Origin of the sequence: Sorangium sp. So ce124 (genome assembly GCF_051525235.1) — a bacterium.
Classification (GTDB): Bacteria; Myxococcota_A; Polyangia; order Polyangiales; family Polyangiaceae; genus Sorangium; species Sorangium atrum.
Genome location: NZ_CP150312.1, coordinates 11,931,642 through 11,989,312, shown reverse-complemented (window position 1 = coordinate 11,989,312; position 57,671 = coordinate 11,931,642). Strand labels below are relative to the sequence as shown.

Annotated in this window: 47 protein-coding genes (1 of these 47 only partly in view); 18 read left to right on the top strand and 29 right to left on the bottom strand. The window is 72.0% G+C overall.

What is annotated here, in order from left to right; translation table 11 throughout:
- Together WMF19_RS45010 and WMF19_RS45005 are read left to right on the top strand one after the other, a co-directional pair.
- Positions 1-1,316, top strand: partial view of a 1-acyl-sn-glycerol-3-phosphate acyltransferase gene (locus WMF19_RS45010; RefSeq protein WP_437895983.1) — the 3' portion only. 466 nt of this gene lie to the left of the window's left edge; only the last 1,316 of its 1,782 coding nucleotides appear in the window; the start codon falls outside the window, past its left edge; its stop codon occupies positions 1,314-1,316.
- Positions 1,313-2,257, top strand: coding sequence for an NAD(P)-binding domain-containing protein (locus tag WMF19_RS45005; RefSeq protein WP_437895982.1), 945 nt, complete (start codon positions 1,313-1,315; stop codon positions 2,255-2,257). Before WMF19_RS45010 ends, WMF19_RS45005 begins: the two co-directional genes overlap by 4 nt.
- A gap of 42 nt (positions 2,258-2,299) precedes the next feature.
- Here WMF19_RS45005 and WMF19_RS45000 read toward each other — a convergent pair whose 3' ends face one another.
- The 3 genes from WMF19_RS45000 to WMF19_RS44990 form a co-directional block, all read right to left on the bottom strand.
- A complete protein-coding gene (locus WMF19_RS45000; RefSeq protein ID WP_437895981.1) occupies positions 2,300-3,319 on the bottom strand; it encodes a ParA family protein in 1,020 nt (339 codons plus the stop codon).
- Positions 3,316-4,500: an ATP-binding protein gene (locus WMF19_RS44995; RefSeq protein WP_437895980.1), complete on the bottom strand. Its 1,185-nt coding sequence runs from the start codon at positions 4,498-4,500 to the stop codon at positions 3,316-3,318. The genes WMF19_RS45000 and WMF19_RS44995 overlap by 4 nt, the downstream gene beginning before the upstream one ends.
- Positions 4,501-5,065: 565 nt before the next feature.
- Entirely contained in the window at positions 5,066-5,932 is an 867-nt protein-coding gene (locus WMF19_RS44990; protein ID WP_437895979.1) for a hypothetical protein, read from the bottom strand.
- Between the two features lie 345 nt (positions 5,933-6,277).
- Here WMF19_RS44990 and WMF19_RS44985 point away from each other — a divergent pair, with 345 nt between their 5' ends.
- Positions 6,278-7,471, top strand: coding sequence for an RNA polymerase sigma factor (locus WMF19_RS44985; RefSeq protein ID WP_437895978.1), 1,194 nt, complete (start codon positions 6,278-6,280; stop codon positions 7,469-7,471).
- 10 nt (positions 7,472-7,481) lie between these two features.
- On the opposite strand, the gene WMF19_RS44980 is transcribed toward WMF19_RS44985, so the two are convergent.
- From WMF19_RS44980 to WMF19_RS44955, 6 genes are all read right to left on the bottom strand, one after another.
- Entirely contained in the window at positions 7,482-9,059 is a 1,578-nt protein-coding gene (locus WMF19_RS44980; protein WP_437895977.1) for a hypothetical protein, read from the bottom strand.
- A gap of 42 nt (positions 9,060-9,101) precedes the next feature.
- Complete coding sequence (locus WMF19_RS44975; RefSeq protein ID WP_437895976.1) at positions 9,102-10,193, bottom strand: PEGA domain-containing protein; 1,092 nt, start codon at positions 10,191-10,193, stop codon at positions 9,102-9,104.
- A gap of 134 nt (positions 10,194-10,327) precedes the next feature.
- The gene (locus WMF19_RS44970) at positions 10,328-11,365 is read right to left on the bottom strand and encodes a M28 family peptidase (protein WP_437895975.1); all 1,038 of its coding nucleotides are present in this window, start codon (positions 11,363-11,365) and stop codon (positions 10,328-10,330) included.
- 244 nt (positions 11,366-11,609) lie between these two features.
- Positions 11,610-12,359 (bottom strand): SUMF1/EgtB/PvdO family nonheme iron enzyme, encoded by a 750-nt coding sequence (locus WMF19_RS44965; protein ID WP_437895974.1) that lies wholly within the window; start codon positions 12,357-12,359, stop codon positions 11,610-11,612.
- A gap of 968 nt (positions 12,360-13,327) precedes the next feature.
- Positions 13,328-13,657 (bottom strand): hypothetical protein, encoded by a 330-nt coding sequence (locus WMF19_RS44960; protein WP_437895973.1) that lies wholly within the window; start codon positions 13,655-13,657, stop codon positions 13,328-13,330.
- Between the two features lie 310 nt (positions 13,658-13,967).
- Positions 13,968-15,785 (bottom strand): right-handed parallel beta-helix repeat-containing protein, encoded by a 1,818-nt coding sequence (locus WMF19_RS44955; RefSeq protein ID WP_437895972.1) that lies wholly within the window; start codon positions 15,783-15,785, stop codon positions 13,968-13,970.
- Between the two features lie 256 nt (positions 15,786-16,041).
- Between WMF19_RS44955 and WMF19_RS44950 the strand changes: the two genes are divergently transcribed.
- The 4 genes from WMF19_RS44950 to WMF19_RS44935 all read left to right on the top strand — a co-directional run bounded on the left by WMF19_RS44950 (position 16,042) and on the right by WMF19_RS44935 (position 19,738).
- Complete coding sequence (locus WMF19_RS44950) at positions 16,042-16,608, top strand: hypothetical protein (protein ID WP_272102088.1); 567 nt, start codon at positions 16,042-16,044, stop codon at positions 16,606-16,608.
- 195 nt (positions 16,609-16,803) lie between these two features.
- The gene (locus tag WMF19_RS44945) at positions 16,804-17,910 is read left to right on the top strand and encodes a M50 family metallopeptidase (RefSeq protein ID WP_272102089.1); all 1,107 of its coding nucleotides are present in this window, start codon (positions 16,804-16,806) and stop codon (positions 17,908-17,910) included.
- 19 nt (positions 17,911-17,929) lie between these two features.
- Complete coding sequence (locus WMF19_RS44940; protein ID WP_437895971.1) at positions 17,930-18,910, top strand: hypothetical protein; 981 nt, start codon at positions 17,930-17,932, stop codon at positions 18,908-18,910.
- A 108-nt stretch (positions 18,911-19,018) separates the two neighbouring features.
- Positions 19,019-19,738 (top strand): hypothetical protein, encoded by a 720-nt coding sequence (locus tag WMF19_RS44935; protein ID WP_272102091.1) that lies wholly within the window; start codon positions 19,019-19,021, stop codon positions 19,736-19,738.
- A 79-nt stretch (positions 19,739-19,817) separates the two neighbouring features.
- On the opposite strand, the gene WMF19_RS44930 is transcribed toward WMF19_RS44935, so the two are convergent.
- Positions 19,818-21,641, bottom strand: coding sequence for a hypothetical protein (locus tag WMF19_RS44930; RefSeq protein ID WP_437895970.1), 1,824 nt, complete (start codon positions 21,639-21,641; stop codon positions 19,818-19,820).
- A 13-nt stretch (positions 21,642-21,654) separates the two neighbouring features.
- On the opposite strand from WMF19_RS44930, the gene WMF19_RS44925 reads away from it, so the two are divergent.
- Both WMF19_RS44925 and WMF19_RS44920 read left to right on the top strand, forming a co-directional pair.
- Positions 21,655-22,314, top strand: a complete 660-nt coding sequence (locus tag WMF19_RS44925; RefSeq protein ID WP_437895969.1) for a hypothetical protein — start codon at positions 21,655-21,657, stop codon at positions 22,312-22,314.
- 762 nt (positions 22,315-23,076) lie between these two features.
- Positions 23,077-23,412, top strand: a complete 336-nt coding sequence (locus tag WMF19_RS44920) for a hypothetical protein (protein ID WP_437895968.1) — start codon at positions 23,077-23,079, stop codon at positions 23,410-23,412.
- 960 nt (positions 23,413-24,372) lie between these two features.
- Here WMF19_RS44920 and WMF19_RS44915 read toward each other — a convergent pair.
- Positions 24,373-24,600: a hypothetical protein gene (locus tag WMF19_RS44915; RefSeq protein WP_162144043.1), complete on the bottom strand. Its 228-nt coding sequence runs from the start codon at positions 24,598-24,600 to the stop codon at positions 24,373-24,375.
- 180 nt (positions 24,601-24,780) lie between these two features.
- Positions 24,781-28,245: a DNA translocase FtsK 4TM domain-containing protein gene (locus WMF19_RS44910; RefSeq protein ID WP_437895967.1), complete on the bottom strand. Its 3,465-nt coding sequence runs from the start codon at positions 28,243-28,245 to the stop codon at positions 24,781-24,783.
- Positions 28,246-28,545: 300 nt separating this feature from the next.
- Here WMF19_RS44910 and WMF19_RS44905 point away from each other — a divergent pair, with 300 nt between their 5' ends.
- From WMF19_RS44905 to WMF19_RS44895, 3 genes are all read left to right on the top strand, one after another.
- Complete coding sequence (locus tag WMF19_RS44905; RefSeq protein WP_437895966.1) at positions 28,546-30,159, top strand: hypothetical protein; 1,614 nt, start codon at positions 28,546-28,548, stop codon at positions 30,157-30,159.
- A gap of 118 nt (positions 30,160-30,277) precedes the next feature.
- Positions 30,278-31,432, top strand: coding sequence for an FHA domain-containing protein (locus WMF19_RS44900; RefSeq protein ID WP_437895965.1), 1,155 nt, complete (start codon positions 30,278-30,280; stop codon positions 31,430-31,432).
- 72 nt (positions 31,433-31,504) lie between these two features.
- Positions 31,505-32,863 (top strand): L,D-transpeptidase, encoded by a 1,359-nt coding sequence (locus WMF19_RS44895; RefSeq protein WP_437895964.1) that lies wholly within the window; start codon positions 31,505-31,507, stop codon positions 32,861-32,863.
- An 86-nt stretch (positions 32,864-32,949) separates the two neighbouring features.
- Here the strand turns inward: WMF19_RS44895 and WMF19_RS44890 are convergent, their stop codons facing one another.
- The 9 genes from WMF19_RS44890 to WMF19_RS44850 all read right to left on the bottom strand — a co-directional run bounded on the left by WMF19_RS44890 (position 32,950) and on the right by WMF19_RS44850 (position 39,724).
- Positions 32,950-33,288, bottom strand: a complete 339-nt coding sequence (locus WMF19_RS44890; RefSeq protein ID WP_012240589.1) for an ATP synthase F0 subunit C — start codon at positions 33,286-33,288, stop codon at positions 32,950-32,952.
- Between the two features lie 288 nt (positions 33,289-33,576).
- Positions 33,577-34,344 (bottom strand): F0F1 ATP synthase subunit A, encoded by a 768-nt coding sequence (gene atpB, locus WMF19_RS44885; RefSeq protein WP_437895963.1) that lies wholly within the window; start codon positions 34,342-34,344, stop codon positions 33,577-33,579.
- A gap of 202 nt (positions 34,345-34,546) precedes the next feature.
- A complete protein-coding gene (locus WMF19_RS44880) occupies positions 34,547-35,011 on the bottom strand; it encodes an ATP synthase subunit I (RefSeq protein WP_437895962.1) in 465 nt (154 codons plus the stop codon).
- Entirely contained in the window at positions 35,001-35,369 is a 369-nt protein-coding gene (locus tag WMF19_RS44875; RefSeq protein WP_437325736.1) for an AtpZ/AtpI family protein, read from the bottom strand. The genes WMF19_RS44880 and WMF19_RS44875 overlap by 11 nt, the downstream gene beginning before the upstream one ends.
- A 112-nt stretch (positions 35,370-35,481) precedes the next feature.
- Entirely contained in the window at positions 35,482-36,105 is a 624-nt protein-coding gene (gene rdgB / locus WMF19_RS44870) for an RdgB/HAM1 family non-canonical purine NTP pyrophosphatase (RefSeq protein WP_437325735.1), read from the bottom strand.
- Positions 36,102-36,875 carry a ribonuclease PH gene (gene rph, locus WMF19_RS44865; RefSeq protein ID WP_437895961.1) on the bottom strand — a complete coding sequence of 258 codons (774 nt, stop codon included), beginning with the start codon at positions 36,873-36,875 and terminating at the stop codon, positions 36,102-36,104. Before rph ends, rdgB begins: the two co-directional genes overlap by 4 nt.
- 79 nt (positions 36,876-36,954) lie before the next feature.
- Entirely contained in the window at positions 36,955-37,971 is a 1,017-nt protein-coding gene (locus WMF19_RS44860; RefSeq protein ID WP_437895960.1) for a murein hydrolase activator EnvC family protein, read from the bottom strand.
- Entirely contained in the window at positions 37,968-38,861 is an 894-nt protein-coding gene (locus WMF19_RS44855; protein ID WP_272102105.1) for a cell division protein FtsX, read from the bottom strand. Before WMF19_RS44855 ends, WMF19_RS44860 begins: the two co-directional genes overlap by 4 nt.
- 41 nt (positions 38,862-38,902) lie before the next feature.
- Positions 38,903-39,724: a cell division ATP-binding protein FtsE gene (locus WMF19_RS44850; protein WP_272102106.1), complete on the bottom strand. Its 822-nt coding sequence runs from the start codon at positions 39,722-39,724 to the stop codon at positions 38,903-38,905.
- 104 nt (positions 39,725-39,828) lie between these two features.
- On the opposite strand from WMF19_RS44850, the gene WMF19_RS44845 reads away from it, so the two are divergent.
- The 4 genes from WMF19_RS44845 to WMF19_RS44830 all read left to right on the top strand — a co-directional run bounded on the left by WMF19_RS44845 (position 39,829) and on the right by WMF19_RS44830 (position 45,583).
- The gene (locus WMF19_RS44845) at positions 39,829-40,677 is read left to right on the top strand and encodes a methionyl-tRNA formyltransferase (RefSeq protein ID WP_437895959.1); all 849 of its coding nucleotides are present in this window, start codon (positions 39,829-39,831) and stop codon (positions 40,675-40,677) included.
- A 110-nt stretch (positions 40,678-40,787) separates the two neighbouring features.
- On the top strand, positions 40,788-41,927 hold the full coding sequence (locus tag WMF19_RS44840) for a hypothetical protein (RefSeq protein WP_437895958.1): 1,140 nt from the start codon (positions 40,788-40,790) through the stop codon (positions 41,925-41,927).
- A gap of 24 nt (positions 41,928-41,951) precedes the next feature.
- Positions 41,952-45,002 (top strand): BamA/TamA family outer membrane protein, encoded by a 3,051-nt coding sequence (locus WMF19_RS44835; RefSeq protein ID WP_437895957.1) that lies wholly within the window; start codon positions 41,952-41,954, stop codon positions 45,000-45,002.
- Between the two features lie 59 nt (positions 45,003-45,061).
- Positions 45,062-45,583 carry a hypothetical protein gene (locus WMF19_RS44830; protein ID WP_437895956.1) on the top strand — a complete coding sequence of 174 codons (522 nt, stop codon included), beginning with the start codon at positions 45,062-45,064 and terminating at the stop codon, positions 45,581-45,583.
- A gap of 160 nt (positions 45,584-45,743) precedes the next feature.
- Here WMF19_RS44830 and WMF19_RS44825 read toward each other — a convergent pair whose 3' ends face one another.
- The 4 genes from WMF19_RS44825 to WMF19_RS44810 form a co-directional block, all read right to left on the bottom strand.
- Positions 45,744-45,923, bottom strand: coding sequence for a hypothetical protein (locus WMF19_RS44825; RefSeq protein ID WP_272102111.1), 180 nt, complete (start codon positions 45,921-45,923; stop codon positions 45,744-45,746).
- Positions 45,924-46,293: 370 nt separating this feature from the next.
- Entirely contained in the window at positions 46,294-46,590 is a 297-nt protein-coding gene (locus WMF19_RS44820) for a hypothetical protein (RefSeq protein ID WP_148314458.1), read from the bottom strand.
- A gap of 437 nt (positions 46,591-47,027) precedes the next feature.
- Positions 47,028-48,311: a penicillin-binding transpeptidase domain-containing protein gene (locus WMF19_RS44815; RefSeq protein ID WP_437895955.1), complete on the bottom strand. Its 1,284-nt coding sequence runs from the start codon at positions 48,309-48,311 to the stop codon at positions 47,028-47,030.
- A gap of 173 nt (positions 48,312-48,484) precedes the next feature.
- Complete coding sequence (locus WMF19_RS44810) at positions 48,485-50,236, bottom strand: porin (RefSeq protein WP_437895954.1); 1,752 nt, start codon at positions 50,234-50,236, stop codon at positions 48,485-48,487.
- A 212-nt stretch (positions 50,237-50,448) separates the two neighbouring features.
- Here WMF19_RS44810 and WMF19_RS44805 point away from each other — a divergent pair, with 212 nt between their 5' ends.
- The gene (locus tag WMF19_RS44805) at positions 50,449-51,558 is read left to right on the top strand and encodes a PhoH family protein (RefSeq protein ID WP_437895953.1); all 1,110 of its coding nucleotides are present in this window, start codon (positions 50,449-50,451) and stop codon (positions 51,556-51,558) included.
- A 55-nt stretch (positions 51,559-51,613) separates the two neighbouring features.
- Here WMF19_RS44805 and WMF19_RS44800 read toward each other — a convergent pair whose 3' ends face one another.
- Both WMF19_RS44800 and WMF19_RS44795 read right to left on the bottom strand, forming a co-directional pair.
- Positions 51,614-52,237: a hypothetical protein gene (locus tag WMF19_RS44800; RefSeq protein WP_437895952.1), complete on the bottom strand. Its 624-nt coding sequence runs from the start codon at positions 52,235-52,237 to the stop codon at positions 51,614-51,616.
- Between the two features lie 84 nt (positions 52,238-52,321).
- Positions 52,322-52,987 carry a class I SAM-dependent methyltransferase gene (locus WMF19_RS44795; RefSeq protein ID WP_437895951.1) on the bottom strand — a complete coding sequence of 222 codons (666 nt, stop codon included), beginning with the start codon at positions 52,985-52,987 and terminating at the stop codon, positions 52,322-52,324.
- Positions 52,988-54,254: 1,267 nt separating this feature from the next.
- On the opposite strand from WMF19_RS44795, the gene WMF19_RS44790 reads away from it, so the two are divergent.
- A complete protein-coding gene (locus WMF19_RS44790) occupies positions 54,255-54,827 on the top strand; it encodes a hypothetical protein (RefSeq protein ID WP_437895950.1) in 573 nt (190 codons plus the stop codon).
- A gap of 92 nt (positions 54,828-54,919) precedes the next feature.
- Here WMF19_RS44790 and WMF19_RS44785 read toward each other — a convergent pair whose 3' ends face one another.
- Entirely contained in the window at positions 54,920-56,347 is a 1,428-nt protein-coding gene (locus tag WMF19_RS44785) for a hypothetical protein (RefSeq protein ID WP_437895949.1), read from the bottom strand.
- 205 nt (positions 56,348-56,552) lie between these two features.
- A complete protein-coding gene (locus WMF19_RS44780) occupies positions 56,553-57,449 on the bottom strand; it encodes an SUMF1/EgtB/PvdO family nonheme iron enzyme (RefSeq protein ID WP_437895948.1) in 897 nt (298 codons plus the stop codon).
- Positions 57,450-57,671: the final 222 nt, after the last annotated feature.

Below are 57,671 nucleotides of genomic sequence, written 5' to 3'. Positions count from 1 at the left end.
GCGGCACGGCCGTCTACGTCCCGACCCACATGTCGAACATGGACTCGATCGTGTTCGGCTATGCCCTCGAGCGCGCCGGCCTGCCGCCCGCCACGTACGGCGCCGGCAAGAACCTGTTCACGAACCCGGTCCTCTCGTTCTTCATGCACAACCTCGGCGCCTACCGCGTCGACCGGCGCATCCGGCACAACCTCTACAAGGACGTGCTGAAGACGTACTCGGGCGTGCTCCTGGAGCGCGGCTACCACTCGCTGTTCTTCCCGGGGGGCACGCGGTCCCGCTCGGGCGGCGTGGAGCGGAAGCTCAAGCTGGGCCTGGTCGGCAGCGCGTTCGAGGCCTACACGCGGACGCTCCAGAGCGGCCACGAGCGCCGCGTCTTCTTCGTCCCGGCCACGATCAACTACCTCATCACGCTCGAGGCCGAGACGCTGATCGCCGATTTCCTCTCCGAGGCCGGCAAGGGCCGCTTCATCATCGAGGACGACGAGTCGAGCCGCATCGGCCGGATCGCCTCGTTCCTGCGCAAGCTCCTCGCGATGAACGCCGCGGTGGTCATCCGCTTCTCCGAGCCGCTCGATCCGTTCGGCAACCGGGTGGACGAGCTCGGCCGCTCGTTCGACGCGCGCGGTCGCGAGGTCGATCCGGCGAGCTACGTGAAGGATCAGGCCGGCAAGGCGGTCATCGACGCGGCGCGCGACGCCCAGTACGCGCGCGAGCTCGGTGAGGAGATCTGCCGGGCGTACGCGCGCGACACGGTCGTGATGGCGACGCACGTCGTCGCGGCGGCGAGCTTCGCCCGGCTCCGCAGCCAGGCGCCCGCCGCGGATCTCTTCACGGTGCTCCGGCAGCGCGACGTGATCACGGTGCCGCGCGACGACCTCGCGGCCGACGTGGTGGCCCTCTGCGATCGGCTGCGCGCGCTCGAGCAGCGGGGGTGCATCGTGCTGGGGGAGGACGTCCGGCTCGGCTCGGGCGGGGACATCGTCGAGCGCGCGATGCGCGCCTTCGCGGGCTACCACTCGTCGCCGGTGCTCGACTCGCGGCCCGACGGCATCGCGCTCTGCGACACCAACCTGCTCTTCTACTACCAGAACCGCCTCGCCGCCCACGGCGTGGCGTGGGACGTCATCGCCCCGCCCGGCGTCCCTTCCGGCCTGCAGGTCCAGCCGCCGCTCCCGCCGCTCGATCCCGCCTCGTCGCCGCCGCCCCTGGAGGAGCCGCGGGGCTCGGCCTCGTCGACCTCGTCTGCTTCGTCTCGCGCGGGCGAGGCGGACGCGCACGTGGGCTCGATGAACGGCGCCGGGGGTGGCCAGTGAGCGCCCCGGGGAGCGCGCTTCCGGCGCCTTCGGTGGGGGTCATCGGCGGCGGTTTCTGGGGCGTGGCGCTGGCGCTCGCGGCGAGCCGCACCGGCGCGGAGGTCCTCCTGTACTCCCGCCGCGAGCAGCCGCAGCTCCAAGGCGGCCCGCGGATCGTGCGCGACCACGCGGAGGTCGCCCGGGCGCGGCTGCTCGTGATCGCGGTGCCGTCGAACGCGGCCCGGACGGCGCTGCGCGCGCTCGGCGATCACATGGACGGCTCGCACCTCGTGATCCACGGCGTTCGTGGCCTCGAGGGCGAGGCGCTGAAGACCGTCTCGGACCTGGTGCGCGAGGAGACCCCGGCGCGCCGGGTGGGCGCGCTGGGCGGCCCGGTGCAGGAAGACGAGCTCCGGGAGGGCCGCCCTTCGGCGATGGTGTGCGGCTCGCGCTTCCCGGAGGTCCACGCCGCGGTGACGGCGGCGTTCCAGTCGGACGCGCTCCGCGTCTACACGACGCCCGATCTCCAGGGCCTGGAGTGGGCGTCGGCGCTGGTCGGCTGCCTCGCCGTCGGCGTCGGCTTCGCCGAGCAGGCGGGCGCGGGGCCGGGGTTGCTCGCCGCGCTCATCTCGAGGGCGGTCGACAGCGCGGCCCGCATCGCCGCCGCGGCGGGCGCGGAGGAGCGGACGATGCTGGGGCTCGGCGGCTACGGCGACCTGCTCGCCTCGATCCGGCTCGAGGGCCGCCCCGAGGTGCTGCTCGGCAAGGCGCTCGCACGCGGCAGGACGCTCGACGAGGCGGTCGCTGAGGCCAGGCTGCGGGTGGAGGCGATCCCGCTGATCCCGCGCGTCGTGGCGTTCGCGAAGGCGCGGAAGGTGGATGCGGGGGTGTTCGAGGCGCTCGAGACGATCCTGAAGGGCGGCGCGCCGAGGGCGGTGCTCGATCGGATGTTCGCGGCGTGAGCGACTCGCCTCAGGGATGACGGCGTCTCCGGGCGGGGGAGCTCACGCTGCGCGCGAGGTCAGCGGGATGCCAGCGCCGGCGGCGATGCGACGAGCTAGCGCCTCGAAATCGCGCCTGCAGTCCTGGACAGCCGCGGCGTGGCTGCCGATGGCGCCGTCGGCGGGCTTGAGCAGGAACATCGGCTTCCGCGCCTCCTGCGCCATGGGCATGAGGCTGCGGTAGTGCCGAATCGTCGCGAGCAGGTGCGGATCCGGGCTGGGCGCGTCTCCTTCCTCATTGAGGAGCGCCTGGCGATAGACCTTCGGAATCTTGTCGATCCATCGCTGGTACGCCTTCACGGGATGACCCTCACGTGCTGCATGCTGGAGGATGACGTACCCAATGGGGTGCATCTCGCCTCTGGGAACGGAGAGCTCCGCGGGGCGCGCCTCGTTGTCGAGGCGCTTCTTCCAGCCGCGCCGCCACTGCGCGAGCGTCGGTCCCAGGTTGCGCAGCCCCTGGAGGGAGAAGACGTCGGCGCCGAGCGGCACGACGACGAGATCCGAGGCGACGAGCGCAGCGCGATTGAGGGCGCCGAGGTTCGGACCTACGTCGACCAAGACGAGCTCTGCCTCCGCCTGCGCCGCTGCGCGCTCCATGATCCGGTGGAAGGCGCTCATCACCCGGAACGCGTCTGGCGCCTCGCCCCGGCTATCGCTCAGGCACTTGTTCCACGCCTCGGCGAGTCGGTCCTCGAAGAGGCTGAGGCCGAGGTCGCCTGGGACGAGCGAGAGCGCGCTCCACAGATTGCTGTCCACGAGCTCCACGTGCGGTTGCGCGAGATCGCCGATGTGATCCATGAGCGGCTGGATCGCGCCAAGGATCGTGTGCGGGTGCTCATGGTTCGGCCAGAGCTGCTCGAGCCGATCGACGGGCAGAAATGCCGTCGTCAGGTTGGATTGAGGGTCGAGGTCGACGGCGACGACGCGCTCGCCGAGCTCGTGGTACATCCACGCGAGGTGATAGACGAGGGACGTCTTCCCGACTCCCCCCTTGTTGTTGAAGAACGCGATGGTCTTCACGGGCGCCTCTGCACCACGGCGAGAAAGCGGTTGTATGTGGGCTCGAAGGTCGCCGGTGGAGAGCCGTTCGCGGCCAGCTGAGCCTGCGCGAGCGCGATGCCGCGCCCGAACCGGTTCACGAAGCCCAGCACCTTCGCGGCCTCGGCGAGGACGGGGTTGCGGTAGGCGGTGCCGTGCGGGAACTGCTCAGGCGTGAGATCGGGGTAGAGCCCGCCCGGGCTCAGGATCTCGAGGCGGTCCGCGAAGTGATTGACCATCACCTGCGTGGTCGATCCATCGTAATTGCGGTGGATGACCGCGTTCATGAGCAGCTCATGGAGCGCCCGTCGCGGGTAATCGTACACGGTCCGGTCTCCCCCCTCGTCGAGCGCGACCGGACGGGCACCCTCGATCTCGGCCGCCAGCTCGTCGAGGCCTCGCATCACGCTCAGCAGGTCGCCCGAGAAGCGTCGCTCTTTGAGGACATCCGTGGCCTGCGTCGTGCCGTCGTACCGGACGTACTGCACGTAGCCGCCTGGCAGGAAATAGAGCGGATCCTTGGCGAAGAGCAGGACCCCGGCGTTCGTGGGGCAGCCTGCCCGCGGGTCGAAGAAGCGCAGGGCAGCGAGCTGCTGCTCCGGGGTGCGGTGGTTCTCCTCGATCACCTCGGGCGCGACGGCGTACAGGCGATAGCTCAGCGTGAAGAGGTCGAGCGACAAGTCGGACAGCGAGGCCTCGCGGCAAGGGCGCGCGTCCCAGGTCCGGGCCAGCGTCGTCCTGCGCTCGGCGAGGACACGCTCGTCCTGCTCGCTGGCGATGGCCTTGCGCGGGCCGCCGCGGATCCAGATGCGGCCTCGATAGCGGACAGGAGGCAGATCGGAGGGGAGCACCTCCACGACTGCCATGTCACCTCCGCCGAGGGACCACTTCTGCACGGTCATGACCGGAAGCGGCTGGATATTGCCGTCCGATCGGAAGGCCGCCAGGGTCTGGAGCAGGCGGTCGTCGATGACGAGGTTGGAGGGCGTCCCGTCGTCGTTCGCGCCGATGAACAGGTAGCCCGGCTTGCGGTGGCCAGGTAGATCGTTGGCGAACGCGCAGATCGCCTGACCGATCTTGTCCGCGTCTTTCGCCGACTGGGTGCGTTCGACCCGATCGGACTCGATGTCCTGGAGCATCGCTTCCAGATCTTCCCGTCTCATGGGGTGCATCAGCTCCGAGGACCGAAGCGCCTGCAGGGAGGTGAGGGAGCGCTCCGCGGGCAGTATGTCCCGGGACGGGGCGCGGAACAACGCTGCCGGCTGCCGAGGAGCACGGTCGGCAGGGCGTGCTGGTGGCACTTGGACGATCCCCGCAGGAAAGCTTACGGCGGCGTGCGTTCAGCAGATGTTCACGGCGCGGAGCGGTCGCGCATGAGCGACCGCCGCGGCGCTTCTCTCCGATGAGGTGCTCATCGCACTGTCATCTCAGCGGCGGCGGGGCGGTCGGACCGCCGTTCCGGCAACGATATCGATGCCCGGGAGGCGGTCGGACCGCCGTTCCGGCAACGATATCGATGCCCGGGAGGCGGTCGGACCGCCGTTCCGGCATCGATGCTCGATCCCGTGAGGCGGTCGGAGCGCCTTCTGAACAGCGATCCTGACAGCAGCGGGGCGATCGGAGCGCCCTGGCGGCGTTGCGATCTCCTCTGCAGCGGCGGTCCGACCGCTCAAAGAGCGTGCTTTCGGTGGGATTGGACCGGTCGGACCGGTCGGCGCGTACGCCGCGCTACTCCTCCGGCGCGCCGCCCCCTTCCGCGCCCGGCCCGCTCTCGTCCGCGGGCTCTCCCTCCCCCCTCTCGTCCGCTGCCTCCTCCTTCGCCGGCCCCGCGCGCCGCGCGCCGCCACGGCTCGCGAAGAGCGACGGCGCGATCGCATCGTGGTCCCCCTCGGCCCAGCGCAGGTACGTGACCCCGCGGCGGCACTGGTCGTACGCCCGCACGAGCAGCGTGAACGCCCGCGCTCGCCGATCCGCCGGGTCGGCGGCCCTGGGCGTCGGGAGCCCCGGCTGGTTGCGGGCGCCGAGGGCCACGAGCAGCTCCGGGCCGAGCTTCGAGGCGCGCTCGACGTCCGCCCACTCCACCGTCGTCCTGTTCTTCACGGCGTCCCACGCCTCGCCGAACAGCGCGCCCAGCGCGACCAGATCGTTGGCCGTGTCGAGGTGGCCGTTGCCGCTCCGGATCTCCGCGACGCGGTCGGCGTCGACGTAGCCCTTGTGCGCGAGCGCCTCCGCCGCCACGAGCAGGTCGGCGCGCAGCGCGGACGCCTCGTCGAGGAGCGGCTTCAGCCCGTCCTGGCCCGGACCGGCGGGCAGCGCGAGGAGGTGCGCGTACCAGGCGCCGAGCGCGTAGCTCATCAGCTTGTCTAGCGCCTCGATCGGGAACCTGGGCAGCTCGTCCACGAAGCGCGCGCGCAGCGCCTTGAGGTGCGGGACGGCGCCCACGGCGACGGCGACCGCGCGCGGGATGTCGACGTTGATGGGGACGACCTTCTCGACGCGCTCGAGCTCGGGCTCGATCTGCGCAAACGCCTCGGCAGCTTCGTTCGGCGCGCTCGGCTTGGCCGGCGCTGACTTCTTTTGTCTCGGTCTCGCCACGATTCCTCCCTTGCGGCCGGGATGGCTGCCCGCTGAATGCGGACATGGGCTATCCGTGCGAACAGCCCAGCGTCATCTCGGCCATCGGGCATCCTATCCGGAGGCGCTGACAACCTGTCAACGACTCGCCGCCAGCGCTGCGCGACGGATTCTTGCCTCGGCCGCTTGATCCGCGCTGCGGGCCGCGCTCCGAGCGAAGCGCTCGCTCCCACGCGTCGCTGTGAGAGGTGGAGGGCAGCCGATTCCGTGATGAACCGGAGCGCCGGAACGCAATCCATGAGGCGAGGGCTGCGAGATGCGATGACGCGGAGGTCGTGAAGGCCTCCCGTCGCACATGGAGGTGAGGTGGCATTGGAACCAGAGAGAGCGCTCTTCGAAGCCATTTGGCGGGACCACCGCGAGGTCCTCGCCACGTACCTGCTGCGCCTGGGCGTGCAGCGGCAGGACCTGGACGACGTGATGCAGGAGGTGCTCCAGGGCGCCTACCTCGGGCTGCGCCGGTTCAACCCCGAGCTGGGCACGCTGCGCGGCTGGCTCATCGGCATCGCCACGAACCATTTCTCGCACTACCGGCGCCGCGCCCATCGCCGCCGCGAGGTGCTCTGGTCCCCTAGATGGTTCGAGCCCCTCCGGGCGAGAGCGCCGAGCTCGGAGTCCCGGGCCATCGACAACGACCGCCACGAGGCGCTCGATGCGCTGCTCGCCGAGCTGCGCCTGGACCGGCGCTGCATCCTCGTCGCGCACGACGTCCTCGACCTGGACATGCGTGAGATCGCCCAGGCCCTCGGCATCCCCGTCAACACGGCGTGGAGCCGCCTGCGCCTTGCGCGCCGGGATCTGGAGGCCGCCGATGCGCGGCGGCGGGCTCGCTGCCGCCGGCGCGGTTGGGACGAGGCGCCCATGATCCTCCCAGCCCTCGCCGCCGGCGGGCAGCCGGCGTCGCCGCTGCGCGATGTACTGCGCGACCGCATCGGGGACTGGCTGCTGCGCCGCCTCGGAGACCTGGGCCTCGGCACGCGCACGAGCGCAGGCGCCTGGGGCGCCTCCGCGCTCGGGACCGCGAAGCCCCTCTGCGCTGTTGCCGCAGGGGCCGTGCTGGCGGCCGGCGCCCTGCTGCCGCCCGCGGAATCGGCGCCGGCGCACCCTCACGCCAGCGCCGGCGTCCACGCGGCGCTCGCCCGGCGTGCTCCTGCCAGCGCGACGGCCGCGTCAGGGCCGTACGACGGCACAGCGGATCGCGCAGAGCCGCGCACGGAGGCAGAGCCGCACACAGAGACGGAAGTGCGCGCCGGACATGCGGCAGCAGCGACCGCGAGCACGACCACGCGCCGCGGTCGCGATCGTCCCGGCGACGATGGTGCGCGCGTCGCCGAGGAGCACCGGCTCGTCGAAGAGGCCGCGGTCGCGCTGCGAGCCGGCCACCTCGCCGAGGCCGCCGAGCTGCTCACGCGTCACGCGCGGCGGTTCCCGCGGGGACAGCTCGCCGGACGGCGCGAGGCGCTTCTCCGCGAGCTCGGCGCCGGCAGCTCCACCCCATGATGAAGCCCGTCTACTGAACGAAGCCGAGCACCTCGGCGCCCGCGCCGTCCTGCCCCGCCAGCTCGATCATGTCCGGACGCCCGCCCGCTCCCCCCTTGCCCGGCTCGCCGATGCGCAGCGCCAGCGTTCCCAGCGCCTCCGGAGGATCCAGCAGGTACGCGATCCCGATGGACGGGCCGCCGAGGCCCCCGCCGCCGTGGCCTCCGTTGCCGCCCTGGCCGCCGCGCCCTCCGTCGCAGCCCCGCAACGAGCCGCTCCGCGCAGCGCCTCCGCTGCCACGGCTGCCGCCCTCTCCCCCGATCTGGCCAGCGCCGCCGTCGCCTCCACGCCCGCCGCTCGCGGACGACAGCTCCATATCGCGCAGCGTGACGCCGGCGCTCAGGCTGATCAGCGCGATGCTCGCGCCCCCGTAGCCGCCGCCCTTGCCGCCCTTGCCCCCGCAGCCGCCGCCGCCGCCGGAGCCGCCGCTGGCGCCGCCCTTCGGCGTCACCGCCGATGTGCCGCAGTACATGATCCCGCCCAGCGTCCCGCCGCCGCCTCCACCGCCCTGGCCGGAGATCCCCGCCGCGCCGCTCGTGCCGTGGATCCCTTCCCAGCCCGCCCGCGTGATCATGCCGCCGCGACTGGCCGCCCTGCGGCCGTGCGCGCCATGGCGGCCCGAGATGCCCTGCACCCCGTCGGAGCAATCCGCTCCTCCCGTCTGGCCCTGCCCCGCGCGCCCCCAGTCGATCGAGCTCGATGACTGCTCCGGCAGACCGTCGCGCCCGCCGTCTCCGCTGCTGACGGCGCCGTCGCCGCCGGAGCCCCCGAGCGAATCGATGTCGTCGCACGTCGTGGTGACCGACGGCGCTCCCGGGACCACGTCGGCAGAGCACGCATCGCCGCCGCGGAGGCCGTCCACTCCGCCCGCGGCGGGGCCGTCTCCGCCGTCTTCGCCGTGCGCGCCGGGGGCTCCGTTTCCCGCGACGAGCGCGCCGCGGAGGAACGTCACCGTCGCCCCGGGCAGGACCAGCGCCCCGATCGAAGAGCCGCTCGGCTGCGCGGCGTCCGCGGCCCGCGCGAGCACATCCGCGACGATCGACGTGCCGCTGCCTCCCTCGATGCGCAGCGGGAGCAGGCCCGGCGCCGGCGCGAGCACGGCCTTCGCGCGGTCGCCGACGAACGCCCAGCCGCGCGCGCAGTCGAGGCCTCCCCAGATCTGCGTGCCGGCCGGGACCTCGACGGATTCGGGGAAGATCTCCGCGCAGGCGTAGACGCGCCGCGTGCCCTGGTGCGAGCGCTCGATCGCCCGGCGCACCGTGCGCACCGGCAACGCGCGCGTGCCCGGGTTCGCGTCGTCCCCGAGGCTGCTGCTCACGAACACACCGCAGCCGTCCCTGGGCACGGCTTCCCTGGGATCGCCGCCGCAGGGGAGATCGCCGGGGCCTGTGGGCGGGTCCGGCGCGTCAGGCTCGATCTCGGTCTCCGGCGCGGAGGGATCGCCGCACGTGACGTGGTCGGCGCAATCATAGGGGAAGCACCCGCACACGCTGACAGCGCTGCCGCACCCGATCGCCGCGCTCGCGACAACGCCGAGCGTGCAGCGCACGGCGGCGTTCCACCCTCGTGTGCCCCCGGTCACTGGAGCACCCTACCACACCGTCTGGAAGGTCACGCTGGGCGACAGCGCACCGGCGGCGACCGGCTCGAAGCGGATCGTGGCGCGCGGCGGGGTGTCCGGTGCCCACCAGTACGACGACACCGAGAGCGCTCCGAGCGCGCCGCTCGCGATGAGGACCGCGGCGGCCGCCGCGCCCACGCTGTCGCGCCGCGCGATGAGGAACTCCTGGTGCTTGCAGGCCGAGGGGAACTCGGTGTCGTTGCACGCGCCGCTCCCGCCGCGAGCGCGGAGGCTCGCGGCGCGCTCCTCGACGACACCGTCGAGCACGCCCGCGGCGACCCAGAAGCCCACGCCGACGATGACGCCCGAGATGGCGGTCCCGAGGGTGATGGTCCGGAGCGTGCGGGTCGTCGCGCCGGTCCCCTCGGCTGGCGTGGGCGCGGTGCTCGCGCCGGTCGCCTCGGGCGATGGCGCCGGGGTAGCCGTCCTCGCCGGGAGGGTCAGCGTGACGCTCGTCGAGCTTCCCCGCGCCGCCTGGATCGCGGCCACGGCGTCGGCGTGGCCGGCGAGCCTCGCGCGGATCGTGTGCGGCCCAGGCTCCACGAAGACGACGTGGGTCGGGCGCGGCGCGCCGAGCACCTCGCCGTCGAGGAGGACCTCGGCGTCGCGGGGGCTCACCGCGAGGAAGAGCGTGCCGACCTCGCGCTCGGCCTGCTTCTGTGCGGCCTCGAAGCGCGTCTGCTGCTCGATGGAGAGCGTGCTCCGGTGCTCCAGGCTGAGGTCGAGGTGCTCTGCGGCGTCGCGATGGGCGCCGAGCGCGAGCTCGCATAGACCGAGCTCCCCGAGCACCTCGGCGCGCTTCGCAGGAGGGGAGAGCTTCGCGCCGCGATGGTCCGCCAGCACGGCCCGGTAGGCCTCGACGGCCTCGGCGAATCGGCCGGCGCGCTGTGCCTCCTCGGCACGATGGAGGGCATCGCGCGCGCCGGCTTCTGCGGCCAAGGGCGTCGGGCCGGCGGATGACGGAGCGCGCCCGGAGGCGTCCGGCTCCGCCGACACGGGCACGACCCCCAGCGTCAGCGCAGCGCTCAGGGCGAGCGACGGAGAACAGCGGCCGAGGGACATGGCCGCATCCTATCGCGCGTCGGGCGGCTTACGGTGTCCTCGCTCGCCGAGGATCGACCGAGGTTACGGTCGCACCGGCGCGGCGCGCGTGCCCCGTCCGGGGAGGAGCGAACGGCACGGCGACGGGAGAGCGCTCACTCGTTCGCGAGCGCGAGGACGGCCTGGGCCACGCCGGTGACGACCTTTGCCGCGCGTGCGTAATCGAGCGTATCCGGCGTGTCCTTGTCGGTGTGGTAACGCCGGTTGCGCAGAAACGCCGTGTCCGTGATCATGACCGCTGGGTAGCCTGCTTCCCAGTAGCTCCGGTGGTCGGACCAGTCCACGCCCTGAACGAGCCCCGGAGCGCTCAGGGAATAGGCGGGCAGATCGGTCGCGCCGCGCATCGCCCCCTTGACGGTGCGAACGAGCGAGAGCCCGTCCAGGTTGCCGACCACGGCCACGAAGTTCCCCTTCGTCGGATAGAGCAGGGCGAGCGGCGCCAGCGGAAACGCCTGGCTGTCGGCCTCGTCGGTGAAATACCCGATCATCTCCAAGCTGATCATCGCCCGGACCTTCACGCCCGCTGCTTGCAGCGCATTCGCATGATGGGCGCTGCCCATGTGCTCGGACCGGAAATAGGGCGGCTCCTCCAGCGTGAACGCCACGAGCTCGACGTCGCCGCGGAGAGGCGCCCGGCCGAGCAGCCGCCCGAGCTCGAGCAGCCCTGCCACGCCGCTCGCGTTGTCGTCGGCGCCGGGCAAGTCGTTCGCCGCGTCGTAGTGGGCGCCGACCACGACGCGCGTCGACGAGTCCGGGCCAAACCGGGCGAGCACGTTGCGGTACGTTCGCCCCTCGACATCGTAGAGCTGCTCGGTCACGCGTCCGCCGGCGGCGCTGAGCTCGTCGCGCAGGTACGCCGCGGCGCGGTCCAGCTGCGCGATCTGCCTGTAGCCCCGTGGGCGAAACTCCTCCACGAGCATCCGGACGTCGCGCTCCACGTGAGCGGGGTCCGCGGAGAGCGCCGGAGCGGGCAGTGGGAGCGCCGCCACGAGCGGTTGGCTGACGAGGGCTCCGGTGGCCGCGAGGCCCGAGAGGAGCAGCGCCGCGGCGGCTGCGGCCCACCGGCCGTAGCGGGGGCGAAGCGCTGTGATCGCACGAGCGTCTTCCAGGGGCGTCGCTGTGCTCGTGGTCATCGGGAGGGCAGGACATCTGGCGGAGGTGCTCTGTTCCTGGCGCGGGCAGGAATCGACGGCCGCTCCTCCGAGACGGCTGCGCGCGATGAGAGGCGGCCGCCCGCGATGAGCACGCCGCCGCCATCCCTGGGCGCGGCGTTGCTGGGATCGCGCCGCGGGCGAGCTCGCCGGGGCCCGCAGGCACCGATGCCTGCAGGCGCCGGGGACCTCGGCGCCGAGCCGAGCGTCGCGGCCGGCCGCGCTGTCAGCCGCCGTCTCGCTGGCTCGCGTCGGTCGCTCCCGGGGCGGCCGGCGGGTCGACGCTGTCGCAGCAGCGGAATCCGGTGGAGTAGTCGTGATAGGTCGGCTCGTGGGCGATGGTGGTGAAGTAGCAGCCGGGGCCGAGCTCGCTGGTCGTGCTGAAGAAGCCGCCCATGAACACGCCGTTGCCCTCGTGCCAGGGCTGGTCGCGGCGCTCGACGCCTTCGGTGCTCATCCGGATCACGAGCTCGCCATCGACCATGTCGCCGACCCACTCGTGCAGGTTCCCGATCATGTCGTGGACGCCGAGCTCGCTGGCGCAGCCGGCGTGCTCGCCGCTCCTCGCCAGGAAGCCTGGCTTCTGGTCGAGGTCGGGGCTGTTGAAGTGTCGTTCGTAGCTCCACCCGCCCGCCGGGTGCTCGCCGAAGACCTCCCGCAGGAGGTGGGGTTTGCCTGTATTGCACCGCCCGCGCTCGCCGCGTGGGCCGTAGGGGTAGCGGTGGGCGCCGTTGCCGCGGCAGGCGCGCAGCCATTCCCGCCGCGTGCAGAGGCGCTTGCCCGCGGCCACGCAGGCGGCCTTGGCCTCGACGCGGCTGATGTACGCCTGCGGAAAGACGCCGGCCGCGCTGCGAGCGAGGTACCGGACGCCCGGCTCGGGGCGCTTGAAGTGCGGGTGGACGGCGAGCTCCCCGCCGGCATCGGTGACCAGGTGCGCCTCGTAGCGATCGATGCAGAAGCCGTTGACGAGGGCCATGTCGGCGGGGCAGGGGCCGGGGGCCGGCGGGAGCCCGGGCGGCTGTGGGGGGAGGGTGGGAGGACCGGCGCTGGCCGAGCCGAGCGGATGTGGCTCAGCAAGGGCGGCGCCGGCGTCGTCTGCAACGGGCACGGAAGCGGCGATGGACATGGGCGCGGCGCTCGCGATGGCCGGGAGGGCAGCGCCAGCGTCCGCGCTTCCGCCGGGCGCACGCGCGGCGGAAGCGGAAGCCGCGGCGGGAGCCCCTGCCTGGTCCGTGTCGGCTGCGCGGACTGCGCCGGTCTCGCCGGGGGCGTCCGACTTGCTCGCTGAGCCACCACCGCCTGGCGCAGAACACGCCGTGAGCCACATTACAGCACCGAGCCAGCCTGGCGCTGTGTGGCCCGACACGCGGCGTTGGGAGGGTGTGGGGGTGTTCGATAGGGGAGCCCGGACGGGATCGCGGGGCGGCGCGGTCGGCACGAGGGGGAGTGTACACGCGGCCGGCGTGCTGGCTGGAGGCTATCCGCCGTCTGCCGTTCGATCTGAGGCGAGATCCAGGAGGTGAAGGAAGGCGCTCATGCGGGGGGAGCCGTCGTCCAGCCTCGATGCGGACTGCTCAGTTGCACGGAGCCGCGACCGTGTTGCAGCTCTCATCGCAGTTCGTGCACGCACAGCTATATACGGCGTCAAACTGACGCTCGGCGCCAGGGAACTGGGTGTCACACGCATCGAAGCAGCTGGGTTGCGGGTCGTTCTGAAAGCATCCCTGAGCGCACTCAAGCCAGCTCTGGCATGTGCCGCTGAGCGCGCAGAGCGTCAGACAGCTGTTCGAGATGGCGCAGGATCGGCACGCTGCAGCGTCAGCGTTTCCGCCCCCAGCGCCGGCGTCGCAGTCGCTGAAGCAGACCAGCAGGTCGGTGTTCGTGATGTTCAGATCTTCGCACGCTGTGTCGAGGATGCACTGTGAAGCGCACTCGTAGCCCGGCTCAGAGCAGTTGATGGACAGGGATTCGCAGCTGAGATCGCTGCATTCCTCGACCTTCGCGCACGCGTCCTCGCACTCGGTCAGTCCCGCGCCTCCGCCCGAACCGCTCGATGCCGCCGTCGTCGACGCGGCTGTGGTCGAGCTCGTGGCCGAGCCTGTGGTCGTCGTCGTGGTGCTCGACGTCGTAGTGCTCGTCGTCCCCCCGCCGCCGCTCCCGCTGCCCCCGCCGGGGTTCTCCGTCGTTTCGCCGGAGCACGCCGCGAACGCCGCGATACTGAACACGATAACCAAAGAAGAAGTCTTGCTGCGCATCGCCACTCTCCTTGGGCACGCCGCGGCCATTCTCCACGTCATTGCCCCAACGCGGCGCGATCGTTCGCCTGTTTCTCACCCCCGGCAACATTTTTCGCTCGCAAGCGCCCCCTCTCGCGCGGGCGTCGCCACCATTCCAGCGTTCGTTGGCCTCTCAGCGCGCCCGGGCATACTCGTCGTGGCCGTGTCCGAGGGCGTCTGGCAGAGCCGCGGCTTCGCGGCGCTCGCCGACGCCGGCCTCCCACCAGCCTCGAAGCCGTGCACCGTCAGCTCGCCATTGCCCCGGCTGCCGCGGCCGGCGGCCCCGACACCTGCGCCGCCGCCTCCCCTCAGCCCGGCCCTGGCGACAGGGCCCCGAGCTCCGCGCCGCTGCGCTCCACGCCGAGCAGATCCCGCGCGGGCACCTCGCGCGCATCGCCCTGCCCGATCAGCATCTTCGACGACCGCTTCGGCCTGAAATCAGGGCGGTTCGGGTTGAGCTTCCACCAGCCCCCGTCGAGGATCACCCACGGCTCCTCGCTCGCGCGCACCACCTCCGTCGCGAACCGCGCGCGCGTGATGCCCGTGATCGCCCTCGTCTCCGGAAGCGCGGCCGCGAGGCGCTTCAGCCCCTCCGGCATGCCGCCGTAGCTCACCTGGGTCACCACGTTGTGGCCGGCGTCGAACCGGTAGATGCTCGTGCTCAGCACCTCGATCGACGGCGAGGCGTCGCTCACGAGGATGTTGTTCCGCAGGCGACAACCCCAGCTCCCATTGCCGCACTGGAGCGCGGGCCGGCCCCTCGCGCTCAGCACCACGGTGTTGTTGCGGATCAGGTTGTTGCGGCAGCCCCAGAGCGGCAGCGCGTCAGGCCCGGTCACCTGCTCCGGAGCGCGCGGGCCGGGGTCCACATAGGCGCGGTCGAACGGGTTCGCGTTGTCCCACTGCGCGATCCCGCTGGCGAGGTTGCCATAGATGAGGTTGTTCTGGATGACCGAGTCCGACACCCCCGCGAGGTTGATCGCCCCGCCGCCGCTGCGCCCGTTGCCGTTGATGACGTTCTGCTCGATGATGAAGTTCACGCCGCGGCCATCCGGGAACCCGTGCTCGCCGAACCGCTCCGCCGCGCGCTTCATCCGCTCCGCGGCCCAGGCGCGGGTCGGCTCCCTGCGCGGATGATCTCGGAACGACGGGTGCTCCAGCACCGCGTCGAGCGAGGCCTCCGGATCGAGGTTCGCCTGGAGCCCGCTCGCGCTGTTGCCGAAGAACACGTTGCGACGAACCACGTAGTTGTCCGATCCGTCGGATATGTAGGCGCCGTGCTCGCCCGCCGAGAAGGCGAACAGGTTGTCCTGCAGGAGGACCGTGTGGCTGTCGGTGGCGTGAACCCCCCACATCCGATGGTGATGGGCGAAGTTGCCGACGATGGCGATGTGGTGCGCGAGCCTGCTGGTCTCGCCGAAGGCGCCGTCGATCATGATCCCCGCCTTCGGCTCAGCCGCGCTCTGCCTGCCAGGCGCGCTGCTGCCAGCGAGGCGGAAGCCCTCGATCACGACGTGGTGCGCTGCCTTCAGGTAAATCATCCAGTTCGGGTCGGCGGCGCACCCCCGGTCGATCACGACCTCGCCCGGGCTCCCCATCGCCTTGAAATGGATGTACCGCTCCTGACCGGCGCTCGGCTTGTCGCCAATCGAGAACCCCGCGTACGTCCCGGGCAACACAGCGATGAGATCGCCGCCGCGCGCCGCGTCCGCCGCCTCCTGGAGCGTGGCGAACGCGCGCGTGACAGGGAGCTCACCTGGCTCGGCCGCAGCGCCCCGCGCATTCAGATCGAGCGCGGCCACGCGGATCGCGGCGAGGGCCGCCGCGCCGACGACGAGGACGCGCTCGTACCGCGCCTGCACTCTCATCGTCCGGCGCACCCACTCGTCGGAGTCCCGCGTGATCACGAACGGCTCGACCGCCGCGGGCGCGGGCGCCGGCGCCTCGGGGGCCTTCGCTGGCGCGGGCGGCTTCTTCGCCTGCGCCGGCGGGGGCGCCGCCTCCTCGGACGGCGGCCCCGCGACCTGGATCGTCCCGCTGCACGCGAGCACGGCGACCGCGACGAGCCCGCCGCCGATGCGCGCGCAGCCGCGGGCCAGCTGGATGACGCTTGTCGATCCTCTCATCTCGACGCTCCGGGGAAGGCCGCCCCTCCGAGGCGCGCCGCGCGTGCGGCGCTCGGCCCTGGCTACCCCGGCTTACCCCAAAGCGCGCGCTTCAGCCAGACGAGGGCGCGCCTCGGCCAGGGCCCGCGCGCGCTCGGCCCGCGCCGCGCGCACCGCGCCGAGCGAGGTGCGACATCGCCTTCCAGCGGCGGCCGTCATGCGGCCGACACGTGCCCGTTTGCTTCCGTCGCTGCCCTTCCTTTGGTACGAAGAGCTCATGAAAGCGCTGCCCTCGCTCGTGAGCGTCGCTCTTGCCGGCGCCACCCTCCTCACGCTCGCGCCCGAAGCGCAGGCGAACATCAAGAATCCGAACGATCACCCCCGCTACTTCGCCGAGCTCGAGCCGCACGGAGACCTCGTCTTCTTGCACCGCGACTACGGCCTGCGGCGGTACGGGCCCGGGCGCTACAACGACTTCGGCGACCCCGAGTTCGGCCTCGGCTTCAGGGCGAGCATCGAGCTCGCCGATCCCGCGTTCATCCCGAAGCTCAACAACACTGTCGCCATCTCGTTCGGGCTGGATTTCACCGACTGCAGGTACTGCCGCCGCGACTTCACCATCTGGAGCCCGGTCACCATGCAGTGGAACTTCTTCTTCAACGATCAGTGGAGCGCGTTCGCCGATCTCGGCGCTACCCTCCGGACCGACGGATTTTACCGCGACGTGTGGTTCGACTTCGTCGGCATGGTCGGCGGCCGCTACCACTTCAACGACAGCATGTCGCTCACGATGCGGATCGGGTATCCCTTCTTCAGCGTCGGCGTCTCGTTCTTCGTCGGCTGAGCCGCACCCCGCCGGCTCTGGCCCTCTGGCGGGCTGAGCCGCCCCGGGCGCTGCCCTGCTGTCGCGCTCTCCCGGCACACCAGGGCCGGTGGGAGCGCGCGGCCTCCGCCGCGGGCGGCATCTCGCGGGGGCAGGCGTACGGCGCGGACATCGGGCGCGTGCGGAAGGGGCCCGCCCTGGTTAGACTAGCCGGAGATGGTCGGCTGGTATTTCGTAGGCATCCTCGGTCTCGCCCTGCTGATGGTGGTCCACGAGGGAGGGCACTTCCTCGCCGCGCGCGCTTACGGCATGCGCGTCTTGAAGTTCTCGATCGGCTTCGGCCCCACCTTCTTCAAGGTTGTCCCGAAGGACGGGTACTACTGGTTCACGACCGCCGCGGACAAGGTCCGCGTGCGGCTCTTTCGCCACGACCCGGTGAAGCACGGCCCCACCGTGTTCCAGGTCGCCATGATCCCCTTCCTGGCGTACGTGCAGATCGCGGGGATGAACCCCCTCGAGGAGGTCGATCCCGAGGACAAGGGCAGCTACGCGAACGCGAGCCTGATGGGCCGGATCGCCGCGATCTTCGCCGGTCCGCTCGCCAATTACCTGTTCGCGTCGGTGCTCTTCTTCGCGAGCCTGATGACGGGCGGCAAGCCCTACCGCTTGACCGACATCGGCGTGGTCGCCGGCATGCCGGCCGCGGCGGCCAACCTCAAGGACGGCGACCGCATCGTCGAGATCGATGGAACCCCGGTCCAGGACTGGGAAAAGATGGCCGAGATCATCTCCCGTAGCCCGGGCCGGCCGCTCGACGTCGTCGTGGAGCGCGCCGGCGAGCGCGTCCAGGCCAAGGTCACGCCGGCGAACGAGGGCGGCGCGGGCAAGATCGGCGTGATGGCCATCGGGCCGGTCCAGTCGGCGCCGGTGACCGCCAAGGAGGCGGTGGTCCTCGCCGTGACGAAGCCGCCGAAGGTCGTGCAGAGCCTGGTCGTCGGTCTGGGCCAATACCTCACGGGCAAGGTCGATGGCGAGCTCGGCGGTCCGAAGCGGATGATCGAGGAGACCGCGCACGCGGCCAAGCGCGGGTGGGCCGAGGGGCTCGAGTTCCTCGGTCTGCTCTCGGCCTACCTCGGCGCCTTCAACCTGATCCCGTTCCCGGCGCTGGACGGCGGCCGGCTGATGTTCCTGTTCTACGAGGCCGCCACGCGGCGCCGGCCGAACGCCCGCATCGAGGCGCATATCCATCTGGTCGGCGTGTTCATGCTGATCGGGCTGATGCTCTACGTCACGGCGAACGACTTCGGCCTCGGGTCGAAGTAGCGTCGAGCCAGCGCACCCCGTGGCATTGAGGCCGCCCGCGCGGGTCCCGGCGTCGCTCAGGCGCCTCGCCCGCGCGGCGGCGTGGCTCGGCCTGCTCTCCGTGGCGGGCGCAGCGGAGGCCGCGTCGCCCGGCCCGGGCGCGTGGTCCGACGAGGAAGACGAGGCCGTCTTCGACGTCCCCGCGCCCCCGACGCTCCCCGGGCTCACGCTGCGCGATCCGACCTTCACCTTCGAGTACACGGCGGCCGTGATCGAGCCGGACGCGGCGAGCCGGGCGGGCGGCAAGCTCGCCTTCGCCTGGTACTCGCACGGCGAGATGGAGGTGCCGCTCGTCCCGCGCAAGTGGTTCGTCGGCGCGGTGCATGACAGCGCCGCGGCGAGCGTCCCGGGGGTCGAGCGGTCGATCCTGCTCGGGAGCCCCGAGCTGTACGGGCGCGGCGTCTGGTCGAGCGTGCGCGGGCTCGCCTCCGGCGGAGGCTTCGGCCTCGTGCTCCCGGTCCCGCGCGACGTCTCGCGCGACCAGGCCGAGGTGCTCCGGACGGCGCGTGTGGTGCGGCCGTGGGACGAGACGCGCTTCCGGGAGCTCACGCTCACGTTCCGCCCCTGGTTCGACATGCGGCACATCACCGGGCCGTTCATCTTCCAGCTCAGGCAAGGCCTCGACTGGTCGCTGGTCGTGCGCGGCCTGCGGTCCGGGGAGCGCCGCACCGACATCTCGGCGCACACGGCGTTCTACTTCGGCTACCGGCTCGCGCGGCCTGTCGGGGTGGGGCTGGAGCTGTGGGAGGTCTACCAGCTGACCCAGGACCTGCCGGACGACCGGCGCGCGACGTTCGCGGTCTCGCCGAGCGTCCGCTTCATCCTGTCGAACGTGCAGCCGGCGCTGAGCGTGCTCTTGCCGGTCACGACCCCGCTGCGCGGCGACGTCGCCTCGTACTACGCCGCGCGGTTCAGCGTCGGGTTCACCTTCCCGACAGGCGCTCCACGGGCGCCCCCGTGAGCGCGGCGGGCGCGCTCGCCGGGCGCGCCTCTGGCCGACGGCGCCGAAGGCGCGGGCTCGGCTTCGAGTGTGCGTGCATCCAGCGCGGGCGCTCGGTACCCTGGCCGCGTGGTCAACGCAGCATGGCTCCGGCGCGGTCTGGTTCTCGCGGCGCTCCTCGGCTCGGCCGGCTGCTCCACCCAGCTCGTGAGCCTGAACGAGGGGCCCCGCGAGTACGTCGCGACGGACTACGAGAACGTGCTGCGCAGCTGGACGCGCACGGAGCACCTGTTCGCGCTCTCCGAGCTCGACAACTTCCTCACCGCCACCGCGACGTTCGAGTCGTGGGACTTCCGCTGGGCCTACGTGGTCCGCTACGCGCAGGACTACCGGCTCACGATCGAGCAGCGGCAGAAGCTGCTCGAGAAGACGCTCGAGGAGACGCGCCAGCGCCATCAGTTCTTCGTCGCGATCTTCGGGGGCGAGCGCAAATACAACGACCTCTCGACGCCGAACAGCGCGTGGATCGTGCGGCTGATCGACGACACCGGGAACGAGACGGCGCCCGAGGAGATCGTCGCGATCGCCAAGCCGAACGCGCTCGAGCGGACCTACTTCCCGTACAACACGGTGTGGCGCCAGGCGTTCCGCATCCGCTTCCCGCGCGCGACCGCGGACGGCAAGCCGACGATCTCGCCGAGCGCGAGGTGGTTCGGGCTCCGCTTCGCCGGAGCGCAGGGCAACAGCGAGCTCGTCTGGCAGATCAACGAGGAAGCGGAGCCCATCGATCCCGCCGAGCTGGAGCAGGGGGCCGCGCGGCCGCCGCGGCCGAAGGGCGGCCAGCTCTAGCGCCGCGCGCCATCCCGCCAGCGCTCGCCGACGCGCGGAGCCAGCCGAGCTCCGCGCGGCTCTCGCTCCGCGCGCCGCCTCAGCCGCGCTGAGCGTTCATCGAGACGGACTGCGCCAGGATGGAGAGCAGCTCGGGCGTGCTCTCGAACAGCTCGCGCAGCGTGGGGTGGTCGGCGATGAGCACGAGCGCGCCGCCCCCTGCGGCGCGAGCGATCGACGGCGCCGGCTGGCCTCCGAGCAGCTCCGAGGCGAACAGGAGCTCGCCGGGCCTCGCTGTGCCGGCGATCGTCTGCGATCGCTCCGCGACCAGCTCCAGCGCGCCGGCGCCGATGATCACGAGCCCGGGGATGGGGTTGCCGGCATGGATGAAGTGCTCGCCGGGCGCCATGCCGCGCAGCCGGAGCCGGCCGAGGACGCGGCGCAGCAGCGTGTCCTCGAGCTCGCCCAGCGGCCCCATCGTGGCGCCTGCGAGCGACTGGATCCGGTCCGCGACGGTGCGCAGCTCGTCGAGCACCCACGGGCAGCTGCGGAGCGCGTGATCGATGGTCGCCTGGTCCCAGATCGCCACCCGCGCGCCGTCCGCGCCGGCGACGACGCGCAGCGGGACGCCTTCCTCGAGCGTCCCTCGGGACGGCACGAGCGTCCTCGTCGCGGCGCGCTCGGCGGGGATATCGACGATGTTCGCGCACACGGCGGCGTCCCCGCGCAGGACCAGCGCCGCCCCGTCGACGGCGAGCTCCTCGTCGGACGAGAGGTCTTCCACGCGCGCTGCGAGCGCGAGCTCGTCGTGCATCTCCTCGGGCAGGTCCGCGAACGCCTCGATCTGCTCCAGGTCGCGGCCGGTGAGGGCCCCGGCGGCGGCTGGCGCGGCGCTGGCCGCGCCGGGCCGCGGCAGATCCGGCGCGAGCTCCGGGGCGAGGTCGAGCGCCGCGCTCGCCTCCGTCGCCGGCGGCGCGCTGGGCGGCGCGCCGAGCGCCATGGCGGCGAGGTCGGCGCTCTCGCCTGCGGCCGACCGCCGCCGCTCGACCGCGGGCACATCGACGAGCGGCGCCTCGGCGAGATCGGGGAGGGCGTCGACCGAGGCCGGCGCGCGGGCGTCGGCGGCGGGCGCAGGCCGCGGCGCGGCGCCGGGCGCCTGGGCCGGGGGCTCCTCGTCGAGCGCGAGGTCCGCGTCGTCGAGCAGCTCTTCCACGGGTTCCGGCGCGGGCTCGCCCGAGGCTTCATCGAGCGCGCGCGGGCGCGGCGCCTGGACCTCGGCGCTGCTGGACGCGGGCTCGGTGCGGGACGGGGTGGCCGTCGTCTGCAGGTCGTCACCCGGCTCCGCTGCCCGTGGCGGAGGCGGAAGGCTGGCGAGCCGGGATGACATCGGCGCTTCGAGGTCGCTGTCGGAGAGCTCGATGACGACCGTCCCCTCGATCGTCGACTCCGCGGGCGACGCGTCTGTGCTCGCAGGGGGCTCGAGCTTTGCGCCGTCGCTCGCGGAATTTGCGGTGCCCTTTGCGGGAATGCTGTCGGCCGAGGCCCCGAGGTGTCCTGGGGGTTCATTTCCGGTGGGCGCCGCCGGGCGGGTGCGCGCCGCCGCGGGCGTCGGGGGCGCCGGAGGTCGCGCGGAGATCGGCTTCCGCTTGAGCGTCAGATCGAGCGGCGCTGCCGAGGTGATGACCTCGTCTTCCTCTTCGTCGCCCGGCTGTGGCGTCGAGGGATGCCTGCGGGCGACGAGATACGTGTCGCCGTTCGACGTGATGATCTCCTGGGGAGGCCGCGGCGGCGCGGCTGGCTCCGCGTCCTCGGACCAGGGGTCGAGGATCGGTTCGCGCGGCCTGCGTTTGGAGCTGATCGCTCCCTGTGCGGGCGCGGCCGCGCCTGTGCGGGCCGGGGTGGGCGTCGGGGCCTGAGCCTCCACGACGATCTCGCCGATGTCGTCGTCGTTGGGCGCGTGCTCGTCGGCGGGGGCTGGCGGGCTCGGGGCCTGGTGCGACGCCGATGTCGGGAGCGAGGCCGCTGCGGCCAGAGGTGCGGCGGATACCGGCGACGATGGCGCGACGGGCGCCGCGGGCGGCGGGACGGACGCCGGCGACGGCGCGGCGAGCGGCGGCACAGCAGGTGATGGCGGTAGCGTGGCGACCCCCGAGGGCGCATCGGGAGGCGCAGCAGGCGGCGCGACCGGCATCGACGACGCCAGCGGCGGCGCCGCGGGGGTCGGAGGCGTGAGAGGCGGAGGCGCGAGGGGCGCCGGATGCGGCGTGGTGGTGGCCGAGAGCGACGGTGGACGCGTGGCTGGCGCCGGAGGTGCGGCGGGCGGCGGCAGCGCGCCGGGCGGCGGCAGCGCGCCGGGCGGCGGTATGGCGGAGGCCAGCGTGGGCGGCGGTATGGCGGAGGCCAGCGTGGGCGGCGGCGGCGTCGGGGGAGGCAGAGCCTGCGGGTGTGGCGGCGTGCTGATCGGCGGCTGCGGCGGCGCGAAAGACGGCGGCGACACCGGCGGGGGGAGCACCTGCGGGGGTGCAAGCACGCCAGCTGACGGCGCAGCGGGCGCCGGCACGGCGGACGGAGGCGGAGGTTGCGGGCGCGGAGGCTGAAAAGACGGCGGATGCGGTGCTGCCGCAGGCTGCGGGCGCGGGGGCGCAAAAGGCGGCGGGTGCGACGCGGGTGGAGAGCCGAACGACGGCGGGTGCGGCGCTGGCGGAGGCCCGAACGACGGCGGATGCGGCGCTGGTGGAGGCCCAAACGACGGCGGGTGCGACGCGGGTGGAGACCCGAACGACGGCGGGTGCGGCGGTGGCGGAAGTCCGAGGGACGCTGGATGCGGCGCTGGCGGAGGTCTGAACGACGGCGGGCGCGACGCGGGCGCGACGCCTCCCGGCGCTGGCGGCGGTCGCGGCTCCGCGATGAGGCTCGGCAGCGGTGGAGCAGGTGGAGGTACCGCCGGAAGCGCTGACGGAGGTCGCGGTGCCGGGGGCGGTGGCTCGCTCATGGAGCGTACCCCGGCGGGACGCGGGGGCTGCAGGGGGCTCATCGCGGGGTCGGAGCGGCCGCGCTCCGGCGACGGAGGCAGGGCAGACTGCAGCTCCTGCGGCGTGGGCACGGAGGCAGGCCGAGGGGGAATCGAAGACGGCCGCCGCGATGCTCCCCGCGGAATGGCCGGCGGTGGTATCGGGGCGGGCGGTGGCGCGCTCTGTGTCTTCGCCGGCGCTATCACCAGAAGCGGGTCCGTGGTGAGCTGCTGCCGGAACGACGGAACCCCCGGCGCGGGAGGCAGCGGCGGAATGGCGCTCGCCATGGGGGCAGGCAGCGGAGCCGCCGGCGGCGGCTGACTCCTGTACATCGCTCCGGCCTGGACGTTGGGCGCGGCCGCCGGTGGTGCCGAGGGTGCCGTCGGCGGCGCCGGCGGCGCCGCGTGCGGTGGGTCGAGCCGCTGCGGGTACGCGGCGGGGGGCGGCTGCGAGCGCGACACGGGCGGAGCTGCCGGAGCGAAGGGCGGCGGCTGCGAGCGCGACACGCCAGGCGGAGCCGCCGGCGCGAAGGGCGGCGGCTGCGAGCGCGAGACGGGCGGAGCCGCCGGAGCGAAGGGCGGCGGCTGCGAGCGCGAGACGGGCGGAGCCGCCGGAGCGAAGGGCGGCGGCTGCGAGCGCGGCACGCCAGGCGGAGCCGCCGGCGCGAGGGGCGGCGGCTGCTGAGCGGGCGGCGCGGGCGAAAACGGCGCAATCGGTCGTGCTCCGGCGCCTGGTCCGCCCTCTGCATCCGGACGGAGCGGCGGCGATGGCCGGGAAGATGCCGTCAGTCGCTCTGCTTCGGCCGCCAGCTCCGGCTGCGAGAGCGGTTCGAACATGTCGATCTCGATCGAGGGCATCGAGGCGCGCAGCTCCTGGGTGAGCGACATGCGGCGGCGCCAGGTCTGCTCGTCCGACGGCGGCGCTTCGTCAGAGGACGGGGGCGGCTTGTCGCCTTCGCTGTCGATGGTCTCCAGGAGATCGGGATCGCTCGGCTGCCCGACCTCCGAGGCCATCACCTCCTCGAGCGCCGTCACGCACAGCCCGAGCTCCGAGGCGCGGAACGGCTGCCCGGCCGCCCCGGCGGCGTCGGCCGCGCGTCGCAGCCACACGATAGCGTCGCGCCGCTCGCCGCGCGCCCACAGCGCGCTGGCCGTGGAGATCCCCCACACGACATCTTCATCGTCATTCGGGTGCGGTTCGGGGAGGGCGACCACGCGGTTCGCCATGAGCAACACCACCTATCACAGGCCCCACTGCGGCCGTTTACCCAGGGTACCGAGCGAGCCGACGTCCCGGATCGGGCGTCGCGCGAGCCCCGCGGCGCGGAAAGCCGCGCCACCCAGGAGCTTAGCCGCGCTCGCTACGGCACGTACAAATTACGGTACGGATGTCGCTTTTAGCGCTCGCCTCGCCGTCGCCTCGCCGTCGGTGCCCGTCAGGTGCCCGTCAGAACCCGGTGCTGGCCCACATTCGCGAGGCGAACGCGGGTCCGGGGCGACGCTCCGACGTGAATTCGACGCAGCCCGACGTATAAGGAGCGAGCGCCGCGTGCGTCCGCGGAGCGCTCGGCCAGGGGGCCTGGCCGATCCTGGTTGAGCACGGGGCACGCGCTGGCGCGTCCGCGGCCTGTGCAATGACGCCGGGTCAGGTGGAGCGCCGTCCGCCGATGCGCCGCGGCCGGCAGCCCAGGACCGCCGCGCGACGGCACATCTCCTCGACACCATCCCGCGATGCGGCCTCTCCGGGCATGCGTCTCGCGAGCCAGCCGATGAGCGTCAGCCCCGCTGCGCGGGCGTCTGCGGGCATCGTCCCGTCGTTCAGGAGGCTCGCGATCTGGGCAATCAGACGCGTGCGCGTTTCCTCGGGCGCCATCCTGGGTGCTCCATGAAGCATTCGAACGGGAAAGTCAAAAGAACCGCCATGCTGGCGCGCAGCCCCGTCGGCGGGCACCTCGACGCTGTGTGCTCCTCGACATCCCGTCTGTCCCGCTTGCCCGGGTCGGCCGCGTGCCAATACCCGTTGTGCAGTGGCGTCAAGATAAATCACATGGGGTCAAATCGGCGCGATCAGCACCTCGCGATCCTTGGCGCCGTTCGCGGGCCCGACGAGCCCGCGCTTCTCCATTGCCTCGACCAGCTTGGCCGCGCGGTTGTAGCCGACGCCGAGCTTGCGCTGCAGCCATGAGGTCGAGCAGCGCCGGGTGTCGGCCACGATGCGAACCGCGGCGTCGTACATCGGATCGGTCTCCGCGTCGGACGTGTCGGGCTCCTCGCCCTCGTCGTCTCGGGGCCGGAGGATCGCCTCGTCGTAGACGGGCTCGCCCTGGAGCCGGAGGAAGTCGGTGATCTTCTGGACCTCCTCCTCCGAGCAGAACGGGCACTGGACGCGGCGCGTATCGTTCGAGCCGTTCATCTTGATCAGCATGTCGCCGCGGCCGAGCAGGTGCTCCGCGCCCTGCTCGTCGAGGATCGTCCGGCTATCCACCTTCTGCGCGACGCGGAAGGCGATGCGCGTGGGGAAGTTCGCCTTGATCATGCCGGTGATCACGTCGACGCTCGGCCGCTGCGTCGCGAGGATCACGTGCATGCCGGCGGCGCGCGCCTTCTGCGCGAGCCGGGCCACGCTCGCCTCCACGTCCTTGCCTTGCTGCATCATGAGGTCGGCGAACTCGTCGACCACGATCACGATGAAGGGGATCTTCTCCGGCAGCGCCGCGTCCGATCCGTCCTTCGCCGCGTCGATCTCCACCTCGAGCCCGTCGGCGCCGACGGCGCTCACCTTGGCCGGGGGCTTCGGCGGGCGCGCCTCGCCGCGCTGCACGCGCTCGACCCAGGCGTTGTAGGTCGTGATGTTCTTCGTCCCCGCGTTCGCGAAGAGCTGGTACCGGCGCTCCATCTCGTCGACGGCCCACTTGAGCGCGTTCGCCGCCTGCTTCATGTCCGTCACGACCGGCAGGAGCAGGTGCGGGATGCGATCGAAGGGCGCGAGCTCGACGACTTTGGGATCGATCATCAGGAGCCTGAGCTCCTCCGGCGTCTTGCGGAAGAGCAGGCTCACCAGCATCACGTTGAGGCCCACGCTCTTGCCCGCGCCGGTGGCGCCCGCGACGATGACGTGCGGCATCGACGCGAGGTCGGCGAAGTACGGCGTCCCGATGATGTCGCGGCCGAGCACGCACGGCAGCGGCGCCTTCATCTCGACGAAGCGGCGATCCTCGACGAGCTCGCGCAGGTTGACGGGCAGGCGGTGCTCGTTCGGGATCTCGAAGCCGATGCGGTTCTTGCCGGGGATGGGGGCGACGATGCGGACCTTGCGCGAGAGGCCGAGCGCGAGGTCGTCCGCGAGCCCCGCGACCTTCGACACCTTGGTGCCGGCGGCGGGGGAGACCTCGAACGTCGTCACGGTCGGCCCCGGGTGGATCTCCTCGACCTTCCCGCTGACGCCGTAGTCGGCGAGCGTCTTCTCGAGGAGCTGCGCGGTCGCCTTCAGCTGATCCGCGTCGAGCTGGAGGCGCCCGCCCGCGGCCGCTTCGAGCATGTCCGTCATCGGCAGGCGGAAGCCCGCCCCGGTCGCCGGGACGACCTTCACCACGGCCGGCTTCTCGCTGACGAGCGCGCGGCTCGTATCGACGATCGTCGGGTCGCGCGGCGCGACCCCGCGAGCCCGCTCCGGGCTGACGGCGGGCGGGGGCTCGCGGTGGGCCACCGCGGCGTCGTGCTCGCGCGCGGGCAGCTCGCGATGAACCACCGCGGCGTCGTGCTCGCGCGCGGGCAGCTCGCGATGAACCACCGCGGCGTTGTGCTCGCGCACCGGCGGCTCGCGGTGAGCCACCGTGGCGTTGTGCTCGCGCACCGGCGGCTCGCGGTGAGCCACCGCGGCGTTGTGCTCGCGCACCGGCGGCTCGCGGTGAGCCACCGCGGCGTTGTGCTCGCGCGCGGGCAGCTCGCGCCGGTGACGCACGGGCAGGATGGGCGACGGTGTCGGCACGTCGACGTCCTCCGGTTCTCCGAGAGCGGTCACCATCTCGTCGTCGCCGGGATCGAGCGCCGCGAGCGCCGCGGGCTCGTCCTCGTCGAGGTCACCCTGCTCCTCGTCGAGGTCGCCCTGATTCTCGTCGACCTCGCCCTGCTCCTCGTCGAGGTCGCCCTGCTCCTCGTCGATGTGCGCCTCGCCTCCGAACGACGGCTCATCACCGTCCTCCTCGGCGGCGGCGCCGCGCGGCGCCGCGGGAGATGCGGCGCGACGCCGTGCTGCTCGGCGCTGCGTTCCCTCGCGCGGCTCGGCAACGCGCTGCGCCCGGCCTCGCGGCTCGGCGCCGCGCGACGCCGCCTCGCGCGGCTCGTCGTCCCGCGGCGCCGCCTCGCGGGGCTCGGCGCCGTGGGTCACCACCTCGTGCGCCTCACCGCCGTGGATCACCAGCTCGCGGGGCTCGGCGCCGTGGGTCACCACCTCGTGCGCCTCACCGCCGTGGATCGCCACCTCGCGGGGCTCGGCGTCGCGCGGCTCTGCCCCGCGCGGCTCGGCGCCCTGTTGCGCCGCTTCGCGCGGCTCCCTGGCTTGCGCCTTCCGCCCGCGCCGCGGCTTCGCCGGGGCGGCCGGCTCCTCGGGGGAGGCGTCGAACGGCGCGCTCTTCCAGAGATCGAGCGCCGGCGCCTCGAGGGGCGCCGGCTCGACGGGCGTTGCCCTGGCGGAGGGATCGGACGGCCGCTCGTCGGTGTCGTCGGCCAGTGCGGCGATGATCGCGTCGGGGCTCGAGTTGCGCGCGATGATCGGGGGCGCGCTCTGCGTCTTGGCCTCGGTCTGCCGCTCCAGGTCGCGCGCCGCGGCCCATGCCCCGAAGAGCGCGCGCGCCCAGCCGGCGACGCGCATCGCGACGGCGATCGCGAGCTGCTCGGCCCGGTGCGCGAGCTCGATGAACGAGAACGTCGCGCGGCCCATCAGGATGAGCGCGACGATGGTGAGCCCGATGATGTAGGACCCGATGTTCGAGAAGAGCGCGCGCAGCACCTCCCCGAACAGCTCGCCCACGGCCCCGCCGAGCGGCATCGCGCCGAACGCGACCGCGCGCGGGAACGCGACGTGCGCGAGCGCCGCGAGCACGATGACCACCACGATGTCGCCGCTCAGCCGGAACAGGCTGGCGATCGAGCGCTTCGCCCCAAGGAGCGGCATCGCGAGCAGCGCGAGCTCGAGCGGGACGAACCACGCGATGACGCCGATCGCCTCGATCGACGTCCCCGCGAGCGCGGCGCCCACGGGACCCACCCAGTCGTCGCCGGCGACCTCCGGCCGCATCGGATCCGCGCGGAAGGAGGCGAGCGCCAGCGCGCTGTACAGGGCCGACACAAGAAGAACCAGCGCCGCCGCATCCCGGGCGTAGCCATGGCCCGGCGGCGCAGCAGGACCGGCGATCCCTGCAGGGCTGGTCCGCGCGGCGCCGCGCGCCCCGGACCGCAAGGGCTCGCCAAGGCCGGCGGCGGGCTGGGCACGGCGAGGAGCGAACAAGGGGACGTGCATACCTACCTGTACCTACTTTGCTCACATATGCGCACTTCGCTCCGGGGGCAAGAAGTACGGGAGGGCCGTGCGCCGCGGGCGCCTGAGCTCGCCTGGAGGGCGAAACGCGCCCGCCTCCGGGCGGCGTAGGTCAGGGGAAGCAGGGAAGGGGAGCCGGGAGGGGGGAACGAGGCCGCCTGCGCGCTGGAGTTCTGGCCAGATTTCGCGCAGACTTTGGAAAGGCTCCTCTCTATCCCGGCCTTGAAATTCTTTCAAACAGAGCGCTGCGGGCGGTACCATCCCGACCCTCCTGGGACGTGCATGGAAACTGTCGAACGAGCAGGGCGGCGCGTCGGCGCTGCGGGCCTTCTTTTGCTGTGCCTCGCGACCGCGGGCGCAGGGCTCGCGACGAGCGGGTGCCGCGTCAACGAGGACGACATCCACCGGTGGGAGACCACGGCGCACGGCCCGGACAAGCTCAGGGCGGTGCTGTTTCACGATAAGTACGACAGCTCGCTCCGCGTCGAGGCGGCCACCTCGCTCATCCGCATGAAGCCGCGGCAGGGCCGGCGCGTGGGCATCGGCATCATGGTCGAGACCCTCGCGACCATGGCGCCGGAGACCCGGCAATCCATCGTGGCGGCGCTCGTGCCGTCGATCATCGCCGAGCTCAGGAAGCCGCCGCCCATCGCGCAGCCAGGTCAGCCGCTCCAGCAGGACACCTCCTTCCCTTACAAGGACACGGCGTACGCGATGCTCACGTCGGATCGGACCGTGATCATCGCGGACGAGGGGCTGAAGGAGGAGCTCAAGGCCGCCCTCATCGACTGGGCGATGGCGGACTTCGAGCACCGGCTCGAGGACCGCTCGCAGGCCTACGGGATGGAGCAGCTCCTGCGCTTCATCGGTCCCGCCGCGGTGGCCGGCCTGCCAAAGCTGATGACCCGCGAGGCGAAGCGGCTCGACCAGCTGGCGTCGCTGGTGGCCGAGTACGGCGACCCGCCGACGAAGGAGGCCGCCTCCGCGAACCTGGTCGCCATCGCCAGGTTCGTCACCTCCGGCGAGTGGACCACCGTCAAGAAGCCCGAGCTCCAGGCGGCGAACGCCGCGTCGAAGCTCGACCCGACCGAGAAGCAGTTCGAGGCGCAGCTCGCGCAGTACCAGGAGGAGGAGCTGTTCCGGGTCTTCGGGTCGATGAAGAAGCTCGGCGGCAGGCCGTCGGTGGACTTCCTCCTCGGGTTCGCGGCGAACAAGGATCAGCCGGAGAAGCGCCGCCAGGCCGCGCTCGCCGCGCTCGAAGGCCGGCTCGATCGCAACAACCCGAGCGACATCCAGCGCATCCTCGAGATCGCGACAGCGGACGCGCCCGACGCGGTGCTCGACCAGGCCTTCCGTCGCGTCGGCGAGATGCCGCGTGAGCTCGTCGTCGAGAAGCTCTACGGCCTCTTCAAGACCGACAAGTGGAAGATCCGCCGCGCCGCCGCCGCGACCATCCTGAAGATGTCGACGGTGAAGCACATCGACGAGTTCATGAGCAGGCTCCCCGACACCAAGGACAGCAAGGGGTTCGCCATGCCGGAGGCGCTCACGTACGGCGCGGCGCTCGGCGACCTGAAGGAGGGCTCGCCCGTCGAGGCGCTGAAGAAGCACTTCGCCGCGGGCCCCGCGGCGGCGCGGACGAGCGCGATGGCCTACTACTTCACCTTCGGCACGGCGGCCGATCTCCCGGCGGTCAAGCCGCTCGAGGGCGACACCACGCGCGTGCCGGTCTGCGAGGCCGATCCGGACTGCAAGTGGGCGTGCGAGGTGCAGAAAGAGGGATCGACCGAGCGCGAGCTCAGGGACGTGAAGACCGTCGGCGAGTTCGTTCAGTACTGCATCGAGCCGGCCATGCAGGACAGGAAGCCGGAGCTCGAGAAGGGCGAGAAGAAGTGACGCGCTTCTTCGTCCGCCGCGCGCGGCACGCGCGGCCCAGAGCCGTCAGTTGCTTGCAGGGAAGAGGCCGGGAGGAGGCTTCCCAGCGCAATTCATCCTCCATTATCGTTGGGTAGAGATGAGCGCGGATCCGAACAAGAAAAGCGCACGGACGTTCCAGTGTCGCGATGTCCTTTGGGAGACGTTCGAGCAGATGGCGCGCGAGCTCGAGTGCTCCATCGACTACCTCATCAATGAGTCGATGAAGCAGTACGCGCGGCAGCGAAGCTACAGCCCGCGCACGCCGTTCCCGCCGCCCGCCAGGGGCGACGCGGTGCCCCCCTCCGGGCACATGGCGGTCCCGCACGCTCATCAGGCCAGCGCGCCACCTCCCCTCGCGACGCCCCAGCCGCCCGGGCTGGCGGCGTCCGGCTCGGCGCCGCCGCTGGGAGGCTTGCAGCAGCAGCCCGCAGCGGGGATGCCCTACGGCGCTTCGGCCGGGGCGCCTGCGTATGGCGCGCCGTCGCCGTACGGCGTGACGCCCGTCGGGCCAGGGCCGACGCCGGTCCCGGCGATCACGCCCCCTCCACCGCCTCCGGGGCAGGTCCGTGCGGGCGCGCCGCCGCCGCCCCCGCCGCCCCCCGGCAGCAGCAACGCGGGCGGCAAGCGGCCCAGCCTGCCCGTGCCGCCGCCCGTCCCGGGTCGCGTCGGCGGCCCACCGCCTCCGCCGACCAGCGTGACGCGCCTCGGCGCGCCGCCGCCGCTCCCGTCGCAGGTCACGAACCCCGGCGGCCGCCAGAGCCTCCCGGGCGCCGCGGCGAGCCGCTCGGGGCCCCCGCCGCCTCCGCCGATGAGCAACGCCGCCGGCTACGCCTCGCCGATGGGACCGCCGGTGGCGCCGCCCCTCGCGCCCCCGCTGTCGCCGCCGCCGTACATCGCTCCGCCGCAGGCATCCAGCAGCGTGTCGGGGCCGCCGCCGATGGCCATGGGGATGCCGAATCAGGTGCCCGTCGGCCCGACGCTCGCCGCGTTCTACGCGGGGCAGCGGTTCGTTGTGAACAAGGATCGGTTCATCATCGGGCGCGGCAAGCAGTCGAGCGATCTGACGATCAAGGACCCGAACGTGTCGCGCCAGCACGCCATGGTCGAGTTCCTGAACGGCCAGTACTACATGGTCGACATGGGCTCGACGAACGGCGTCGAGTACAACGGCCAGCGCATCGCCCGGAAGGCCATCGTCGAGGGCGATCTCTTCCGGATCTGCGATCACGAAGTGCGCTTCTCCTACCGCTGAACCCGCCGACCGCAGGCGCGCAGGCGGGAGTTTGGCTGGAGCGCAGGCGAGGGCTTAGGATCCCGCTGCAGGATGACCAAGCGTGGAGGCGCCGAGCTCGGCCCGCAGGAACGGCGCCGGGGCGCGCTGCGACGAGCGCGCCGGGGCGCGCTGCGCGGCGGCGCCGCGGTGGTCGGCCTCGGCGTGGCGATCTGGGGCGGAGCGGTCCTCGCTTCGCAGCTGCCGCCGTGGGTCTCGGCGGGCGACGCCCCGCTGCCGGCGTCGGTCAGGAGCGCGCGGGTGCTCAAGCGCGACCAGCCGCTGTTCGACGCCCCCGGCGAGGGCGCGCGCCGGCGCGGCTCCGTCGATCGCAACGTGCAGCTGCCCATCTTTGCGGCCAGGCGCGCCGGCGGATGCCTCGGGCGCTGGCTCGAGGTGGGCGCCGCGGCCTGGGTCTGTGACGACGCCGTCGAGCTCTCCGCCGCGGCTCCGATCAGCCCGCTGGTGCGGACGTGGCGCGAGATGCCGGATGGGCTCCCGTACCGCTACTACTTCGTCGGCCCCGACGGGACCTTCGGCTATCGGCGGGCCGAGGCGGCCGACATCGACGCGCCGGACGCGCAGCTCGAGCCCGGCTTCGCGGTGGCGATCGTCGAGGAGCGGATCGAGGGAGGCGCCCGGTACGGCCGCACGAACAGCGGCTTCTGGTTGCCGATGCGAGATCTCGGTCCGGTGCGCGCGTTCGCGTTCCACGGGGTGGACGTCGCGCCGGGCGCTGCCGAGATCGCGACCGCGTGGGTCGTGTCGGAGCGGGCTCCGCTCTACACGCGGACGGGGGCGGGCTTCACGCGGACCGAGGAGAGCAAGGTGCGGTTCGAGGTGGTCCCCTATCTGGAGGAGGCGCAGGGCGCCTCGGGGAAGCTCGCGCGGATCGCCGAGGGCGACGTCGCGGCGTGGATCTCGACCCGCGATCTCCGGCGCCCGGCGGTGGCGCCGCCGCCCGAGGTCGACGTCGAGGCGGGTGAGCGCTGGATCGACGTCGAGCGCTCGACGCAGACGCTCGTCGCCTACGAGGGGCGTCGCCCCGTGTTCGCGACGCTGGTCTCGACCGGCAAGGGCGCGCCCGGGTCGCAGCGCGCGACGCCCGCCGGCACCTTCCGGATCTGGGCCAAGCTGCTCACCTCGGACATGGACAACCTCGAGGACGAGGCCGCCGAGCGGTACTACCGGATCGAGGACGTCCCCTACGTCCAGTACTTCTCGAAGGGGATCGGGCTTCACGGCGCGTTCTGGCATCGCTCGTTCGGCCAGGTGCGGAGCCACGGCTGCGTGAACCTGGCTCCGCTCGATGCGCAGCGGCTGTTCTGGTGGACGTCGCCCCGGCTCCCCGCCGGCTGGACGGCCGTCCTCCCCACGGCGCACGAGCCGGGCACCGTCGTGCGCGTGAGGTAGCGGCAGGCGCGAGGCCCGTCGGGGTAGTTGTGAGGGGGGCGGGAAGGAGCAGCGGAGCCGGCCCCGACGGGGCGGCGAGCGCTGGCTCAGGGGGCGATCTTGCCCTGGAGGAAGAACGCGATGACCCAGGAGAGGAGCACGAGCGACTCGATGAGCGCCAGGCCGAGGATCATCGGGGTCTGGATCCGGGCAGCGGCGCCCGGGTTCCGGGAGATGCCCTCCAGGGCGGCGGCTGCCGCGCGCCCCTGGCCCATGGTGCCGCCGAGGGCAGCGATGCCGATCGCGAATCCGGCAGCGACGGCGAGCCACGAGTTCGCGTCGTACTTGTTCGACGCCGCGCCATCCTGCGCCAGCGCCATAGCGGGAACCAGTACCAGCGCAGTGCCGACAACGGCGGACAGCGACAGCTTGCTCTTCAGCGACATCCGAATCTGCTCCTTTCAAGCCACACAGCCCGCGGGGCTGCATGCGAAACATCTGCGTGGGTCGGGGGCCGCGGGGCGGTCCCCCATCGAGATCCGGGGATCGCTCCAGGGACCTCTGCTACTGCTCGGTAGGGGCCGCGCTTCCGCGAACCACCACCTCGTGGGGCAACCCATCGACAGCGGGGCCCCTCTAATCCGATTTTCGAGGGCTGGCTAGCCTTCTCTTCACCTCCAGCGCCATTCTCCGCGGCGCCGGTGGGCGGCTGACCAGGCGGTCAGGCGAAGCGGTCAGTGGTGGTCTGCCTTCTCGGTCGCGAGCCCGATGTAGATGCAGCTCAGCAGGCAGAACACCAGCGTCTGCACGACGATGACGATGATCGCCAGGAACATCAGGGGCACCGGGACGAACAGCGCGACGAGCCCCAGGAAGATGCTCGCCACGAGGTGATCGACGCCGATGTTGAGCATGAGCCGGATCGAGAGCGTGACCGGGCGGACGCAGGTGGAGATGACCTCGATGGGGAAGATGAGCGGCGCCAGGTACCACTTCGGCCCGGCGAGGTGAGCGAGGTAGCTCCAGCCGTTCTCCTTCAGCCCGTAGTAATTGAACAGGACGAACACCACGACCGCGCACCCGATCGTGATGTTCAGGTTCGAGGTCGGCGGGTTCACTCCGGGGATGAGCGCCGACGCGTTCGAGAAGAAGATGAACGCGGCCGAGCCCCCGATGAGCGGGAAGTACCGCTTCGCGTTCGCGGGCCCCATCACGTCCCGGGCCATCCCGTAGAAGTAGCCGAAGAACGCCTCGAAGAACGTGCGCAGCGTGAGCTTGTCCTCCGGGATCACCGACTCGTTCAGGCGCCGGTACTGGCCGCGGACCTCGCTGGCGAGGAGCACGAACAGCACCATGATCAGCAGGCTCATGAAGATCGGCTCGGTCCCGCGGTAGTCCACCGTGTGGTGATTGATGAACGTCTTGCCGATGTTGCGAGCGTTCTCCCGGAGTCCGGGGAGCTGCGCCAGGAGGTACGTGAGGAACCCTGTGTGCTCAGGCATGGCTTTCGTCGTCGATGCGCCGCGCCGGCAGCCGCGCGGCTGTGCCGGTACGGCCGCGAGCGCTGGCGAGCCTTGTGGGAATTCGCCCTCGGGCGAGGGGCCTCGCCTCTACCACAACTCGTTTACGGTGGGCACCCTGCAGCGCGCCAAGTCTCGTCACGCGGCGCGGGTCGCCCTCGGCGGCGCCGGTTCCGGCGGGAGCTCAGCCGTGAGCGCCCGGCGGGCTTCCGTCCTCCGGGGGCTTCGGTCCGAACAGCGTCCCCAGGCTGATACCGACGACGAGCGAGGCGTAGCCGACCATCAAGGCGACGCCCGAGACCGTCTCGCTCTTCAGGATGAGCCACACGCCGCCCATCAGTCCGGTGAGCTTGATCATCGCGATCAGCGTCCACGACACCGTGTGGCCCCGGCGCGAGAGGAACGCGTCGACGATGCGCGCGAAGACGTACAGGTTCGCCGTCGCGATGGCGCCTCCGATGCACACGCCGAGCGCCGCGCGCACGCCGTACGCGAGCAGCGCGGCCACGGACAAGACCGCGGCCGTGCCGGCGACCCAGCGGAGCACAGACCGCATCGTGGCGTCCCCGACGCCGGGCCGCTCCTCCGCGTCGGGCTCCTCGTGGGGCGGGTCGCCCCCGGGCGTACCGGGCCTTCGCTCAGCGCTCATCGTTCCCCTTCGCGTCCTGCAGCCCGTCGGGATCGCGGACGTCGTCGCTCGAGCCTGTCCGGCGGTCGTCGTCCGGAGCGCGCTCGTCCTGCCGTGTCTTCCGGTCGTCGAACCTCGGCGCAGGGTTCCCCTGCTCGCGCTCCTCGCGCTCGGCCACGGCCTGCATTTCCTTCCACGCCCGGAAGACCGCCTTGCCGGCGGCGCCGATCCCGAAGAAGAACCAGAGCACCGAGAGGTACGGATCGGTCCCGAGCTTCCCGTCGAGCCAGCGGCCGATGAACAGGCCGACCAGCATGCACAGCACCACCTCGAGACCGACGGTCCCGTAGCTTCCGACGGCCTTCCAGTCCTGCTTCATCAGGGGATCCGATCACCGGGCAGTACTTGGGTGCCTCCGGTCGCGATTACAAGCGGTCCCGGACGGGGTCAACCGCCGTCCGGCGTCGCCGCGCCTGTCGTCCTACCGTCGCTTACCGTCGCGCGACCAGCGCCTCGAGCGAGGAGCGCATCGCCCGTGCGGCCTTGCCGCGGTGGCTCACGAGGTTCTTCTCGGCCTCGTCGAGCTCGGCCATCGTCCGTCCGTAGTCCTCCACGACGAACAGCGGATCGTATCCGAAGCCGCCCGCGCCCCTGGGTTGCCTGCCGATCCGCCCCTCGCAGCGCCCTTCGGTCACGATGGGCTGCGCCTCGGACCGCGGATCGAGCAGCACCATCACGCAGCGGAAGCGCGCCTGGCGCCGGTCGTCCGCGACGTCCGCGAGCGCCGCGAGCAGCGCCTCGTTGTTCTCCGCGTCGGTCGCGCCTTCCCTCGCGAAGCGGGCGGACCGGACGCCAGGCCGGCCGCCGAGCGCGTCCACCTCGAGCCCCGAGTCCTCGGCGAGCGTCACCATCGCCGACCGGTGCGCCCCGGCGCGCACCTTGAGGAGCGCGTTGTCCAGGAACGTCGCGCCGTCCTCGACCACCGGCGGCGCGCCCGGGAGCACCTCCGCGAGCGAGAGAACCTCGATCGGGAGGTCGGAGAGCAGCGAGCGCAGCTCCACGAGCTTTCCTCGGTTCGACGTCGCGGCGAGCAGGCGCAGCGGCTCCCGGCTCACGCGACCCTCCAGCGATCCGTCTGGAATAGGGCGGAGAGTTCGACGCCGGCGCTCGACAGCGCCCGGTGCTGCGCGCTCGCGAGCGACGCCACGCCCGCGAGCGCGAGGTCGGTCATGCGATCGAGCTCCGCCCGGGGGATGGCCTCGTCCTCGGCCGTCGCCTGGACCTCGACGATCGAGCCGACCGCCGTCGCCACGACGTTCATGTCGACGCGCGCCGAGCTGTCCTCGGTGTAGACGAGGTCGAGCGCGAGCCCGCCCGGGAGGTGGCCCACGCTGATCGCCGCCACCTGATCGCGGAGCACCGGCGCCTCGAGCGACCCGGCCGCGCGCATCCGGTCGAGCGCCAGCGCGAGCGCCACGAACCCGGCGGTGATCGACGCGGTCCGCGTGCCCCCGTCCGCCTCGAGGACATCGCAGTCGATCGCGATCGTCTGCTCGCCGAGCTGCTTGAGATCGATCGCCGCGCGGAGCGCGCGGCCGATGAGCCGCTGGATCTCCTGCGTGCGCCCGCTCGGGGCCTTGCCCCGCCCGTCGCGCGGCTCCCTGCGGGTCGGGCTCGACCGCGGGTGCATCTGGTACTCGGCCGTGAGCCAGCCCGCGCCCTTGCCCATCATCCAGGCGGGCACCGTGGGCTCGACCGACGCCGTGCAGAGCACGACCGTCCTCCCGGCGCGGTAGAGGACGGATCCCTCTGCATTGCGGTGGAACCCGAGGATCATCTCCACGGGGCGGTGGACATCGAGGGCGCGGCCGTCAGGGCGATTCACGCGGCCGCCTTAGCACACTTCGCGCGTCGCGCGGGCTCGCCTCGCGGCGGCGGGCGAGGAGCCCTGCGGGCCCGCGCCGCTACATCCCGAACCAGGGACCCGGGTCGATCACCTCGGCGCCGCGCCTCAGCTCGAAGTAGAGCTTCGCGCCGCCTGCTCCGCTCGCGACCGTGCCAACCCGCGCCCCGCCCGGGAGCTGATCGCCGGCGCGCACGTCCGCGGCGCCGAGGTTCGCGTACACCGAGTAGAGCCGCTCGCCGTGATCGACGATCACGGTGAGCCCGTAATCCGCGTACGTGTCGGCGAAGGCCACCCGCCCCGCCGCCACGCTGCGGACCGGCGCGCCGTCCAGCGCGGTGAGCTCGACGCCGGGGCCGCCAGCGCCGCGGCGCGACACCTTGCGCACCTCAGCGCGGCCGGCGATCGGGAAGGGGAGCCGCCCCATGAGCGAGCGGAAGCCGGCGCGGCGATCGGGCTCGGCGGGCCCGGTGTCCGCGCCGTAGATCGCGAGGTAGTCGGGGCGCACGCTCGTCTCGAACGCGCGCGAGAACGCGGCGCGGCGCTCCTCCTCCTGGGCCAGCGCGACCCGGGCGCGGTTCATCGCCTCGCGGTGCACCTCGAGGGGCGCGCGCTCCGCTCCGAGGTGCGTGAGCCGGTCCGCGAGCTCGGCGCTGCGCCGGGTCAGCTCCGCCTCGCGGGCGAGGTCGCGCTCGAGGGCGAGCCGGGTGCGCTCCACGCGGGCGGCGTGGTCCACCAGCGCGTCGAACCCGCCGCCCACCGGGAGGAAGCCGGCGCGGACGTGGCGGTAGTACGCGCGCCCGCGCGCGATCATCCGGCGGCGGGTGAGCTCCAGCGCGGGGCCGATCGCGTCGAGCTCCGCGCGCAGCGCCTTCTCCTCGGCGTCGAGCTTCGCGAGCAGGCGATCGAGATCGTTCTCGGCCAGCGCGGAGCCCGGGCGCGCCGCCGGAGCCGGGGCCCTGGCCGCCAAGGCGGACGTGGGCGCCGGGGCGTCGGCCGCCGGCACCGCGGCGCCGCTCGTCGCGGCGCCGGTGAGGAGCGCCAGCGCGAGCGGCGCGAGCCGGATGCGGCGCCTCACACGGCCACCATCTTGCGCAGCGTGAGCAGCGCGGTCGTGGCGCCGAGCGCGGCGCCGAGGGTGACCATCCCGAACGCGACCTCCCAGGGCAGGAACGACGGCGAGATGCCGAGCAGGTTGGCGAGCTCGTGATCGAAGCGGCCGCGCACCATCATGAACAGGCCGCCCAGCACGAGCAGCGCGCCGGCCGCGCCGGCCGCGCCCTGCGTGGCGCCCTCGACGATGAACGGCCGGCGCACGAAGCCGTCGGTCGCGCCGACCAGCTTCAGCACCTCGACCTCGATCTTCCGGCGATGCAAGAGCAGGCGCATCGTCGAGCCGATGACGCTCACGACCGCGCAGAGGACGATCGCGGCGAGGCACGCGCTCGCGGCGACGCCGCCGCTGAGGAGGGACGACAGCCGCTCCGTCCAGCGCTGGTACGTCTCCACCGTGTCCACGGCCGGCAGGGCGCGCAGCTTCACCGTCATCGAGGCGAGCGCCTCGTCGGAGACCTCCTCGGTGAAGCCGACCTCGAGGGACGCGGGGAACGCGCTCGGCGGAAGCGCGGCGAGGGCCTTGTCGCCGTCGTCGTGCACCACCTCGCGGCGCGCCTCGGCGCTCGTCACGAGCCGCACCTTCTTGACGCCCTCGGTGCCCTCGAGCGCGCGGGTCAGCTCCGCGGTCTGCGCCTCGGTCGCGCTGTCGCGCAGGTAGACCGTGGCGCGGCCGGCGCGCGACCAGCGATCGCGCACCGCCATGAGGTTCGTGACCACGAGGAGGGCCGACGCGAGGCATACGAACGCGACCGCGAGCGAGAAGATCGACAGCGCCTGCAGCCGCCAATCGCTCCTCCCTGCCCGCCAGGTGCGAAGCCATCTCCGCCGATCGTCACGCTCGCTGGTCTGCATCCGGTTCCCTCTATCCGTCTCGTGAGGCGGAGCCCTCGGCGCTACGCTGCGCCGCGCACGCCGCTATCCATCTCGTCCTCGTCGCCGCCGTCCACGAACTCGCCGCCGGACCCGAGGCCGTGCGGCACGTCGGTCGCCTTCCCGTCGTCGAGCACGACCACGCGCCGGGGGCGCACGTCGAGCAGCGTCCGATCGTGCGTCGCGAACAGGACGGTCGTGCCGGTCTCGTGGATGTCCTCGAACAGCCCGAGCAGATCGATCGCGAGCTGCGGGTCGAGGTTGCCCGTCGGCTCGTCCGCCAGGATCAGCGTCGGCTCCCCGACGATCGCCCGCGCGATCGAGACGCGCTGCTGCTCGCCGCCGCTCAGCACCTGCGCCCGGTCGCCGCCGCGCCCCGCCAGGCCGACGCGCTCGAGCGCCTCGCCGACCCGGGTCCGCAGCAGGCGCGACGGGAGGCCGAGCACCTCCAGCGTGATCGCCACGTTGTCGAACACGGTCCAGCTCGGGACCAGCTTGAAGTCCTGGAAAACGAAGCCGATGTTGCGCCGGAGCGCGGGGATCGACGCGTCGGTCAGGCGCGCGATGTCCCGGCCGAGGAACAGGATCCGGCCATCGTCGACGCGCTCGGTGCGGTGCACGAGGCGGAGGAGCGTGCTCTTGCCCGAGCCGCTCGGGCCCGTGATGAACACGAACTCGCCGCGCTCGATCGAGAGCGACATCCCGCGCAGCACCGGCTGATCGGCGCGGTACGATTTGTAGACGTCCTCGAAGACGAGGATCGGCCGGCGCGCGGCGGACGCGTCGTAGCGGTGGCCGGGCCGGAGCGCCGGACGAAATGAGCCTTGCAGAGGGGGCGCCGCCATCGGAGCCTTCACCTATCAGCCTGCTCGCACACGGAAAACTTTTCGGCCGACGCTCGGGCGAGCGCCCGCTGCGGGTCGCCTTTTTTGGCCTCCCGCTGGCGGCGTTGCTGCTCCACGGCGACGGTCACGAGATCGCCCTCGCCGCGATCAGCCGCGCCGACGCCGTGGGGCTCCGCCGGGCCCGCCGGATCTTCGGCTCGCGCCTCCTGCTGCGTCCCGACGTCGAGCGCCCGGAGCTCGCGTCGCGCGTCGAGGCGCTCGCGCCCGATCTCCTTGTGAGCTGGTTCTGGACCACGCGCCTGCCGATGTCGCTCGTGAAGGCGGCGCGGCTCGGCGGGATCGGCGTGCACCCCTCGCTGCTCCCCCGTCATCGCGGGCCGGATCCCACCTACTGGGCGATCGCCTCGGGGGACGCCGAGAGCGGCGTCACGGCGCACCGGATCGAGGCGGAGTACGACACCGGCGACATCCTTGAACAGGAGAGGCTCCCCATCGATCCGGGGTGGACCGCGTGGCAGCTCGCCCGGGCGCTCGACCGGCCGAGCCTCCGGGTCCTGCGGCGCACGGTCGCCCGGTTCGCGCGCGGCGAGGAGGTGGCGGGGGTCGCCCAGGATCCGGCGCTCGCGACGCAGGCGCCTGCGCCTGGCGACGAGGCGTGCGCCATCTGCTGGTCCTGGCCGACGGAGCGCGTCCTCCGGCACGTCCGCGCCCTCGCGCCGGCCCCGGGCGCGTGGACCGAGATCGAGGGCGCCTGCGTCATCGTCCTGCGGGCCGCGCCGGCGGCGAGCTTCCCCGAAGCGCTTGCGCCCGGCGAGGCGGTTGTCGAGGGCGGGGTGGTCCTGGTGCGGACCGGCGACACGGCCGTCGCGCTGCTGGAGGGGGAGATCGACGGAGAGCCGGCGTCGGTGGATGAGCTCGCGGCCCTCGTGGCGTCGGGGGCGTCGCGCGGGTGACCGCCGGCAGGGGCGTTTGGCGGCCGGCGGGGTCGCCTGGCCGGCTCGCGGCCATCGAATCCTGAGCCTACGCGCGCGCGACCGCGTAGGATGCGCCCCTCGGAGGATTCATGTCGGAACCCGCGCAGCTTGCGAAAAGCGCCCGCGAACTGCTCGCCGCGGCGCTCAATGCGCTCCAGTCGAACGGGGGGGTGTCGCCTGAGATCGAGGCGCTCGCCGAGCCGATAGCGCAGGCGATGGGCATCATGCACCGCATCGAGCGCTCCGGGGGCCAGGCCCTCGACGGCAGCGAGATCGCGCTCGGCCATGTGCGCGACGTCCTGAACCGTCTGCAGAGGATCACCGCGGCCGATCCGGTGGTGGACGTGCTGATGGAGCACGTCGCCTCCTCGCTGAGCAAGGTCAACGCGCTGAGCAGGGCGCAGGCCGCCGGCGCCTCCGCGCAGCCGCGTGCGCCCGTGGCGGCGGCCGCGCCAGCGCCGGTTGCGCCTGCACCTGTGGCGGTGGCCGCGTCAGCGCCGGTTGGCCCAGCGCCGATCGCGCCGGCGCCCGTGGTGGCGGTGGCCGCGCCAGCGCCGGTTGCGCCTGTGGCGGTGGCCGCGCCAGCGCCGATCGCACCTGCGCCCGTGCCAGCGCCGTTCGTGCCAGCGCCGTTCGTGCCTGCACCTGCAGCGGTGGCCTCGCCCGCGCCGTTCGCGGCTGCACCTGCAGCGGTGGCCTCGCCAGCGCCGGTCGCGCCTGTGCTCGCGGTCGCCGTGGCTGCGCCCGCCCAGCACACGCTGCCCTCGCCGCAGCAGCCGCGGCGCGCGCCGGCGCCCGCGTCACCCGCTTACCCGGCCGCATCGCACCCGGCAGCGGACCCGCGCGGCGCTCCGCCGCCCCAGGCCATGCCGCAGCCCGTCGACCACCGCACGCCTGCCGCGGTCGTCGATGTCGAGCTCGGCGCTCTGACGCCGTCGAATTTTTACAAGGGACTGGCAGGCAACGACGTCATCGAGCACGGGGGCATCTTCGTCGCGACCTACAAGATCCCGCCGACGGGCTCCGTCGTGACCCTGCGTGTCCGCCTGCCGGGCAACTACGAGTTCACCGCGCAGGCCGCGGTCCGGTGGACGCGCGAGGCCGGCGGATCGAGGGACTCGGCCGAGCCAGGCTTCGGCGCCAGGATCACGCAGATCTCGGCGGAGGGCCGGCAGCTCGTGTCTCGGTTCACGCGCAACAGGGAGCCGCTCTTCTACGACGACCTCTGAGGTCGCCACGCCGCATCGATCTTGGTGAACTCCTCTCCCGCGCGCGCCGGCTCGCGAGCGAGCCGGCCGCTCCACCGCGCAGCGTCCGTCCTCTCTGCCGTCGCCCTCGCGGCGCTGCTGCTCCTCGCGCCGCGGCCGGCCCGGGCGACGGGCGACCCCGATCTCGCCTTCTGGACGTTCGAGACCGCCCACTTCCGCGTGCACCATCCGCAGGGCCTCGAGCCCATCGCGGCGCGCATCGCCTCGCTCGCCGAGACGATCTACGGGCGCGTCGAGGATGCGCTCGGCTACGCCCCGCAGGGCCGCACGGAGATCCTGATCACCGACGACTCCGAGATGGCGAACGGGTCGGCCGGCACGCTCCCCTACAACTCGATCCACCTCCTCGCGTCCGGTCCGGACGACCTGTCGACGCTCGGCGACTACGACGACTGGTACCTCGATCTCCTCACGCACGAGTTCACGCACATCGCGCACATCGACAACACGTCAGGGATCCCGGCGATCCTGAACGCGATCGTTGGCAAGACGTTCTCGCCGAACCAGGTGCAGCCGCGGTGGATCATCGAGGGGCTCGCCGTGGTGAGCGAGAGCCACCACTCGAGTGGTGGCCGGATGCGCTCGAGCATGTTCGACATGTACCTGCGCGCCGACGTGCTCGAGGACAACATCGCGGGGCTCGACCAGATCTCGAGCTCCGCGTTCCGCTGGCCGCAGGGCAACCTCTGGTATCTCTACGGATCGAGGTTCCTGGGCTGGATCATCGACGTCTACGGGCCCAACACGATGCGCGCCGTCTCCGCCGACTACGGGGCGTCGCTCATCCCGTGGGGGATCAACCGCGCCATCCGCCGCGTGACCGGCAGGACCTACGTCGAGCTGTACGAGGGCTGGAAGGACCACCTCCGCCAGCTCTACCGGGAGCAGATGGCGGCCGTCGAGGTGCGCGGGCTCCGCGAGGGCGCGCGGCTCACCTACCACGGGCGCACGGCGCTCTACCCGCGGTTCGTTCCGCCCGCCGCGCGCCGGACCGATGCAGACGAGATCGTCTACTTCCGCGACGACGGCAGGGAGCGCCCCGGTATCTACCGCGTCTCCCTCGCCGCGCCCGCGCCAGGGAGCGAGCGCCGCGAAGCGCTGGTCGCGCGCACCAACGCGCCCTCGCGACCGGCGTTCACGCCGGCGGGTGACCTGGTCTTCACGGCGCTCCTGCCGTGGCGCAACCACTACTACCGAAACGATCTGGTCCTGCTCCCGCGCGGCGAGGCGGCGCCGGACGGCGACGAGCCCTCGCGCCGCCGGTTGACGCAAGGCCTCCGATCCTCGGCCCCGGACGTGAGCCCGACCGGAGATCTCGTCGCCTTCTCCCTCAACAGCAAGGGCACCCGCTACCTGGAGATCGCGCGGCTCTCCAGGGATGGGGCCCTGTCCGAGCGGCGCGATCTCGTCCCGAGCGCCCGCTTCGAGCAGGCCTACTCCCCGTCGTTCTCGCCCGACGGCAAGCGCCTCGCGTACAGCGTCTGGACCGCCGGGGGCTATCGCGACATCCGCGTGGTGGACGTCGCCACCGGCAGCTTCCGACAGGTGACCCGCGATCGCGCGACCGACATGAACCCCGTCTGGTCGCCCGACGGCGAGACGCTCTATTTCACCTCCGATCGCACCGGCATCCACAACGTCTACGCCTACGACGTCTCGTCCGGCGCGCTGCGCCAGGTCACGAACGTGAGACTCGGGGCCTTGCACCCGGCGATCAGCCCCGATGGCAAGACGCTTGTCTATGTTGGATATACCTCTCGGGGCCACGACCTCTTCGCCATGCCGCTCGATCCGGCGCGCTTCCTCCCGGCGCCGCCGCCCCCCGGCGATCGCCCCGATCCCGCCGCCGAGCCTTCCGCAGCGCGGCTCGAGCGCGTTCCTTACAACCCGCTTCCCACGCTCGCGCCGCGCGCGATCACGCTCGACTACGCGCCCGGGAGCTATGGCTCGAACGCGCTCACGGTGAGCGTGACCGGCACCGACATCGTCGGTCGCCACACGATCTTCGGCGAGCTCACCGTGCAGCCGGACGCGCCGGCCCCGAACGTCCTGCTCGGGTACAACTACGGCCGGCTGCCTGTCGATCTCGGCATCCGCGCGTACCACAACATCTCTCCGCGCGGCGGCTACCGCATCAACGGCCGAAACGTCGTCTACGACGAGCGGACGATCGGGATCTCCTCGGGCGTCAGCTATCCGATCCGCGGCGAGTTCTCGCGGCATACCCTGAGCGCGTCGTTCGGCAGCGCCGCGTTCAAGGGGCAGCTCCCCATCGGCGACAAGCTCGACCCGTATGCGCCCCGGACCATCCTCCCGCCGCGGGGCACGCTGAACCTCGCGCACCTCGGCTACGCATTCTCGAACGCCGAGGGCTCGATCGACGCCGCAGGCGCGCCGCGCGGGGTGTCGCTGAACGCTGGCCTCGATTACGCCGGCCCGGAGACGGGCAGCAGCTATACGTCCTACGCGTTCTCGACGGGCCTCACCGCCTACGTCGCCATGCCCTGGTCAGGCGATCACACCCTCGCGTTTCGCGTCGCCGGGGCGGTGTCGGGCGGTAACTTCCCCCGGGGCGCCAACTATGGCGTGGGCGGGTACGATCTCGAGAACCTCACCCTCGTCGACACATTGCTCACCGGGGTCACGAATAGCTCGTTCACGCTCCGTGGCTACGCGCCGGGCGCGATGTTCGGCCGCTCCTATTTCTCGCAGACGTTCGAGTACCGCGTGCCCGTCCTGCAGCCCGACCGCGGCCTCGTGACGCTGCCGATCTACCTGCGCCGCATCGACGCGAGCCTCTTCCTCGACCACGGCGGCGCATTCAACCGCTTCGAGATGGACGAGCTCGCCCTCTTCACGCAGAAGAGCCTGCTCTACTCGCCCCAGCTGCACGCCTCGGTCGGCGGCGAGCTGTGGCTGAGCTTGAACCTCGGGTACGTCCTCTCCTCGCAGATGCGCTTCGGGTACGCTTATGGCCTGAGCGATCTCGCGATCCCTGGCGGTCAGTTCTACTTCGTCGCGACGAACTCGTTCTGAGCGCCGCGCGCCTGCTGGAAATTTTGCCCGCGCCGACCGCTTCGCCGAGGGTGATCGGCATGCGCCGCGTCCTCCTCGCCCTGAGCCTCTTGCCCCTCGCCAGCTGCGGCATCGCCCCGAGCAACTCCCAGCGCCTCACCGAAGCGGCGCTCGAGATGAACACGGCTGCCCGGTTCGGCCGCATGGATGTCGCGCTCGAGCGCGTCGGCTCGAGCGCGCGCCAGGATTTCATGAATCGTCACGCCGGATGGGGCACCCGCCTCCGGGTCGTCGACGTGGAGTTCGGCGGCTTCGAGATGACCCAGCGCGATGAAGCCGAGGTCTACCTCGACGTCCTCTGGCTACGGGACGACGAGGCCACGGTCCGCAGCACCCGGGTGGCGCAGCGCTGGCGCGACGAACGGGGCCATTGGGAGCTTATCGGCGAGGAGCGAAGAGAGGGCGACACTGGGCTCCTCGGCGAGCCCCCGCCCGAGGCGCCCCGGCCCACGCAGAGCGGGGCTGGCGATTCGGCGAGCGCGACCGACATGGTCCGGCAGCCCGGCCGGAGCCTCCACACGCGTGTGATTCGCGACGAGTGAGCGCCGCCGCGGACGAGGTGTGCGGCCGCGCGCAGCGGGACGCGCGCGGTCGAGCACGACGCCGGCGTGCGCGGCCTCGGTGAGCGCCGAAATCGCAACAGCGCGGGGATGCGACGGGCGGTACGCGGTGCGCGGTCGATCGACCGCGCCTCGCACTCCATCAAGCAGCCGGCGAAGGGCTCGCAGGAGCGGCGCTCTTGGGAGCGCGGGGCTTCTTGGCCTTGCCAGCGACCTCCGTCGGGGCCTTCGCCAGCTTGCTGCGCTTGGCGCGCTCCTTCTTGGCAGCCTGCGCCTTGCGGCGCCTCATCTTCATCGACTGGCGGCGATCGCGCTTGCCCATCTGCTTCAATCTCCTCACGGTCGGGGGCGCGGCATCATGACGACAGCTCGCCGGGCGAGCCCCATCCTGCACCGGTGGATGGCCTACCGCGGGGCCCCTCAAAGGGAGCGGGACTCTGCCCAAGAGCGAATGGAAGCGCAAGGGGCAATGCGCGCGGAGATGCAGTTCTCGTGCTAGACGAGTGTGCAGTGCATCGCGCCGCCGTCAGGTGTCGACGTCCGCGACCTCCGCCTCCCCGCCTTCGGCCGCGTGGTCCGCGGCCACATCCGTCACATCCGTCACATCAGAGCCACGCGCTCGTTCCGAAGGATCCGAAGGATCCGCAACGTTCGCGCAGGATCCACGCTGCCTGAGCCGCACCCGCCAGGGCTCAGCCGCCGACCGCGCCGTCCAGCGCGACTTCGCGGCCGCGCACCTCGAGGCGGTACCGGGAGTTTACGGTCTCTATGTAGAAGACCTCGCGCCCGGCGAGGCGCAGCACGCGCTTGACCGGCGTCGTGACGTATTCATGCATTCCGTCGGAGAACTCGATGACGATGACCGAGCCTTTCCGTGGTGCACGGACGAGCCGGCCAACGACTGCGCGTGATCCCCGGCCGAGCTTGCGGAGCACAACCTGCACAACAGAGATGCTAGCACGCAGATCTCGGCCGAGCACAAGCTGCACAAGCAGCGCCTCTCGCAACTAGGTCCCACCCTGGCCCAGGGTGTCCGGCTGCATCGGAGCGGCCCGGACCTTCGCACCGAGGACGGCCAGCCGGAGGGGCCGGGCCCCCGAGCGGAAAGTTTCCATGAATCGATCGCCGCCGCGGCGTGTACGATGATCCTGCAAACCTGTCGGCCGCCAGACAGGCACAGCGGTCCGTTGCGCACCGTCATCGCCGGATCGTGGTGAGGGCGGAAATCGCGATGAACGATTTCCGCCTTGCGGAGGCCTCGTGCAGGCTGCGCGGTGGTCTGCCTGACGGGCCGACAATGCGCGCGGTCTCGTCGGCCGCGTGGACCTTGCCCGGGGGCACGGCGCGGCGTTCAGGTGCATCTGCGCAGCGCGGCGCACCGCGAGTGGCCTGGCGCGCTGCGGCTCGGCGGCTCGTCAGCTCCGCGTCAGCGGCGCTGGGCTGTCGCGCCGGTCCGGTTGTTCGGATCGCTCACGCCGGGCGCGCCCTTGTCGGCGAAGTAGGTGCGGAGCATATCGCATGCGACGTTCGTCGCCTTCACGCGCCATTTCGCGCTGTTGGCGACCATCACGGAGATGGCGACCTCCGGCTTGCGGCTCGGCGCGAACCCGACGAACCAGGTGTAGAAGGGCCCCTCGGGCGTCGGCTTCGTGAGCGTGCCCGTCTTGCCCGCGACGCGGATATCCGGGAGGTAGGGGCGGCCGTTGCGATCATGGAACGAACGGTAGCTCGTGCCGTTATCGACCGTCGCCTCCATCATCGCGGTCACCGCGTTGGCCGTGCTCTCGTCCATCACCCGCTTGAGCACCTGGCGCTCGCTCGGGCCCTGGTAGATGTCGCCGACCTCGTCCTTGACGCTCGACACGACGTGGAGCCGGATCATCTCGCCGCCGTTGGCGACCGTGGTCGCCAGGTTCGCCCCCTGGAACGGCGACAGCGTCGTGTTCCAGAAGCCCGCCGCGGTCCGCGCGAAGCCGAGCTCGTCTTCCGGGAGCGAGATCGTGCTCGTCGCGACCTTCACGTCGAACGGCGTGTCCTGCCCCCAGCCGAGCTTCTCGGCCACGGCGCCGAGCTTCTCGCGGTCGAGGTTCTTCCCGGCGAGCCGCGCGAACACCGTGTTGATGCTCCGGCCCATCGCCTGCGCGAGCGTCGCGCAGTACTTGTCGCGACGCTTGTTGTCGACCAGGTCCGCAGGCCGGATCGAGTGCTCGCCGCCCGAATAACACTGCTTGGTGTTCGGGCTCAGGCCGGCCTCGACGAGGGCGGTGCCGGTCACGACCTTGAAGACGCTCGCCGACGGCGCGGTGGCTTCCGCGGCGACGTCGTGCATCGCCCCCTCGTTCACGTAGCTCGCCCAGACCAGCACCTTCCCGGTACGGATATCGGTCATGACGACCGCGCCCTCCGGGACCTGGCCTGCCCGCAGGAAGCCGAGCGCCGCCCGCTGGTACATCGGGTCGATGGTCAGCTCCGCGACGCGGTCGCCGTGCGCCGGCGCCGTGGGCGGGGTCCTCCGGTCGTCGATGCGCGTCAGATCGAGGTCCGTGAGCGGCGGCGGCGTCACGGTCCGCGTGATCGTCGGGCCCCCGGCGGTCGTCTTCTTGGCGAGCAGCCCTCCGAGCTGGACGTCGTGCTCGCGCAGCATGGGGAGGGTCACGGCCACGAGCCCCACGGCTGCACCGACGGCGATCCACTGACGCATGTCGCGCATGGCCCGACGGGTACCCCGCCACGCTGTCCTGGGCCAAAATTGAGGCGCGCGAGCTCGCCGCGGGGCTCCCGCGCCGCCGGCGCGCCGCGGGGAGCGCCCGCGGCGCGGATCGTTGGAGGGCAAAAGGATGAAGGGCGCGGCCGGGACGCCGGCCGCGGTGGGGCGGGGACGCGTCAGAACGACATGCTGACCCTGGCGCCGAGCTCGTGCAGCGCGTGCGCGTCCGGATTGGCGGGCGTCACCGTATTGCCTGGCACCCGGAGGAGGTTCTCGCTGGAGCCGCTGCCGGGCGTCAGGTAGGCGCTGTAATTCACGCCGAGCCGCACGTTTTTCGTGTACCAGTAGTTCGCGGCGAGGCCGATCTGCATGACGTTGAGGTCGGTGCCCGGCCCCCCCTCGGCGCCCGGCGTCTTCTCGTCGTACGCACCCCCGCGGGACGCGCCGTCGTACGTCGCGTTGATCCCCGCGAGGAGCGCCGCCACCTCGAGCCCCGACTTCGGCTTCTCGAGCTCCTTCGTCAGATCGACCTTCGTGGGGCGCGGGCTGAACCCGGGATCGCCGCTGACGAAGGCGTCGCCGACCGGCCACGCCGAGAGCTGCACGTACCAGCCGAGCCCCTTCACCTGCCCGAGCCGTTCGGTGTTGGTGAGCTGAAAGCCCTCAACGCCCTCGCGCGTCTCGTTCGCGACGTAGTACGCCTCGGCCCGGAGCTCGACCATCTTGATGGGCAGCCGGAGCTCGCCGCCGATCGCGGCCTGCGTGGCCGACGGGATGACGTGGATCGGGCGCTTCAGCGAGTCCGTGTAGCCGGCGCCCCAGAGCGTGTAGCCCTGCCCCGTCCTGATGGGCGCATAGTCGTAGCCCACGTACTTCTGGTCGCGGTCGCCATAGCGCGCGCTGACGCCGATCTGCGCCTTCGCGAGCAACCCCTTCTTGTCGCTCGCGAACGGGCGCGCGGCCACGCGGCCGATGAAATCGAACTGGCTGTCGACGCCCGGCCGGTTCTGCCCGTCGCCGCCGACCACGCTGACGCCGTAGACGACCATCCTGTCAGCGACGTCGCCCCAGATCGTCAGGCCGATGTCCTTGCCCTCGGGGTAGGCGAAGCTCCGGGTCGCGATGTTGCGCTCCATGAACGTCGTGCTGTTGTCGCTCGTCTGGTTATCCATCGAGAAGAACGCCTGGTGCTGCCCGAACAGGAAGTTGAGCGCGGGCATGACCGAGTAATTGATCCAGGCGTCGGCGAGCACGGCGTTCGCGGTGGTGCTCTCGACAGGCGCGAAGCGCGCGCTCTCGGCCGTCGGCGGTTGCCCGGCCGGGCCGGCGGCGTTCTCGGTCCGGCCGTTGGCGTTCCCGAGCCCCTGGCCGCCGAAGTCGACGTCGACATCGAAGGAAAACCTCTTCAGGAACTCGCCGGCCACCTCGAGCCGCGCGCGGCGAATGAAGAAGCGCGGCTTGAGCGCGCTCCCACCGCCCGTCGCCGACACGTCCGACACGCCGGCGCCGAAGCTGCTGGCGAAGTCGAAGTTCAGCCTCCCCTTCGGGTAGAGCCGGAAGTTGTCGTTGGCGTCCCGGAGGAAGAAGCCGCCGTGCCAGCCGGCGAGCGGCTGCTGCTCTTCTTTCACGACGGCGGCCTCGGCGGTCGGCGCGAACACCTGCGCAGGCGGAGGCGGCGGCGGCGCGGCGGTCGGCTCCGCTCCAGGGGGCGGCAGCGGCTCTGCGGGCGGCGCCGCGTCGGGCGGCGGCGCGGGGGCCGGAGCGGCAGCGGCAGCGGGCGGAACCGCGCCGGCAGGAGCCGCCGGGGCAGCGGCCGGAGGCGGCGCCGGGGCAGGTTGCGCTGGGCCCTGGGGTCCAGGCTGTGCTAGCGCCGAAAGGCCCGACAGCGTAACAGTCATGCCCAGCAGCGCCGATGTAGCTAACCTCATGCAGTTCTCCCTGTGTGCGGCTCGCCCGCTCGCCGGATCTCGCACGCACTACAACGCGAAAATATGACCAGGACGTTACGATTCTGTGTAGGCCATACGGCGAGCGACCGCGACATTCGAGCGAGATGTGAGCCGCGTCAAGGTCCTGCTCATGGAATGGCAGCGCGTGCCGGCGGCGGAGCGTCGGGGCAGCGGCGGGGAAGGATCACGGGATGACGACCAGCGTGCGGATCACGGCGGATGTCGAGGTGCTCGACAACAGCACCTTGGTGGCCCTCGCAGGGCCGGGGAACGAGCATCTCAAGCTCATTGCGCGCACTCTTGGCATCGAGTCGGGCGTCCGAGGCAACACGATCCGGCTCGCCGGGGACGCCGACAAGGTCGCGCTCGCCGAGCGGTGCCTGGCAGAGGCCGCGCAGATGTTGAGGAGCGGCGTGGTCCTCGATCCCCAGGACTACGTGCGCGGCGTGCAGGCGCTCCGGGACGATCCCGGGATGACCTTGCGGGAGCTGTTCGAGGACGTCGTCCTCATCTCGGCGCGCCGCCGCCCTATCTCGGCGAAGGGGCTGGCGCAGAAGCGCTACATCCAGGCGATCCGATCGCACGACATGACCTTCGGGATCGGGCCGGCGGGGACGGGCAAGACCTACCTCGCGATGGCGATGGCGGTCCACGCGCTTCTCGAGCGCCGCGTGAAGCGGATCATCCTGACCCGCCCCGCCGTCGAGGCGGGAGAGCGGCTCGGCTTCCTCCCCGGCGATCTCGCCGAGAAGGTGAATCCTTACCTGCGCCCGCTCTACGACGCGCTCCATGACATGATGGATGCGGACAAGGCGCAAGGCCTCGTGACGCGCGGTCAGATCGAGGTCGCCCCGCTGGCCTTCATGCGCGGCCGCACGCTCAACGATTGCTTCGTCATCCTCGACGAGGCGCAGAACGCGACGAGCGACCAGATGCGCATGTTCCTCACCCGCCTCGGCTACGCCTCCCGTGCCGTGGTGACGGGCGACGTCACGCAGGTCGATCTCCCGCACGGCGCGCGCAGCGGCCTCGCGGAGGCGCGCGAGCTGCTCGCGGGGATCGAGGGGATTGCGATCTGCTCGTTCACCGAGGTCGACGTCGTGCGCCACCCGCTCGTGCAGCGGATCATCGTGGCGTACGAGCAACGGGACGCCGAGGTGGCTCGCCAGCGCGAGGAGCGGCGGGCGGAGGCGGGTCGCGGCGCGCGCGGCGGCGCGGCGGGAGAGGCCGGGGCTGCACCGCAGGAGCCGCAGGGGCGCGCGCCGGCAGGCGGGCCGGGAGGAGCCGGCGCAGCGAGCTGACGCGCGACGCGGCCGAGCGAGACGCCGGCGCCGACGTCTCGCTCGGCTGCGCTGATCACTTCTTCTTCAGATCGATGGGGGACTCGCGCACCAGGAGGGCATCGGGCCCGGTCACCCGGATCCTGCCGTGGATGGCGTTCTCCTTCAGCTCGCCGACCAGGACGCCGGTCATCGCGTTCGGCGCGCGCGGATCTGCGGGGAAGACCGATGCGCGGACCATGCCGTCCTCGACCTTTCCCACGAGCGTCGCGTCGCCGAGCGCTCCCTTCGCGGTTCCTTTCAGCTCACCGCTCGGCTCGATGGTTAGCGTCACCGTCCCAGGGCCGGTGGCCTGCTTCCCGTCGTCCTTCTGGCGCGCGGCGTCCTTGACCTTCGGGGGCATCACGACGCTGCCTTTCTTGGCGTCGTAGCGCCCTTCCCATGTCCCTTGCCATACGGGCGTGCCCGTCGCGGCGCCCGCGTCTTCCGGCGCGCCCGCGCTCAGGGGCTCTGCTGTCGCCGAGCTGGCCGCGGGCGGCGCGAGCGCCGCGCTCGGCTGAGGCGGCGGGGGCGCGGGCCGCTCCGGTTCGCCCGGGCGAGGCGGGTTCTCCTCGCATGCCGCGAGGACGATGGCGAAGGACAGGAAGAGCGCGGGGGCAACGCCGCGCGCCCGGCGAGCTCGTGTTCCGGTGGCGTTCACGTGGACGCTTTTATTACGAGCCGGGCTGGCCGTCGCGTCGATTTGACGTGCCCGCGCCCCGGATCAGCGCGCGGCGCCTCCGGATCAGGACGCCCTGCGGAACGCGAGGGTCCAGTGCCGGTCGCTCGTCACCTGCGCGCATTCGGGGGGAATCCGGAGCGAGCGCAGCATCTCACGCACCTCGTCGAGCGAGAGCGCCGCGCGCAGCGACGCGTCGAAGAGGGCTCGCTGGTACGCCGTGTCGTTCGCTGCGTACGTGTCGACGAGGGCGGTGATCGACGCCTCGTCTTCCGGACGGAGCAGGTCTCGCACGAACAGGAGGCCGCCGGGCCGGAGGACGCGGAGCATCTCGCGCAGCACCTGCGCCGGCTCCGGGATGTGGTGGACGATGCTGTTCGAGAGCACGGCTGAAAACGTCTCATCCGGTTCGGGCAGCGCCTTGGCGTCCACGAGCGCGAGCGCGATGGCGTCGGTGAGCCCGGCTTGCTCGACGTGGCGGCGCCCGAGATCGAGCATCGCCGCGGAGAGATCGATCGCCTTGATCCGCGCCGCGGGGACGCGCCTGCAAAGCTCGATGGGCAACAGGCACGTCCCTGTGCCGACGTCGAGGGCGTATGCGAGACCGGGGTTGTGGGAGAGGAGCGCGTCGCAGAACGCCGTGTTCACGACGGCGTGGTCCATGCTGTCGTAGGCCCGCGCGTCCTCGTCGGTATCCATGACCTCCGGCTCGAGCACGCGCACCAGTGACATGCGCGCATCCTTCTCCGCGGCCGACGCGCGTGTCAACCGATTGCCGGCGGCTGGTCAATCTCGGCCGCTGGTCGGACGGAGGTCGAGCGGGGGCGGGGTGGATCCTGGGCGCCGTAGATATGGACAGGAAGGCGTTTGAAGAAGTCGAGGTGGAGCGGGCCGGCTCCCCGCCGGCGTCCTCCTCTCATTGGAGCGGGCGCCAATGTCGTAGAGGACATGCCCCCCAGGGTGGACGCGCGGACGCGCGGACTCGCGCTCGAGAGCGCGGGGCCCAAGGCTGAGCTCTCTCGGGAGGGCTCGATCGGAGCGGCCGAAGACGAGGGCGAGCGCGACTCGGCGCTCTGCTATGTAACGAGGTGTCTCGCGGGATGAGCCTGAGCCGCGCGTACACACCGGTCCGCCGGACACGACGGCCTGGAGGCGCCCACCCAGCGGGAGCCGCGGGGAGCAGCCGCGCGTGACGTGGAGAGCGGCGCTGCGCGACCCGAGCGCGCCTCCGGCGGCGGGGCTGCGGCAGAGTCGTCATTTCGAAGAGCTCGGCGGGTTGGCGCTCGATCGGGAGGCCAGAGTGGGCCCGGGTCCGCGCAATCCCCGGCGTGATGAGCGGATGTCGTGCGGAGAGCTCGACCCGGACTCTCGCCCCCGCCGGCGCTCATAGCGAAGCGTCCGTGCTGCGCCCCACCCGCCGAGCGGCGCATCCTATCACGCCTCCGCATAGGTCAGTCGTGCGCCCGGGGCGTGCAATGTAGCCACGCACCGGCCGCCTGTGTGGGGTCGCCAGGCGGTCGCACCCTGCGTGAGGCGCTTCAATGATTGGGGGTGAGGAGGCTCGCGCCGGGTCGCTGCACCTCACGGTTGTGCGCGCGCCCGCATTGCCGCCCGTGACGGGCGCGGCCCGAGGCGCGGGGTTGCTCGGTTCTCGGACGGTGCTTACCTGACCAGACCCGAGCACCCGAGACACGCAATGCCGCAGTGCATCGTCAAGGGGGTCGAGAGAGGATTGGAGCGGCCTCGGGGCCGTCCTGCGCGGGGGAGGGGTCTCGGCCATCAATCGACGCTGGCGAGGGTTTCATCGCTCGGCGCCTGTCGAGCAAAGCAGCCCAGCCGTTCGGGGCCGTCCCGTCCAATGAGCTCTCCGATTGAGCCCGCCCGCAGCGCCTATTGAAAGAAAAGACGGCCCTCTATCCTCAATTCGCTTGACCAGGCAAGTGGCAACGGCATAGTCGTATCCAACCGCCGAGCTGGATTCGGCGACGAGGGAGAGCACATGGCAACGGACGCCTTTTCACAGCAGATTGTAAACCTCGTGCGGAAGATGCCGGACGAGGCGATCCTCGCGCTCGTCAAGAATCAGCTGGGCGCCGTGACAGGGGAAGCGCCGTTGGTTCCTCCTGCGGCGCCGCGCCGCAGCCGCTCGCGCGCCCGCGCTGGAGCGGTCCAGTCCAAAACGTCTTCCGTCGCGGCCAAGCGCGGCGCCGCGCCGAAGCGTCGGCCTGGTCGCCCGCGCAAGTCGCCGGCCGCGTCGGCGGAGCGTCAGGAGACGCTGGATGCCGTCGAGCGCGTCGTCAAAGCGAGCTCTGGCGTCAGCGCGAGCGAGGTGGCGAAGCAGGCGGGTATCCCGCAGACCCGCGCCGCCGCAGCGCTGAAAGAGCTGAAGCTGGAGAAGCGGATTTTCCAAGGTGGCGACCGTCGCTTCGCCCGCTATGCAGGCGACGCGAAGACCGCCGAGCAGGCGAGCGCGAACGCGCGCAAGACCGCGGCGGGGCCTGCGCCCGTGAAGAAGCCGAGCGCCAAGGGAGGACGCAAGCGCGTCGCTCCGGCTGCCGCTCCTCCGAAGTAGGTCTGGGGACCACCGCGCACGTCAGCATCAGATGGGATGCAAGCTGTGCTGACGCGTTGCGTTTGGAATGGTTGTCCCGTTCGAGACGGAGCTCAGGGCGGGCTCCAGGTGAGCCCGCCATCATCGGAGGCCGCGACATACCAGCCGCGGCGCGATGTTCCGGTCACGTCCGCTTGGAGGAGCATCAAGAGTCGATTTCCGAACGAGAGGAGGGTGCCGAGCTCGATACGGCCGCGCTCGCCTGTGCCTTCGCCGATTACCCTGGGGACGTCGTAGATCTTGCCCACTTCTGGCGATAGCGCGATATAGAGCCCCCATCGCGCTGCCGCGCGGGAGGTCAGCACTGCGGTGACCCCTTCGCGTGTGGGCGCCAGGGCGACAGACCGTTCATGCGGCTCCAGCCAGGGGCGAAACGGCGGTTTCTCGGCGATGATGCAGGTGCCTTGGAGGGTACACGTCGCGAGCGTGGGCTCTCCGGTTGTGGGCGTCATGACTTCGACCATGATCCGATCGGCTGCGCAGCCGACCGACGCTCCAGGCGCGGCTTTCGCCGGGAGCTTCAGCACGGCTGTCTGGGCAGCGGAGACGGCGACCACGGCGGTCTTGTCGGGCGGCTGAGGCACGAGCTGGAACGACCACCCGGCGAAGTCGCATGCTGGTGTCGTGGAGAGCGCGGCAATCGCCGCTGGGTTCATCGCGAGTCCCTCGACGCTCTTCGGTGCGTCAAGCGGCTTCCCCGGCGAGGGGACGGGCCGTACGAGGAGGTTGCGTCCGCGCACCGACAGGAGCACCGGCGGGCGGCCATAAGGCACCGGCAGCGCTTGTTCCTGCGTGGGGAGCGGGACGGGAGGCACCGGCTCGGCGCCCGCCGGCCCCGCATAGACGAGGGTCGCGTGCCGAGGCTTGGGCTCCACGAGCAGCGCGGCGCTCTCGGCGGAGAGCACCGCGGGCACCGCGTTCACCAGCGGCCGCGCTCCGCGGCTCAGCGCGGGAAGCGTGACCGGTGAAGGCGCCGAGAGGTCGGTCGCATCGAACGGAGCGAAGAAGACGCTCGGCGGGTCCAGCGCGGGCGGCGTCCCTCGATTTCCGCGCGTCTCCGCCGGGAGAGCCGGGCCGCGCGGACCGGCGGTGAGCACCGTGGCGCCGTCTCCGCCGACCGACCAGGTCGACCACCCCTCGCGGACGCGCCGCAGAGATCGCCAGGTCCGCCCTGCGTTCTCGGTCACGAGCGCGATCGCCTCGTTCTCGATCTCTCCTGTCACCACGGCGCGCCTCTCATCGAGCACGAACGCCCGTCGCCATCGGGTCGACGACGGCGCGAGAGCCGAATCGATGCCACGCGCCTGGCCAATGGCGGTGGTGAGCTCATCCGATGATGCTGCGCCCGGGGGTGGCGGGACGGTGATGGGCGCTGCTTTTTCCTTCTTCTCGCAGCCGAGCGCCAGGAGGCTCATCAGGGCGGCAAGGGCGGTCGCAGCGGCACGGCGCCGCGTGGGCGCGCTCACTATGGAGTCGAACATCGGCAATCTCTTCGCTGGTGTCGCCCTGGCTTATCCACGACTCGCACGCTCGCTCGCGCCGCGCCCGAGCCGCCTTGTCGGAGCGCCCGTCGCGTCACGGAGGGATGCGCGCGCAGCGATCGCCCTGTCTCCCCGCTGAATCGCCCCGATCTTCGCGTTCGATCCGCGTCTGCCCTACCGCCGGCCGCACGCCGCGCGGCCTGCACTAGTCGGCCTGCTCCGGATCCATGCAGCACCGGAAGCCCGTCGAGTAGTCGTGGTAGCCGAAGGAGTGGGCGGTCGTGGCGTATTTGCAGCCCTCGCCGTTGCGCATCGTGTCCATGAAATAGCCGCCACGGAAGGTGCCGCTCGGGTCATCGACCCACTCGTGGAGGTTGCCTACCATGTCGAACACGCCGTAGGCGTTGGTGCATCCCGCGCGCTCGCCCGTGGGGAGCAGCGCCTCGGACAGCTGGTTGATGAGCGGGTTGTTCATCGCCGTCGTCCAGCGCTCCTCGGGCTTGATGTCGAGCAACGCCGCGATCTGGGCGACGGGGTGAACGCGTCGCTCGTCATCGTTGCACACGCCCTGCTGGCGGAGCGCGCCGTAGGGGAAGGTCGTGTCGTCCGGTCCTCGGCAGGCGGTCACCCACTCCTCCGAAGTGCACAGGCGCTTGCCCGATGCCGCGCACGCCATCTTGGCCTGCCGCCCGCTGATGTAACCTTGGGGGATGACCCCCTGCCAGGAGACGGCGCGGACGCGGCGCTCGTTCCCGTCAATCGGATCGTAGGGCGACCAGGGGCGCTCACCGGTCGGCGTCACCTCGACCAGAGCGCCTTCCCAGCGGTCGACGCACACGCGATCGTCGACGAGGGCCATCTCCGCGGGACAGCGCGTGCTGCCTGCCGAGGAGGACATCGGGGTGGCGCCGATCTCGGACTCCATCCCGGACGCGAGCGCCGCGCTGTCCTTGACGGCAGCAAGCGCGCTCTCCTTGGCCTTGATGCGCCGTTCCGTCGGGACGGCGGCGGTCCCCTCGAGCGACGCGCGCACCATCAGGCGCGGTGTGATCTGCTCAGCTGTCGTCGACCCCGGCGCACAGCCGGCCGACGCGACGAGCACGCCGAGCAGCGCTCCACCGCGGAATGGACGCGCCCCCGGCGATCGCGGAACGGAAGCTGCCAGGCGCGGGCGGGAGGAGTCCTTGGCCACGGAGGAGCCGAGGATCCCTTCCCGCGATCTTTTTTGCAACCGAATACCGCGCTCGGGGGCTCCCCGAACGGGCCTACATGAGAGGGTGCGCGCGACGGGGCGCTAAGGTGGGCGTGAGCTGGTGAGAGGCCC

Coding starts and splice junctions, on each gene's coding strand:
- WMF19_RS44995 (WP_437895980.1), bottom strand. CDS start 4,500: ATGAGACGGGAAGATCTGGAAGCGATGCTCCAGGACATCGAGTCCGAT.
- WMF19_RS44975 (WP_437895976.1), bottom strand. CDS start 10,193: ATGTCCCTCGGCCGCTGTTCTCCGTCGCTCGCCCTGAGCGCTGCGCTG.
- WMF19_RS44970 (WP_437895975.1), bottom strand. CDS start 11,365: ATGACCACGAGCACAGCGACGCCCCTGGAAGACGCTCGTGCGATCACA.
- WMF19_RS44965 (WP_437895974.1), bottom strand. CDS start 12,359: ATGGCCCTCGTCAACGGCTTCTGCATCGATCGCTACGAGGCGCACCTG.
- WMF19_RS44955 (WP_437895972.1), bottom strand. CDS start 15,785: ATGAGAGGATCGACAAGCGTCATCCAGCTGGCCCGCGGCTGCGCGCGC.
- WMF19_RS44950 (WP_272102088.1), top strand. CDS start 16,042: ATGAAAGCGCTGCCCTCGCTCGTGAGCGTCGCTCTTGCCGGCGCCACC.
- WMF19_RS44945 (WP_272102089.1), top strand. CDS start 16,804: ATGGTCGGCTGGTATTTCGTAGGCATCCTCGGTCTCGCCCTGCTGATG.
- WMF19_RS44925 (WP_437895969.1), top strand. CDS start 21,655: ATGTCGTCGTCGTTGGGCGCGTGCTCGTCGGCGGGGGCTGGCGGGCTC.
- WMF19_RS44915 (WP_162144043.1), bottom strand. CDS start 24,600: ATGGCGCCCGAGGAAACGCGCACGCGTCTGATTGCCCAGATCGCGAGC.
- WMF19_RS44910 (WP_437895967.1), bottom strand. CDS start 28,245: ATGCACGTCCCCTTGTTCGCTCCTCGCCGTGCCCAGCCCGCCGCCGGC.
- WMF19_RS44905 (WP_437895966.1), top strand. CDS start 28,546: ATGGAAACTGTCGAACGAGCAGGGCGGCGCGTCGGCGCTGCGGGCCTT.
- WMF19_RS44900 (WP_437895965.1), top strand. CDS start 30,278: ATGAGCGCGGATCCGAACAAGAAAAGCGCACGGACGTTCCAGTGTCGC.
- WMF19_RS44895 (WP_437895964.1), top strand. CDS start 31,505: ATGACCAAGCGTGGAGGCGCCGAGCTCGGCCCGCAGGAACGGCGCCGG.
- WMF19_RS44890 (WP_012240589.1), bottom strand. CDS start 33,288: ATGTCGCTGAAGAGCAAGCTGTCGCTGTCCGCCGTTGTCGGCACTGCG.
- atpB (WP_437895963.1), bottom strand. CDS start 34,344: ATGCCTGAGCACACAGGGTTCCTCACGTACCTCCTGGCGCAGCTCCCC.
- WMF19_RS44880 (WP_437895962.1), bottom strand. CDS start 35,011: ATGAGCGCTGAGCGAAGGCCCGGTACGCCCGGGGGCGACCCGCCCCAC.
- WMF19_RS44875 (WP_437325736.1), bottom strand. CDS start 35,369: ATGAAGCAGGACTGGAAGGCCGTCGGAAGCTACGGGACCGTCGGTCTC.
- WMF19_RS44855 (WP_272102105.1), bottom strand. CDS start 38,861: ATGCAGACCAGCGAGCGTGACGATCGGCGGAGATGGCTTCGCACCTGG.
- WMF19_RS44850 (WP_272102106.1), bottom strand. CDS start 39,724: ATGGCGGCGCCCCCTCTGCAAGGCTCATTTCGTCCGGCGCTCCGGCCC.
- WMF19_RS44840 (WP_437895958.1), top strand. CDS start 40,788: ATGTCGGAACCCGCGCAGCTTGCGAAAAGCGCCCGCGAACTGCTCGCC.
- WMF19_RS44830 (WP_437895956.1), top strand. CDS start 45,062: ATGCGCCGCGTCCTCCTCGCCCTGAGCCTCTTGCCCCTCGCCAGCTGC.
- WMF19_RS44825 (WP_272102111.1), bottom strand. CDS start 45,923: ATGGGCAAGCGCGATCGCCGCCAGTCGATGAAGATGAGGCGCCGCAAG.
- WMF19_RS44815 (WP_437895955.1), bottom strand. CDS start 48,311: ATGCGCGACATGCGTCAGTGGATCGCCGTCGGTGCAGCCGTGGGGCTC.
- WMF19_RS44810 (WP_437895954.1), bottom strand. CDS start 50,236: ATGAGGTTAGCTACATCGGCGCTGCTGGGCATGACTGTTACGCTGTCG.
- WMF19_RS44805 (WP_437895953.1), top strand. CDS start 50,449: ATGACGACCAGCGTGCGGATCACGGCGGATGTCGAGGTGCTCGACAAC.
- WMF19_RS44795 (WP_437895951.1), bottom strand. CDS start 52,987: ATGTCACTGGTGCGCGTGCTCGAGCCGGAGGTCATGGATACCGACGAG.
- WMF19_RS44790 (WP_437895950.1), top strand. CDS start 54,255: ATGGCAACGGACGCCTTTTCACAGCAGATTGTAAACCTCGTGCGGAAG.
- WMF19_RS44785 (WP_437895949.1), bottom strand. CDS start 56,347: ATGTTCGACTCCATAGTGAGCGCGCCCACGCGGCGCCGTGCCGCTGCG.